This is a genomic window from Rhizobium chutanense (genome assembly GCF_002531935.1).
Taxonomy (GTDB): Bacteria; Pseudomonadota; Alphaproteobacteria; order Rhizobiales; family Rhizobiaceae; genus Rhizobium; species Rhizobium chutanense.
Genome location: NZ_NWSV01000007.1, coordinates 54,179 through 111,849 on the forward strand (window position 1 = coordinate 54,179; position 57,671 = coordinate 111,849).

50 protein-coding genes and 1 pseudogene (1 of these 51 cut by a window edge) are annotated in these 57,671 nt (G+C 61.7%); 29 read left to right on the top strand and 22 right to left on the bottom strand.

The features are described 5' to 3' along the window. Window positions 1-128 precede the first annotated feature (128 nt). From ytfQ to CO666_RS13545, 8 genes are all read left to right on the top strand, one after another. Complete coding sequence (ytfQ, locus tag CO666_RS13510) at window positions 129-1,091, top strand: galactofuranose ABC transporter, galactofuranose-binding protein YtfQ (protein ID WP_085737229.1); 963 nt, start codon at window positions 129-131, stop codon at window positions 1,089-1,091. A 216-nt stretch (window positions 1,092-1,307) separates the two neighbouring features. Continuing rightward, window positions 1,308-2,831, top strand: coding sequence for a galactofuranose ABC transporter, ATP-binding protein YtfR (gene ytfR, locus CO666_RS13515; RefSeq protein ID WP_097612629.1), 1,524 nt, complete (start codon window positions 1,308-1,310; stop codon window positions 2,829-2,831). Further along, window positions 2,828-3,841 carry an ABC transporter permease gene (locus tag CO666_RS13520; protein WP_097612630.1) on the top strand — a complete coding sequence of 338 codons (1,014 nt, stop codon included), beginning with the start codon at window positions 2,828-2,830 and terminating at the stop codon, window positions 3,839-3,841. Before ytfR ends, CO666_RS13520 begins: the two co-directional genes overlap by 4 nt. Continuing rightward, on the top strand, window positions 3,838-4,806 hold the full coding sequence (yjfF, locus tag CO666_RS13525) for a galactofuranose ABC transporter, permease protein YjfF (RefSeq protein WP_097612631.1): 969 nt from the start codon (window positions 3,838-3,840) through the stop codon (window positions 4,804-4,806). Before CO666_RS13520 ends, yjfF begins: the two co-directional genes overlap by 4 nt. 15 nt (window positions 4,807-4,821) lie before the next feature. Further along, window positions 4,822-5,592 carry a FadR/GntR family transcriptional regulator gene (locus tag CO666_RS13530; RefSeq protein ID WP_097612632.1) on the top strand — a complete coding sequence of 257 codons (771 nt, stop codon included), beginning with the start codon at window positions 4,822-4,824 and terminating at the stop codon, window positions 5,590-5,592. Window positions 5,593-5,771: 179 nt separating this feature from the next. Then, window positions 5,772-7,133 carry a bifunctional UDP-N-acetylglucosamine diphosphorylase/glucosamine-1-phosphate N-acetyltransferase GlmU gene (gene glmU, locus CO666_RS13535; RefSeq protein WP_097612633.1) on the top strand — a complete coding sequence of 454 codons (1,362 nt, stop codon included), beginning with the start codon at window positions 5,772-5,774 and terminating at the stop codon, window positions 7,131-7,133. Between the two features lie 112 nt (window positions 7,134-7,245). Next, entirely contained in the window at window positions 7,246-9,072 is a 1,827-nt protein-coding gene (glmS, locus tag CO666_RS13540; RefSeq protein WP_097612634.1) for a glutamine--fructose-6-phosphate transaminase (isomerizing), read from the top strand. 134 nt (window positions 9,073-9,206) lie between these two features. After that, complete coding sequence (locus tag CO666_RS13545; protein ID WP_085778152.1) at window positions 9,207-9,914, top strand: DUF502 domain-containing protein; 708 nt, start codon at window positions 9,207-9,209, stop codon at window positions 9,912-9,914. An 80-nt stretch (window positions 9,915-9,994) separates the two neighbouring features. Here CO666_RS13545 and recG read toward each other — a convergent pair whose 3' ends face one another. Beyond that, a complete protein-coding gene (gene recG / locus CO666_RS13550; protein WP_097612635.1) occupies window positions 9,995-12,100 on the bottom strand; it encodes an ATP-dependent DNA helicase RecG in 2,106 nt (701 codons plus the stop codon). Window positions 12,101-12,192: 92 nt separating this feature from the next. Here recG and CO666_RS13555 point away from each other — a divergent pair, with 92 nt between their 5' ends. From CO666_RS13555 to CO666_RS13565, 3 genes are read left to right on the top strand one after another with little or no spacing between them, the layout of a single operon-like run. Beyond that, window positions 12,193-12,498 (top strand): FAD assembly factor SdhE, encoded by a 306-nt coding sequence (locus tag CO666_RS13555; RefSeq protein WP_097612636.1) that lies wholly within the window; start codon window positions 12,193-12,195, stop codon window positions 12,496-12,498. Beyond that, the gene (gene mfd, locus CO666_RS13560) at window positions 12,495-15,998 is read left to right on the top strand and encodes a transcription-repair coupling factor (protein WP_097612637.1); all 3,504 of its coding nucleotides are present in this window, start codon (window positions 12,495-12,497) and stop codon (window positions 15,996-15,998) included. Before CO666_RS13555 ends, mfd begins: the two co-directional genes overlap by 4 nt. Before the next feature lie 16 nt (window positions 15,999-16,014). Continuing rightward, a complete protein-coding gene (locus CO666_RS13565; protein ID WP_097612638.1) occupies window positions 16,015-16,482 on the top strand; it encodes an OsmC family protein in 468 nt (155 codons plus the stop codon). Window positions 16,483-16,559: 77 nt separating this feature from the next. Here CO666_RS13565 and CO666_RS13570 read toward each other — a convergent pair whose 3' ends face one another. From CO666_RS13570 to CO666_RS13580, 3 genes are all read right to left on the bottom strand, one after another. Then, a complete protein-coding gene (locus CO666_RS13570) occupies window positions 16,560-17,189 on the bottom strand; it encodes an imm11 family protein (RefSeq protein WP_097612639.1) in 630 nt (209 codons plus the stop codon). 99 nt (window positions 17,190-17,288) lie between these two features. After that, window positions 17,289-17,960: a DsbA family oxidoreductase gene (locus tag CO666_RS13575; protein ID WP_097612640.1), complete on the bottom strand. Its 672-nt coding sequence runs from the start codon at window positions 17,958-17,960 to the stop codon at window positions 17,289-17,291. 67 nt (window positions 17,961-18,027) lie between these two features. Next, entirely contained in the window at window positions 18,028-19,830 is a 1,803-nt protein-coding gene (locus CO666_RS13580; protein ID WP_097612641.1) for an extracellular solute-binding protein, read from the bottom strand. Window positions 19,831-20,113: 283 nt separating this feature from the next. Between CO666_RS13580 and CO666_RS13585 the strand changes: the two genes are divergently transcribed. Beyond that, window positions 20,114-20,776, top strand: a complete 663-nt coding sequence (locus CO666_RS13585) for an invasion associated locus B family protein (protein WP_085737243.1) — start codon at window positions 20,114-20,116, stop codon at window positions 20,774-20,776. 440 nt (window positions 20,777-21,216) lie between these two features. Further along, window positions 21,217-22,407, top strand: a complete 1,191-nt coding sequence (locus tag CO666_RS13590) for an IS4 family transposase (protein WP_245436785.1) — start codon at window positions 21,217-21,219, stop codon at window positions 22,405-22,407. 291 nt (window positions 22,408-22,698) lie between these two features. Here CO666_RS13590 and hspQ read toward each other — a convergent pair whose 3' ends face one another. The 3 genes from hspQ to CO666_RS13605 form a co-directional block, all read right to left on the bottom strand. After that, window positions 22,699-23,028, bottom strand: coding sequence for a heat shock protein HspQ (hspQ, locus tag CO666_RS13595; RefSeq protein ID WP_003559363.1), 330 nt, complete (start codon window positions 23,026-23,028; stop codon window positions 22,699-22,701). 261 nt (window positions 23,029-23,289) lie between these two features. After that, window positions 23,290-24,699, bottom strand: coding sequence for a type I glutamate--ammonia ligase (gene glnA / locus CO666_RS13600; protein ID WP_028756888.1), 1,410 nt, complete (start codon window positions 24,697-24,699; stop codon window positions 23,290-23,292). A 79-nt stretch (window positions 24,700-24,778) separates the two neighbouring features. Continuing rightward, window positions 24,779-25,117 (bottom strand): P-II family nitrogen regulator, encoded by a 339-nt coding sequence (locus CO666_RS13605; protein WP_003539626.1) that lies wholly within the window; start codon window positions 25,115-25,117, stop codon window positions 24,779-24,781. A 344-nt stretch (window positions 25,118-25,461) separates the two neighbouring features. On the opposite strand from CO666_RS13605, the gene CO666_RS13610 reads away from it, so the two are divergent. Continuing rightward, window positions 25,462-26,934 carry an NAD(P)H-hydrate dehydratase gene (locus CO666_RS13610; RefSeq protein ID WP_097612642.1) on the top strand — a complete coding sequence of 491 codons (1,473 nt, stop codon included), beginning with the start codon at window positions 25,462-25,464 and terminating at the stop codon, window positions 26,932-26,934. 63 nt (window positions 26,935-26,997) lie between these two features. Here the strand turns inward: CO666_RS13610 and CO666_RS13615 are convergent, their stop codons facing one another. Genes CO666_RS13615 through uvrA form a run of 3 tightly spaced genes read right to left on the bottom strand, consistent with a single transcriptional unit; the run spans window position 26,998 to window position 31,208 of the window. After that, window positions 26,998-27,804 (bottom strand): DUF72 domain-containing protein, encoded by an 807-nt coding sequence (locus CO666_RS13615; RefSeq protein ID WP_097612643.1) that lies wholly within the window; start codon window positions 27,802-27,804, stop codon window positions 26,998-27,000. A 24-nt stretch (window positions 27,805-27,828) separates the two neighbouring features. Beyond that, a complete protein-coding gene (locus CO666_RS13620; protein ID WP_097612644.1) occupies window positions 27,829-28,290 on the bottom strand; it encodes a GNAT family N-acetyltransferase in 462 nt (153 codons plus the stop codon). Beyond that, window positions 28,287-31,208 carry an excinuclease ABC subunit UvrA gene (gene uvrA, locus CO666_RS13625; RefSeq protein WP_097612645.1) on the bottom strand — a complete coding sequence of 974 codons (2,922 nt, stop codon included), beginning with the start codon at window positions 31,206-31,208 and terminating at the stop codon, window positions 28,287-28,289. The genes CO666_RS13620 and uvrA overlap by 4 nt, the downstream gene beginning before the upstream one ends. Window positions 31,209-31,490: 282 nt before the next feature. On the opposite strand from uvrA, the gene CO666_RS13630 reads away from it, so the two are divergent. After that, on the top strand, window positions 31,491-32,006 hold the full coding sequence (locus tag CO666_RS13630) for a single-stranded DNA-binding protein (RefSeq protein ID WP_004671899.1): 516 nt from the start codon (window positions 31,491-31,493) through the stop codon (window positions 32,004-32,006). A gap of 95 nt (window positions 32,007-32,101) precedes the next feature. Here the strand turns inward: CO666_RS13630 and CO666_RS13635 are convergent, their stop codons facing one another. Beyond that, on the bottom strand, window positions 32,102-32,749 hold the full coding sequence (locus tag CO666_RS13635) for a MarC family protein (RefSeq protein ID WP_097612646.1): 648 nt from the start codon (window positions 32,747-32,749) through the stop codon (window positions 32,102-32,104). 236 nt (window positions 32,750-32,985) lie between these two features. Here CO666_RS13635 and gyrA point away from each other — a divergent pair, with 236 nt between their 5' ends. Beyond that, a complete protein-coding gene (gene gyrA / locus CO666_RS13640; protein ID WP_097612647.1) occupies window positions 32,986-35,808 on the top strand; it encodes a DNA gyrase subunit A in 2,823 nt (940 codons plus the stop codon). 395 nt (window positions 35,809-36,203) lie between these two features. Here gyrA and CO666_RS34890 read toward each other — a convergent pair whose 3' ends face one another. The 3 genes from CO666_RS34890 to CO666_RS13645 form a co-directional block, all read right to left on the bottom strand. Then, window positions 36,204-36,338, bottom strand: a complete 135-nt coding sequence (locus CO666_RS34890) for a hypothetical protein (RefSeq protein ID WP_280951805.1) — start codon at window positions 36,336-36,338, stop codon at window positions 36,204-36,206. 36 nt (window positions 36,339-36,374) lie between these two features. Next, window positions 36,375-36,530: a hypothetical protein gene (locus tag CO666_RS34160; RefSeq protein ID WP_003539654.1), complete on the bottom strand. Its 156-nt coding sequence runs from the start codon at window positions 36,528-36,530 to the stop codon at window positions 36,375-36,377. Between the two features lie 131 nt (window positions 36,531-36,661). Then, window positions 36,662-36,952 carry a hypothetical protein gene (locus CO666_RS13645; RefSeq protein WP_097612648.1) on the bottom strand — a complete coding sequence of 97 codons (291 nt, stop codon included), beginning with the start codon at window positions 36,950-36,952 and terminating at the stop codon, window positions 36,662-36,664. A gap of 90 nt (window positions 36,953-37,042) precedes the next feature. On the opposite strand from CO666_RS13645, the gene coaD reads away from it, so the two are divergent. The 5 genes from coaD (at window position 37,043) to tgt (ending at window position 41,003) form a co-directional block, all read left to right on the top strand. Then, window positions 37,043-37,537: a pantetheine-phosphate adenylyltransferase gene (gene coaD, locus CO666_RS13650; protein WP_097612649.1), complete on the top strand. Its 495-nt coding sequence runs from the start codon at window positions 37,043-37,045 to the stop codon at window positions 37,535-37,537. A gap of 73 nt (window positions 37,538-37,610) precedes the next feature. After that, window positions 37,611-38,183, top strand: a complete 573-nt coding sequence (locus CO666_RS13655) for a peptidylprolyl isomerase (RefSeq protein ID WP_085737255.1) — start codon at window positions 37,611-37,613, stop codon at window positions 38,181-38,183. Between the two features lie 28 nt (window positions 38,184-38,211). Further along, window positions 38,212-38,721 (top strand): peptidylprolyl isomerase, encoded by a 510-nt coding sequence (locus CO666_RS13660; RefSeq protein ID WP_097612650.1) that lies wholly within the window; start codon window positions 38,212-38,214, stop codon window positions 38,719-38,721. A gap of 69 nt (window positions 38,722-38,790) precedes the next feature. Next, window positions 38,791-39,876 (top strand): tRNA preQ1(34) S-adenosylmethionine ribosyltransferase-isomerase QueA, encoded by a 1,086-nt coding sequence (queA, locus tag CO666_RS13665; protein WP_097612651.1) that lies wholly within the window; start codon window positions 38,791-38,793, stop codon window positions 39,874-39,876. Then, complete coding sequence (tgt, locus tag CO666_RS13670) at window positions 39,873-41,003, top strand: tRNA guanosine(34) transglycosylase Tgt (RefSeq protein WP_097612652.1); 1,131 nt, start codon at window positions 39,873-39,875, stop codon at window positions 41,001-41,003. The genes queA and tgt overlap by 4 nt, the downstream gene beginning before the upstream one ends. Here the strand turns inward: tgt and CO666_RS13675 are convergent. The 6 genes from CO666_RS13675 to CO666_RS13700 all read right to left on the bottom strand — a co-directional run bounded on the left by CO666_RS13675 (window position 41,000) and on the right by CO666_RS13700 (window position 47,090). Next, entirely contained in the window at window positions 41,000-42,091 is a 1,092-nt protein-coding gene (locus CO666_RS13675) for an acyltransferase family protein (RefSeq protein ID WP_097612653.1), read from the bottom strand. The genes tgt and CO666_RS13675 overlap by 4 nt on opposite strands. Before the next feature lie 107 nt (window positions 42,092-42,198). Next, on the bottom strand, window positions 42,199-42,627 hold the full coding sequence (locus CO666_RS13680; protein WP_097612654.1) for a DUF4864 domain-containing protein: 429 nt from the start codon (window positions 42,625-42,627) through the stop codon (window positions 42,199-42,201). An 81-nt stretch (window positions 42,628-42,708) separates the two neighbouring features. Further along, window positions 42,709-43,974, bottom strand: a complete 1,266-nt coding sequence (gene fabF / locus CO666_RS13685) for a beta-ketoacyl-ACP synthase II (RefSeq protein WP_097612655.1) — start codon at window positions 43,972-43,974, stop codon at window positions 42,709-42,711. A 12-nt stretch (window positions 43,975-43,986) separates the two neighbouring features. Next, window positions 43,987-44,493 carry a winged helix-turn-helix transcriptional regulator gene (locus tag CO666_RS13690; RefSeq protein ID WP_097612656.1) on the bottom strand — a complete coding sequence of 169 codons (507 nt, stop codon included), beginning with the start codon at window positions 44,491-44,493 and terminating at the stop codon, window positions 43,987-43,989. A 41-nt stretch (window positions 44,494-44,534) separates the two neighbouring features. Then, window positions 44,535-44,837 (bottom strand): hypothetical protein, encoded by a 303-nt coding sequence (locus CO666_RS13695; protein WP_097612657.1) that lies wholly within the window; start codon window positions 44,835-44,837, stop codon window positions 44,535-44,537. 132 nt (window positions 44,838-44,969) lie between these two features. After that, window positions 44,970-47,090 carry a calcium-binding protein gene (locus tag CO666_RS13700; RefSeq protein ID WP_097612658.1) on the bottom strand — a complete coding sequence of 707 codons (2,121 nt, stop codon included), beginning with the start codon at window positions 47,088-47,090 and terminating at the stop codon, window positions 44,970-44,972. Window positions 47,091-47,288: 198 nt separating this feature from the next. On the opposite strand from CO666_RS13700, the pseudogene CO666_RS35025 reads away from it, so the two are divergent. After that, window positions 47,289-47,489, top strand: a pseudogene (locus CO666_RS35025) (hypothetical protein); the annotation flags it as partial. Window positions 47,490-47,572: 83 nt separating this feature from the next. Here CO666_RS35025 and CO666_RS13710 read toward each other — a convergent pair. Continuing rightward, a complete protein-coding gene (locus CO666_RS13710; protein ID WP_097612659.1) occupies window positions 47,573-47,761 on the bottom strand; it encodes a hypothetical protein in 189 nt (62 codons plus the stop codon). 189 nt (window positions 47,762-47,950) lie between these two features. Between CO666_RS13710 and CO666_RS13715 the strand changes: the two genes are divergently transcribed. The 6 genes from CO666_RS13715 (at window position 47,951) to CO666_RS13740 (ending at window position 53,642) form a co-directional block, all read left to right on the top strand. Further along, a complete protein-coding gene (locus tag CO666_RS13715) occupies window positions 47,951-48,346 on the top strand; it encodes a hypothetical protein (protein ID WP_097612660.1) in 396 nt (131 codons plus the stop codon). 199 nt (window positions 48,347-48,545) lie between these two features. After that, a complete protein-coding gene (locus CO666_RS13720; protein ID WP_097612661.1) occupies window positions 48,546-49,376 on the top strand; it encodes a metallophosphoesterase family protein in 831 nt (276 codons plus the stop codon). Then, window positions 49,373-50,605 (top strand): ABC transporter ATP-binding protein, encoded by a 1,233-nt coding sequence (locus CO666_RS13725; RefSeq protein WP_097612662.1) that lies wholly within the window; start codon window positions 49,373-49,375, stop codon window positions 50,603-50,605. Before CO666_RS13720 ends, CO666_RS13725 begins: the two co-directional genes overlap by 4 nt. After that, window positions 50,598-51,521, top strand: coding sequence for a carbohydrate ABC transporter permease (locus CO666_RS13730; RefSeq protein WP_097612663.1), 924 nt, complete (start codon window positions 50,598-50,600; stop codon window positions 51,519-51,521). Before CO666_RS13725 ends, CO666_RS13730 begins: the two co-directional genes overlap by 8 nt. Then, window positions 51,518-52,351: a carbohydrate ABC transporter permease gene (locus tag CO666_RS13735; protein WP_097612664.1), complete on the top strand. Its 834-nt coding sequence runs from the start codon at window positions 51,518-51,520 to the stop codon at window positions 52,349-52,351. The genes CO666_RS13730 and CO666_RS13735 overlap by 4 nt, the downstream gene beginning before the upstream one ends. A gap of 25 nt (window positions 52,352-52,376) precedes the next feature. After that, complete coding sequence (locus CO666_RS13740) at window positions 52,377-53,642, top strand: ABC transporter substrate-binding protein (RefSeq protein WP_097612665.1); 1,266 nt, start codon at window positions 52,377-52,379, stop codon at window positions 53,640-53,642. 71 nt (window positions 53,643-53,713) lie between these two features. Here CO666_RS13740 and CO666_RS13745 read toward each other — a convergent pair whose 3' ends face one another. Further along, complete coding sequence (locus tag CO666_RS13745) at window positions 53,714-54,694, bottom strand: substrate-binding domain-containing protein (protein ID WP_097612666.1); 981 nt, start codon at window positions 54,692-54,694, stop codon at window positions 53,714-53,716. Between the two features lie 199 nt (window positions 54,695-54,893). Between CO666_RS13745 and CO666_RS13750 the strand changes: the two genes are divergently transcribed. Continuing rightward, window positions 54,894-57,671, top strand: the 5' portion of a protein-coding gene (locus CO666_RS13750) for a M16 family metallopeptidase (RefSeq protein WP_097612805.1). The gene runs 69 nt beyond the window's last position; only the first 2,778 of its 2,847 coding nucleotides appear in the window; its start codon is at window positions 54,894-54,896; the stop codon falls past the right edge of the window.

Genomic DNA, 57,671 nt, shown 5'->3' on the forward strand with positions numbered 1-57,671 from the left:
GCAGTTGCGAAGAGCGCCCCCTGTGGGCGCTCTTTTTTGTTGCGGTGCATCCGAAGATTCTGATTTACAAAAGTAATACTATATGATTTTTTGACCCTGCGCCGCGAGACGCGGCTTGGGAGGAAATCATGAAATTGAAGACTGCACTTATGAGTGCCACGATTCTTGCTGCCTGCATGTTCGGTTCGGCTTCGGCCGCCGGCTTGACCGTCGGCTTCTCGCAGATCGGCTCGGAATCGGGCTGGCGTGCGGCTGAAACGACCGTTACCAAGGAGCAGGCCAAGAAGCGCGGCATCGATCTGAAATTTGCCGATGCGCAGCAGAAGCAGGAAAACCAGATCAAGGCTCTGCGTTCCTTCATTGCTCAGGGCGTCGACGCCATTCTCATTGCACCGGTCGTTGAAACCGGCTGGGACGACGTTCTCAAGGAGGCCAAGGAAGCCAAGATTCCGGTCATCCTTCTCGACCGCACCATCAAGGCTCCGGACGATCTCTACCTGACAGCTGTTACCTCCGACCTCGTCCATGAAGGCAAGGTCGCCGGCGACTTCCTGGTCAAGACTGTCGGCGACAAGAAGTGCAACGTCGTCGAACTGCAGGGCACCACCGGTTCGTCGCCGGCCATCGCCCGCAAGAAGGGCTTCGAAGAGGCTCTTGCCGGCCACGACAACCTCAAGATCGTTCGCAGCCAGACCGGTGACTTCACCCGCACCAAGGGCAAGGAAGTCATGGAAAGCTTCCTGAAGGCCGAGAATGGCGGCAAGGATATCTGCGCGCTCTACGCCCATAACGACGACATGGCCGTCGGCGCCATCCAGGCGATCAAGGAAGCCGGGCTGAAGCCGGGCAAGGATATCCTCGTCGTCTCCATCGATGCCGTTCCTGATATCTTCAAGGCCATGTCCGAAGGCGAGTCCAACGCCACGGTCGAGCTGACGCCGAACATGGCAGGTCCGGCCTTCGATGCGCTCGATGCCTACCTGAAAGACAAGAAGGCTCCGCCGAAGTGGATCCAGACCGAATCCAAGCTCTACACGCCTGCCGACGAGCCGATGAAGGTCTACGAAGAGAAGAAGGGTCAGGGCTACTGATCTGATTTGACGCTCCTGCCTAATTCCGCAACCGCAATCGAGAAGGGAATCGGGCAGAATTCAAAGCGCTACAGCGTCCCGTGCTGAAAAGACACGGCGGCGCTGTAGAACCGCACCGGCCCGTCATGGATCGGTGCGGAACTGCCTTGCCGCCTTGGGACGTCATGTCCGGCCGCGGCGCGGCTTTTGCCGTCAATATCAGGAAAACAGACCCCTATGACTCACGATTTCGAGAACGTTCTCGCGGCTTCCGGAATATCGAAATTCTTTCCCGGCGCAGTGGCGTTGGACAAGGTCGATTTCACGCTGCGCAAGGGCGAGGTGCATGCGCTGCTCGGCGAGAATGGCGCCGGCAAATCGACGCTGATCAAATGCATCACCGGTGCCTATCATCGTGACGAGGGCAGCCTGACGCTCGACGGCCATGAAATCAATCCGGCCAATACGCTCGCCGCCCAGAATCTCGGCATCGGCACCGTCTACCAGGAGGTCAACCTCCTCGCCAATCTGAGCGTCGCCGAAAACCTCTTTCTTGGACGCCAGCCAAGGCGTTTCGGCATGACTGATGTCCGCGCGATGAACCGCAAGGCGCGCGAATTGCTCACCGGCTACGGCATCGATATCGACGTCACCGCCGAGCTTGGCCGCTTCTCCGTTGCCGTCCAGCAGGTGGTCGCCATCGCCCGCGCCGTCGATCTCTCCGGCAAGGTGCTGATCCTGGACGAGCCGACGGCAAGCCTCGACAATCAGGAAGTGGCGCTGCTCTTCCGCATCATCGAGGACCTGAAGAAGCGCGGCCTGGGCATCGTCTTCATCACTCACTTCCTCGAGCAGGTCTATGCGATCAGCGACCGCATCACCGTGCTGCGCAACGGCAAGCTCGTCGGTACCCGCGACGCCGCCGATCTGCCGCGCCAGGGACTGATCGCCATGATGCTCGGCCGCGAACTGGCGCATGCCGAGGAGGCGGCGAAGGAGCGCAGTGTCGCGGCGGGCGACGTCCGTTACCACTTCGCAGGCTACGGCAAGCGCGGCAAGGTCAAGCCGTTCGACCTGGATGTGCGCGCCGGCGAGGTGGTCGGCATCGCCGGGCTGCTCGGCTCCGGCCGCACCGAAACTGCCGAGCTGCTCTTCGGCATCGAACATGCCGACAGCGGCAGCGCTACGATCGACGGCCAGCCGGTGACCCTTTCCAGCCCACGCGCCGCCATCGAAAAAGGTTTCGGCTTCTGCCCCGAGGACCGCAAGACCGACGGCATCGTCGGCGACCTGTCGATCAGGGAGAACATCGCGCTTGCGCTGCAGGCGCGGCGCGGCTGGACGCGGCCGCTGTCGCGCGCCGAGCAGAATGCGCTTGCCGACCGTTACATCAAAGCGCTGGATATCCGCACCACCGACCGCGAAAAGCCGATCCGGCTGCTTTCCGGCGGCAACCAGCAGAAGGCGATCCTCGCCCGCTGGCTGGCGACCAATCCGAAGTTTCTCATCCTCGACGAGCCGACCCGCGGCATCGATGTCGGCGCCCATGCCGAGATCATCCGGCTGATCGAGCAGCTCTGCGGCGAAGGCATGTCGCTGATCGTGATTTCCTCGGAACTTGAAGAGCTTGTCGCCTATAGTTCACGTGTCATCGTCCTTCGCGACAGACAGCATATCGCCCAACTCACAGGCGAACGGATTACGGCCGCCGGCATCGTCGATGCCATCGCTGCGGCCGAGCATAAGATGGAGGAGGCATGAGGTCCTCGCTGAACGCGCTGGCTTATCGCCTGGCGCCGCAATTGATTGCGCTCGTTGTCATTCTTTTGTTGAATTTCATCACGTCGCCGCAATTTTTTAATGTCGTGGTTCAAAACGGACGCCTCTATGGCAGCCTGATCGATGTGCTCAATCGCGGCGCGCCGGTGGCGTTGCTGGCGATCGGCATGACGCTGGTCATCGCCACCAAGGGCATCGACCTGTCCGTCGGGGCTGTTGTAGCCATCTGCGGCGCTGTTGCCGCATCGTCGATTGTCTCAGGAAATTCAGTTGCTTATACCATTATCCTGACGCTTGCGATCGGGCTTGCCTGCGGTGTCTGGAACGGTTTCCTGGTGGCCATCCTCAATATCCAGCCGATCATCGCCACACTGGTGCTGATGGTCGCCGGCCGCGGCATCGCCCAGCTCATCACCGAAGGCGCCATCCTGACCTTCAATGATGACGGGCTGACCTTCTTCGGCAGCGGTTCCTTCCTGCTCCTGCCGATGCCCGTCGTCACCTGGCTTCTCGTCGGCCTGCTCGTCATCCTGCTCGTCCGCCGGACGGCGCTCGGCATGCTGATCGAGGCCGTCGGCATCAATCGCCGCGCCAGCACGCTGTCCGGCATTCAAACGCCGGTACTGCTGATGGCGGTCTATATGCTGAGCGGGCTCTGCGCCTCGATATCAGGCATCATCGTCGCCGCCGACATCAAGGGCGCCGATGCCAACAATGCCGGCCTCTGGCTCGAACTCGACGCCATCCTCGCCGTCGTCGTCGGCGGTAATTCACTGCTTGGCGGCCGCTTCAGCATTCTCGGATCGCTGATCGGTGCGATGATCATCCAGGCGGTGAATACCGGCATCCTGTCCTCCGGTTTCCCGCCGGAGTTCAACCTGATCATCAAGGCCATCATCATTATCGTCATCCTTGTCATCCAGTCGCCGGCGGTGCAGTCGCTCGCCATCTTCGCCAGCCGCCGGCCGGGCGGAAGGGAGCAGCTGAAATGAATTCCAAATACCTGCCGCTGCTTGCGACCATCGTTATCTTCGTGCTCGCCTATGCCGGCTGCACGCTGCAATATCCGAACATGCTGTCGACGCGCGTCATCGGCAATCTTCTGACCGACAATGCCTTTCTCGGCATTGCCGCCGTCGGCATGACCTTCGTGATCATCTCCGGCGGCATCGATCTGTCGATCGGATCGGTCATCGCCTTCACCGGCGTCTTCCTGGCGGTGATCCTGCAGAAGACCTCGATCCATCCGCTGCTCGCCTTTGCGATCGTGCTCGTCATCACCACCGCCTTCGGCGCCATCATGGGCGCGATCATCCACTATCTCGAAATGCCGGCCTTCATCGTCACGCTCGCCGGCATGTTCCTGGCGCGCGGCATGGCCTTCGTGCTCTCGATCGACAGCATCCCGATCGACCACGAATATTATTCGACGCTGACGAGCCTCTATTGGCGCCTGCCCGGCGGCGGAAGGCTGACGCTGATCGGCGCCATTATGCTCCTGGTCTTTGCCGCCGGCATTTTCCTCGCCCAGCGCACCCGCTTCGGCACCAATGTCTATGCGCTCGGCGGCGGCCCGCAGACGGCGCGGCTGATGGGCGTGCCGGTCGGACGTACGACAATTCAGATCTATGCGCTGTCGGGCTTTCTGGCAGGCCTATCCGGGATCGTTTTTTCGCTGTACACCTCTGCCGGATATTCTCTTGCAGCAGTCGGCGTCGAACTCGATGCCATTGCGGCGGTCGTCATTGGAGGGACGCTGCTGACCGGAGGAGCGGGATTCGTGGCGGGTACCTTGATCGGTATCCTGATCCAGGGGCTCATTCAGACCTACATCACCTTCGACGGCACCCTGTCGAGCTGGTGGACCAAGATTCTGATTGGCCTTCTGCTGTTTGCATTCATCCTGATGCAGAAAGCCATCCTGTTCGTTTCCAGTCTGAACAAGAGGTACGCCTGAGAGGAGACGGATCGCTTGCGCAACAAATTGGACGAGACACGTAAGACGGGGCGCAGAACCCGGACGAGCCACGCGCAGGTGGTCGACGAGCTCGGCAAGGCGATCGTCGCCGGCACCTATCCGGTGGGCTCGATCCTGCCCGGCGACACCGAACTGGCGCAGCGCTTCAAAGTGTCCCGCACCGTCTTGCGCGAGACGATGAAAACGCTCGCCGCCAAGGGCATGGTCGTCGCCAAGGCGCGGGTCGGCACGCGTGTGACCGAGAAGAACCTCTGGAACATGTTCGACAGCGAGATCATCGCCTGGCACTTCGACAACGGCGTGACGGAAGAATTCCTGCTGCAGCTCTACGATATCCGTCTCGCCGTCGAACCTTTCGCCGCCGGTCTTGTCGCCGAACGGGCGAATGCCGAGGATATCGAGATCTTGCGCGGGCTGGCGCTGGAGATGGCGGCGAGCGGTCACACGGCCGACAGCCTGGCGCTCGCCGACCTGCATTTTCACCTGGCGCTCGCCGAAGCCTCGCACAATCCCTTTATGCGCACGCTCGGCAGCCTCATCGAAGCGGCGCTCGTCGGCATGTTCCGCATGAGTACGCCGCCCTCGGAAAACGGCTTTGCCAATATCGCCGATACGCATATGCGCATCGTCGATGCCATCGTTTCCGGGGACAGTGCTGCCGCACGCCGTGCCATGGAGCTCGTCATCCTGGATGGCCGCCATCATGTGCACGAGGCCTTCGCCGCCCGCGGTTCGGAGACCGTCAGAGTGCCGATTTCGACTTAAATTTCACAGTTGTAAAGGTTTTGCGTGTCTGCGTCGCCACGCAACTTTTCGGGCGCGCAAAGGACGCCGCAAGGCTTTCAATCCACGCAGCGTGCTTGCCGAAAATCGATTCCGATTTCAGCAATTATGCAGTATGAGGCAACAAAGCCGCCTCACGGCGCGGATTCGCGGAGCAGATCATGGAACGTACTTGTCTTGCCGTCATCCTTGCCGCCGGTGACAGCACGCGGATGAAATCCTCGAAATCGAAAGTGCTGCATCCGGTCGCCGGACGGCCGATGATCGCCCATGTGGTCGAGGCGGTCGCTTCCGCCGGCATCTCCTCCGTCGCCCTCGTCGTCGGCCGCGATGCCGAAGATGTGGCGAAGGCGGCAGCGATCGGCGGCGTCGGCATCGAATCCTATCTGCAGAAGGAACGCCTCGGCACCGGCCATGCGGTATTGGCGGCGCGCGAAGCGATCGCCAAGGGGTATGACGATATCCTCGTCACTTATGGCGACGTGCCGCTGCAGACCGACGGCCCGCTGAAGGCCGCCCGCCAGGGTCTTGCCGAGGGCAGCGACATCGTCGTCATCGGTTTCCACACCGACCGCCCGACCGGCTACGGCCGCCTGCTCGTCAAGGACGGCGAACTGATCGCCATCCGCGAGGAAAAGGACGCGACCGATGCCGAGCGCACCGTCACCTGGTGCAACAGCGGGCTGATGGCGATCAACGGCCGCAAGGCGCTCGACCTTCTCTCACGCATCGGCAATGCCAATGCCAAGGGCGAATTCTATCTGACCGATCTCGTCGAGATCGCCCGTTCGCTCGGCGGCCGCGTCACCGCCGTCGATGCCCCCGAGATCGAAATGACCGGCTGCAACAACCGGGCCGAACTCGCCGTCATCGAGCGCTTCTGGCAGGAGCGCCGCCGCCATGAGATGATGCTCTCAGGCGTCAGCATGATCGCGCCGGAAACGGTCTTTCTCTCCTATGACACCGTCATCGGCCAGGATGCGCTGATCGAACCGAATGTCGTCTTCGGCCCCGGCGCGGTGATCGACAGCGGTGCCGTCATCCATGCCTTCTCGCATATCGAAGGCGCCCATGTCAGCCAGGGCGCGACCGTCGGCCCCTTTGCGCGGCTGCGGCCGGGTGCCGATCTCGGCAATGGTTCGAAGGTCGGCAATTTCTGCGAGGTCAAGAACGGCCGGCTGGGCGAGGGCGCCAAGGTCAACCATCTCACCTATATCGGCGATGCCGTCATCGGCGCCGGAGCCAATATCGGCGCCGGCACGATCACCTGCAATTATGACGGCGTCAACAAGAGCGAGACGGTGATCGGCGAAAACGCCTTCATCGGTTCCAATTCCTCGCTGGTCGCGCCGGTGACGATCGGCGACGGTGCCTATGTCGGCTCCGGCAGCGTCATCACGGTCGATGTACCGGCCGATGCGCTGGCGCTCGGCCGCGCCCGGCAGGAGATCAAGCCCGGCCGCGCGTCGGTGCTGCGTGAGCGCGCGCTCGCCATCAAGGCGGCGAAGAAGGCGAAGAGCTGAGCCGCCTTGCGTAACCGGCGGAAATTGAAAGTGACCGCCGAGGTGATTGAGAAACAAGCAGGAATCGTTAGGACTGGCCTCGTCATCGAAGCCGTTATGGGGAATATATTGCATGTGCGGTATTGTGGGGATTGTGGGAAGTCAGCCTGTTGCCGGGCGCCTGGTCGATGCGCTGAAGCGCCTCGAATATCGCGGCTATGACTCCGCCGGGGTCGCCACCATCCATGAGGGGGTGATGGATCGCCGCCGCGCAGAGGGCAAGCTCTTCAATCTGGAAAAGCGCCTCGATGCCGAACCGCTGCCAGGTGTGGTGGGCATCGCCCATACGCGCTGGGCGACCCACGGTGTTCCCAACGAAACCAACGCCCATCCGCATTTCGTCGAAGGTGTCGCCGTCGTCCATAACGGCATCATCGAGAATTTCTCCGAGCTTCGCGACGAATTGACCGAGGAGGGCGCGGTCTTTCAAACCCAGACCGATACCGAAGTCGTCGCCCAACTGATGGCGAAATATCTGCGCGAGGGCCTGGAGCCGCGCGCCGCCATGCTGAAGATGCTGAACCGGGTGACCGGCGCCTATGCGCTGGCCATCATGCTCAAGGCCGATCCCGGCACGATCATGGCCGCCCGGTCAGGCCCGCCGCTTGCCGTCGGCTACGGCCGCGGCGAAATGTTCCTCGGCTCGGACGCAATCGCGCTCTCGCCCTTCACCAATGAAATCACCTATCTCGTCGACGGCGATTGCGCCGTTATCACCCGCGACAGTGTCGCCGTCATCGATTTTACCGGCAAGCCGGTCAAGCGCGCCCGCCAGCTCTCGCAGGCGACCGCCTATGTCGTCGACAAGGGCAACCACCGCCATTTCATGGAAAAGGAAATCTACGAGCAGCCGGAGGTCATCTCCCACGCGCTTAGCCATTATGTCGATTTCGCCGAAAACACGATCGGCGCCAATGCCGCGGCGATCGACTTCAAGGCGGCGACCGGCCTTGCGATCTCGGCCTGCGGCACCGCCTATCTCGCCGGCCTCGTCGGCAAATACTGGTTCGAGCGTTATGCCCGCCTGCCGGTTGAAATCGACGTTGCCTCTGAATTCCGCTACCGCGAAATGCCGCTGTCGCCGTCGCAGGCAGCGCTCTTCATCTCGCAGTCCGGCGAGACCGCCGATACGCTGGCATCGCTGCGTTATTGCCGCGACAACGGGTTGAAGATCGGCGCCGTCGTCAACGTCCGCGAATCGACGATCGCCCGCGAATCCGACGCCGTCTTCCCGATCATGGCCGGCCCCGAAATCGGCGTTGCCTCGACCAAGGCCTTCACCTGCCAGCTTGCCGTGCTGGCGTCGCTGGCGATCGGCGCCGGCAAGGCACGCGGCACGGTGAGCGCCGATGAGGAGAAGGCGCTGGTGCGCCATCTCGCCGAAATGCCGCGCATCATGAGCCGGGTGCTGAACCTCATCCAGCCGCAGATGGAAAGCCTGTCGCGCGAATTGTCGAAGTGCAAGGACGTGCTCTATCTCGGCCGCGGCACCAGCTTCCCGCTTGCCATGGAAGGCGCGCTGAAACTCAAGGAAATTTCCTATATCCACGCCGAAGGTTATGCCGCCGGCGAATTGAAGCACGGGCCGATCGCGCTGATCGACGAGAATATGCCCGTCATCGTCATCGCGCCCTACGACCGTTTCTTCGAAAAGACCGTATCGAACATGCAGGAGGTCGCAGCCCGCGGCGGCCGCATCATCTTCATCACCGACGAAGCGGGTGCTGCGGCCTCGAAACTGCCGACCATGGCGACGATCATCCTGCCCGTCGTCGACGAAATCATCGCGCCGATGATCTTCTCGCTGCCGATCCAGCTGCTCGCCTATCACACCGCCGTTTTCATGGGCACCGACGTCGATCAGCCCCGCAACCTGGCGAAATCCGTGACGGTGGAATAAGCCTGAAAGGCCAGGGTCTTCGCGCCGAAACATATTGTGCGGCGCCCCGAATTCTGGCAGTTTTACCATACGGACAAGGGGGAAAGGCCGGCGTTCCGGCCTGTCCACGACTGAGATGGAGCTCATCAGGAGAGATGACCGACAACACCCCCAGAATGCCGGTCGCGACCCGGCTGAGGAATAATTTTCTCGCAGGCCTGATCATCTGCGCGCCGATCGCGATCACCATCTGGCTGACCTGGACCTTCATCCATTGGTCCGACAGCTGGGTCAGGCCCTATATTCCGGCGCGTTGGAATCCGGAAAGCTATCTCAATTTCGCCATTCCCGGTTTCGGCCTGCTGACGGCCGTCGTGCTGATCACCGTTGTCGGTTTTCTCGGCAAGAACCTGATCGGCCAGAGCATCGTCGGTTTCGGCGAATCGGTCGTCCAGCGCATGCCGCTTGTGCGCACGATCTACAGAAGCGTGAAGCAGATTTTCGAAACGGTGCTGAAGGAGCAGTCGAACTCCTTCAAGAAAGTCGGCCTCATCGAATATCCCAGTCCCGGCCTCTGGGCGCTGGTTTTCGTCGCCACCGACGCCAAGGGCGAGATCGCTTCGAAGTTCAACGCCATGGGCCAGGACATGGTTGCGGTCTTCCTGCCGCCGACGCCGGTGCCGACCGCCGGTTTCCTCGTCTTCGTACCGCGCGAAAAGATCGTGTTGCTCGACATGTCGCCGGAAGACGCGGCCAAATTCCTGATCTCAGGCGGGCTCGTGGCTCCTGAAATCCCTCAGTCCGAGCCGAAGCCGAAGCATTTGCCGCGGCCGAAGCCGGTGGCGGTTTCTAAAGCGGATTGATGCATGTCGCCCAAAAGTGTCAGCGGTTTTGGGATAACGACATGCATGAAACAAAGACTTAAAGCGCGCCGCAGCGCGCTTTATCCTGCTCTCAGGAACCGGATCGCCTCATCGCGGCGGAAGAGATAGAGCAGGGTGCGGATCGCCTGTCCTCTTTCGCTGGTCAGTTCCGGATCGCGCTCGATCAGATAGGCCGCATCCTTGCGGGCGATCTCGAGCAGATCGGCATGGGCCTCGAGGCTGGCAATGCGGAAGCCCGGCGTGCCGGATTGCCTTGTGCCGAGCAATTCGCCTTCGCCGCGCAGCTTCAGATCTTCCTCGGCGATGCGAAAACCGTCCTCCGTCTCCCGCATGATCGAAAGCCTGGCATGGCCGGTTTCGCCGAGCGGTCCCTTGTAGAGGAGGATACAGGTCGAAGCCTCGTCGCCGCGCCCGACGCGGCCGCGCAGCTGATGCAGTTGCGCCAGGCCGAAGCGCTCTGCATGTTCGATCACCATGATCGTCGCATCCGGCACGTCGACGCCGACCTCAACGACTGTTGTGGCGACAAGAAGCCGGGTCTCGCCGGTCTTGAACGCCATCATCGCCGCATCCTTCTCCGGCCCGCTCATGCGGCCGTGGATGAGGCCGATATCGGGGCCGAGTGCCGCGACCAGCGTCGCATGACGTTCCTCGGCCGACATCAGGTCGAGTTCTTCGGATTCTTCGACCAGCGGGCAGATCCAGTAGGCCTTTTTGCCCTCGGCAAGCGCACTTTGCAGCCGCCCGACGATTTCGCCGGTCCGTTCCATCGGCACGGTGATCGTCTGGATCGGCTTGCGGCCGGCCGGTTTTTCGGTGAGCTTGGAGACGTCCATATCGCCGAAGGCGGCAAGCACCAAAGTGCGCGGGATCGGCGTTGCCGTCATGACGAGCATATGCGGCGAGATGCCCTTGGCGGTCAGCCGCAGCCGCTGATGCACGCCGAAACGGTGCTGCTCGTCGACAACGGCAAGCATGAGGTTGGCGTAGGTGACGCTGTCCTGGAACAGCGCATGCGTGCCGATAATGATCTGGGCAGCACCCGAGGCGATGCGCTCCAGAATGTCCTCTCGTTCGCGTCCCTTGGTGCGCCCGGTCAGCACCTCGATGCCAAGCCCGGCGGAGGCGGCGAATTTCGAGATCGTCGCATGGTGCTGGCGCGCCAGGATTTCGGTCGGCGCCATCAGCACCGCCTGGCCGCCGCTCTCGATCACCGCCGCCATCGCCATCAGCGCCACCAGCGTCTTGCCGGCGCCGACATCGCCCTGCAGCAGCCGCAGCATGCGCTCGGTTCCGGCCATGTCCTTCAAAACCTCGGCGATCGCCTCGGTCTGGCTTGTTGTCGGCGAGAAGGGCAAGGATTTCAGGATCTTGCCGCTGACGGCCCCCGTCGCATGCACCGGCTGACCCGCCACCTTGCGCAGCCTCTGCCGCACCAGGCTCAGCGACAGCTGGCCGGCGAGGAATTCGTCATAGGCAAGCCGCCGCCGGGCAGGGGCCTGCGGGTCGATATCTCCGGGGTCGCGCGGCTCGTGCAGCATGTGGAAGCTGTCGCGGATCGACGGCAGGCCCTGCTTCTGCGTCAAGCTGAGATCGATCCATTCCGGTAGCTCCGGAAAACGCGGCAGGGCACCGTCGATGATCTTGCGCAGCGTCTTCGGTGAAAGTCCCGCCGTCAGCGGATAGATCGGCTCGACCAGCGGCAGGTTTTCGGCCTCGTCGGCCCGGACGATATAGTCGGGATGCACCATCGAGGCACGGCCGTTGAACCAATCGATCTTGCCGCTGACCGTCACCTCCGCGTCAACGGGCAGCTGTTTTTCCAGCCACGCCGCTTGGCCGCGGAAAAAGACCAGCGTCAACTCGCCGGTCTCGTCATGCAGGAAGACACGGTAGGGGATATTGCTTTTGCCGCGCGGCGGCACCTGGTGGCGGTCGACGCGCGCCGTGATCGTCACGATCGCACCCTGCGGTGCGCGCGCGATTCCCGGCTGGTTGCGCCGGTCGATCAGCGAAAATGGCGCGTGGAAGAGGAGGTCGATGACCCGGCAATCCTCCGGCGTGTCGCGCCCAAGCAGCTTGACCAGCAGCTCGGCAATCTTCGGGCCGACGCCCGGAAGGCCCGAAATGGGAGAAAACAGCGGATCGAGAATGGCGGGGCGCATGCGGCCAAAATGCGATGAACAATGCGGCCTTGGCAAGGCTGACAAGCCGCTTTCCAGGGTCTATAGAGGCGCATCAACAGGAAGGTAATGCCATGACAGGTGTCACGCTCACGAGTGCCGGTCTCGACCCGCGCCGCCGCCGGATCCTTTTCCGTTGCTGGCATCGCGGCATTCGCGAGATGGATCTGGTTTTCGGCCAGTTTGCCGAAGCCGAGCTCGCCGGACTGTCGGATGCCGAACTCGACGAGTTCGAGACGATCATGGCGGAAGAGGACAATGATCTCGTCCGCTGGATCATGGGAACATGGCCTGTCCCTGAGCGTTTCCAGACACCGATGTTTGCCCGCCTGGCCGCCTATACGCCCGATTTCGACAAGCCCCTCAGGACGCCGGAATGATCCCTGGTTTTGATGCGAAGAAGCTTGCGGCCATTGCCGAGCCGCTGACGATCGGCAATGTGCCTGCCGGCCTGGAAACGCTGCTGCTCGCCGAGCTCGCCCGGACGGGAGAGCCGGTCGCCTATGTCATGTCCGACGGCCACCGCATGGCGGATATCGAACAGATGCTCGGATTCGTCGCCCCCGACATTCCGGTTCTCACCCTGCCGGCCTGGGACTGTCTGCCCTATGACCGGGTGTCGCCGAGCGCCGATACCTCGGCCCGCCGGCTTGCCGCACTCGGTGGCCTGATTGCCCATCGCAAGAAGCCGCATGCCGCGATCGTGCTCGTCACCGCCAATGCCATGCTGCAGAAGGTGGCGCCGCAGGATGTCATCGAGAGCCTGAGTTTTTCGGCCCGACCCGGCAACCAGCTGCGCATGGACGATCTCGCCGGGCGCCTGGAGCGCAACGGTTTCGACCGTGTCGCGACCGTTCGCGAGGTCGGCGAATATGCCGTGCGCGGCGGCATTCTCGACGTCTTCGTGCCGGGTTCGGAAGAGCCGGTCCGTCTCGATTTCTTCGGCGACACGCTGGAATCGATTCGCAGCTTCGATCCGGCCAGCCAGCGCACGACGGGCCAGGTCCGCTCCCTCGATCTCAATCCGATGAGCGAGGTGACGCTGACGCCGGATACGATCAGTCGTTTCCGCAAGAATTACCTCTCGGCTTTCGGCGCCGCCACCCGCGACGATGCGCTCTATCTCGCCGTCTCCGAGGGCCGCCGTTATCCCGGCATGGAGCACTGGCTGCCGCTCTTCTACGAGAAGCTCGATACCGTCTTCGATTATCTGAGCGGATTCCGTATCGTCACCGATCATACGGTGCGTGAAGCGGCCGAGGAGCGTTCCAAGCTCGTTTTCGATTATTACGACGCCCGCCTGAATTCCGGCCAGCCGGCCAAGAGCCAGATGGCCCAGGGCACGCCCTACAAGCCGGTGACGCCGGGCCAGCTCTATCTCGACAGCAAGCTTTTCGCAAAAACCCTCGACGCGCTCGGCGCGATCCGCATCAGCCCCTTCAACGAAATCGAAGGTGAGGCGAGGCGGGTCGTCAATATCGATGCCCGCCAGGGGCAGCGCTGGGCCCGCTCGAATGCCGAGGGCGGCGGCGATGCAGAACGGATCAATATCTTCGACGTCGTCGTCAAGCATATTGCCGACCGCCGCGCCGGCGGCGCCAAGGTGCTCGTCACCGCCTGGACCGAAGGCTCGCTGGAACGCCTGCTGCAGGTGCTGAACGAGCACGGCCTGGAAAAGGTCAAGCCGATCGAGGCGCTGAAGGATGTCGCTTCGCTGGCCAGAGGCGAGGCGGCCGCGGCCGTGCTCAGTCTCGAATCCGGTTTCGAGGCCGGCGATCTCGTCGTCATCGGCGAGCAGGATATATTGGGCGACCGCATGGTGCGCCGCTCCAAGCGCCGCAAGCGTGCGGCCGATTTCATCGCCGAGGTCGCGGGCCTCGACGAAGGTTCGATCGTCGTCCACGCCGAACACGGTATCGGCCGTTTCATCGGGCTCAAGACCATCGAGGCGGCCGGTGCGCCGCATGCCTGCCTCGAACTGCAATATGCCGACGAGGCCAAGCTCTTCCTGCCGGTCGAAAACATCGATCTTCTGTCGCGCTATGGCGGCGAGGGCACCGAGGCGCAGCTCGACAAGCTTGGCGGCGGCGCCTGGCAGATGCGCAAGGCCAAGCTCAAGCGGCGCCTGCTCGACATGGCCGATGCACTGATCCGCATCGCCGCCGAACGCCTGACGCGCCATGCGCCTGTTCTGACGACGCCGGAAGGTCTTTACGACGAATTCGCCGCCCGCTTCCCCTATGACGAGACCGAGGACCAGGACAACGCCATCGAGTCGGTGCGCTCCGATCTCGGCGCCGGCCGGCCGATGGACCGCCTGGTCTGCGGCGACGTCGGTTTCGGCAAGACCGAAGTGGCGCTGCGCGCCGCATTCGTCGCCGCAATGAACGGCGTCCAGGTCGCCGTCGTCGTGCCGACGACCTTGCTTGCTCGCCAGCATTTCAAGACTTTTTCCGAGCGTTTCCGCGGTCTGCCGGTGCGCATCCAGCAGGCCTCGCGCCTAGTCGGGGCCAAGGAGCTGGCGCTGACCAAGAAGGAAGTGGCGGACGGCAAGACCGATATCGTCGTTGGCACTCATGCGCTGCTCGGCGCCGGCATCAAATTCGCTAATCTCGGCCTGCTCGTCATCGACGAGGAGCAGCATTTCGGCGTCAAGCACAAGGAGCGGCTGAAGGAACTGAAGAGCGATGTGCACGTGCTGACGCTGTCGGCGACGCCGATCCCGCGCACGCTGCAGCTCGCCATGACCGGCGTGCGCGAATTGTCGCTGATCACCACGCCGCCGGTCGACCGCATGGCGGTGCGCACCTTCATCTCGCCCTTCGACAGCCTGGTCATTCGCGAAACACTGATGCGCGAACATTATCGCGGCGGCCAGAGCTTCTATGTCTGCCCGCGGCTTGCCGACCTCGCGGATATCCACGCCTTCCTGCAGTCCGACGTGCCGGAGTTGAAGGTCGCCGTCGCCCATGGCCAGATGCCGGCCGGCGAACTCGAAGACATCATGAACGCCTTCTATGAAGGCCGCTACGATGTGCTGTTGTCCACAACCATCGTCGAATCCGGCCTCGATGTGCCGACAGCCAACACGCTGATCGTCCACCGCGCCGACATGTTCGGCCTGGCTCAGCTCTATCAGCTGCGCGGCCGCGTCGGCCGTTCGAAGGTGCGCGCCTTCGCGCTCTTCACCCTGCCTGTGAACAAGGTGCTGACGGCAACCGCCGATCGCCGGCTGAAGGTGCTGCAGTCGCTGGACACGCTCGGCGCCGGCTTCCAGTTGGCAAGCCACGATCTCGATATCCGCGGCGCCGGCAATCTGCTCGGCGAGGAGCAGTCCGGCCACATCAAGGAAGTCGGCTTCGAGCTCTATCAGCAGATGCTGGAAGAGGCGGTTGCCGAGGTCAAGGGTGTCGACGAGATCCAGGATACCGGCTGGTCGCCGCAAATTTCGGTCGGCACGACGGTGATGATCCCCGAGAACTATGTGCCCGACCTGCATCTGCGCATGGCGCTCTACCGCCGTCTCGGCGAAATCACCGAACTCAAGGAGATCGACGGCTTCGGCGCCGAGATGATCGACCGTTTCGGGCCGATGCCGATCGAAGTCCAGCATCTGCTGAAGATCGTCTATATCAAGTCGCTCTGCCGCACCGCCAATGTCGAAAAGCTCGATGCCGGCCCGAAGGGTGTCGTCGTGCAGTTCCGCAACAAGGAATTCCCCAACCCGGCCAACCTCGTCGGCTATATCGGCAAGCAGGGCACGATGGCGAAGATCCGTCCCGATCACAGCCTGTTCCTGACCCGCGACCTGCCGACACCGGAAAAGCGCCTGCAGGGCGCGGCTGTGATTATGACGCAACTGGCCGAGATGGCAAAATAAACGAAGGCGGATTGAGATGGCGAAATATGGCGCAACGATCGCCTGGTTACGCAACGGTGAGGCTTTCACCGACAACCGTTATAGCCGCGTCCACCGCTGGACCTTCGACGGCGGCATCGAGGTGCTGGCATCTGCGTCGCCGCATGTTGTTCCGCTGCCTTATTCCGCCGAGGATGCCGTCGATCCGGAAGAGGCCTTCGTCGCTTCGCTGTCCAGTTGCCACATGCTCTGGTTCCTGTCGCTTGCCGTCAAACAGGGCTTTTGCGTCGATAGCTATACCGATGCCGCCGAGGGCGTCATGGAGAAGAATGCCGCAGGCCGTCTTGCAATGACCGTGGTGACGTTGCGGCCGCATGTCGTCTTCAGCGGCGAAAAGCAGCCCTCGCCGAGCGAGCTGGAAGCCCTGCATCACCGCGCCCACAGCGAATGCTTTATCGCCAATTCGGTGAAGAGTGAGGTGCGATGCGTTTCGGCTCTGGGCTAAACGAGGGCGTTTTCAGACAGGAATCCCCGCAACTTCGCCTTGCGGCGAAGTTGCACTGCTCACCGAAAAGCCTTTTACTATGTCTGCAAAAAGCCAACTTGTTGGAAGGAAATACCTTTTATACCCCTGTCTCTGCATAAATCCTTAAATGTCTGATCGCAGAAAATTGCGACCGCATATTCAAACAAGCGAAACACGTGTGCGCCAGCTAGGACAGCAAGCAAAAATTTCCAGCTAGATTCACCGTATATCAAATACGTGCCCCATTTACTTAGGCGAATTTCAGATTTCTCTAAGTCAACGGCATGCCGGTACGAATCTACAACGCTACATTGCCAGATTCTTGGGCCAGTTTTTCCGTTCGAAAACTCCGTCTCGCAAAGCAGGTATACACATGACTTTGGAGCCAATTCATCGAGCAAGCTCTTCATTTTTTCGGAGATGAAAAGGAAATAGTCGACTACATAAATGTCTTGCACCTTTCGCTTCGGATTAAAGATCAGCTTTGGCGTTTCAGCATAGTCGGGTATTTGCCACGGGCCTCGGGGCAAATCGAGCATGCTATCCGGCCATGGAGTTCGGATGTAATTGAGGCCGAGGTAGCCGCTATCTGGCTGCAGCCTGTCCCGGTTTGCGAACTCCCAGCCATAATTCCCATTTGAATCGAGTATGTAAATTCCTTGAGGTTTCGCTCGGGCGCCAGTCATGCTCGTTCCAAGTCGTGATTGAAAATATAAACGGTATAGCTGGCCGTCGTGGACAACTTTGTCTTAGCTGTCCGATCTCGATCCGCGTGGGCGGCACCGTTAGTTCAGTCCCGACCGTGCCTCGGCCTTCGCCTTGGCGATATCGCGCAGCGCGTTGGCCAGCACGTCGGGCGTCTGGGCGCCGCTGACGGCATATTGCTGGTCGAAGATGAAGAACGGCACGCCGTTGACGCCCATTTCCTGCGCCGCCTCGATCTCGGCGACGATCAGGTCGCGATCGGCATCGGAGGCCAGCAGCGAGGCGATGACCGAGCGATCGAGCCCGGCCTTTTCGGCGATATCGAGCAGCACGGCATGGTCGCCGACATTGCGGCCTTCCTCGAAATTCGCTTTGAACAGCGCGGCAACGACCTTGTCCTGCTTCTCGCGGCCTTCGATCATCGCCCAGTGGATCAGCCGATGGGCGTCGAGTGTGTTCGGGCCGATCTTGATCGCCTCGAAATCGAAGGCGATGCCGACCTCGCGGCCGTAATCGGTAAGCATCTTGTGTGCCTGCGCCACGCGCTCCTCGCCGCCGAGCTTCTCAGCCAGCGCCTTCTTCTGGTCGACGCCTTCCTTGGGATAGTCGGGATTGAGCCGGTATGGCCGCCAATTGATGTCGACGCCGATTTCGTCCTGCACCTCGGCGATGGCGAGTTCCAGCCGCGCCTTGCCGAGATAGCACCAGGGGCAGACGACATCCGAGACGACGTCGATGGTGATACGTTCCATAATAAACTTCCTTATTCTCGTGCGTCTCCGTAGGGAGACATTTCAGTCGGCAGCGTTCGGTTGCTCCTCACTGCACGCTCGCATCCCACCAGGCCGGCAGCTGGTAGCCGTAGAGCGGCACGATATCGGGATGGCCGATGCGTTTGCTGCGCGCCACCCATTGCTGGTCGTTGTAGTAGAGGGGAACCACATAGTGGCCAGACAGCAGCAGGCGGTCAAGGGAACGCACCGCCGCAGTGAAATCCTCGGCCGAGCGCGCCCTGAGCAGGTGGTCGATCAAAGTGTCGATATCGGGGTCGGCGACACCGGCGAAACTATCGGTACCCTCTACGGTTTTGGCGTCCGAAGACCAGCGGCGGAGCTGTTCGTTTCCGGGCGACAACGAAGACGGATAGGACTTGAGGATCATATCGTAATCTCGGCTGTTCGTCCGGCTTTGATATTGCGAGTCGTCGACCGTGCGAATCGAGGCGGCAATGCCGATCGCCTGCAGCGAACGCTGATAGGCGACGGCGAGCTTCTCCTGGCCGGGATTCTGCGTCATGATCTCGAAGGCGAGCTGGCGGCCGGAAGCATCGGTCATCTTGCCGCCCTGGATCGTGTAGCCGCCCTGTTTCAGAAGCGCGACCGCTTGCTTCAGTACATTGCGGTCGCGGCCGGAGCCGTCGGTCACCGGCAGCTTGTAGGTGCCATTGAGAATGTCGGGCGCGATCCTGTCCTTGATCGGCCCGAGCAGGGCAAGCTCCCTCGCATCGGCGGGAACGCCGAAACTCGAAAATTCGGAATTCTGCCAGAAGCTCTGCGTGCGCTTGTAGGCGCCGGAATAAAGGTTCTTGTTCGTCCACTCGAAATCGAACACGAGCGACAGGCCCTCACGCACCTTGAGATCGGCAAAGATCGGCCGGCGCGTGTTGAACACGAAGCCCAGCATGCCGCTCGGCAGTCTCGACGGAAACGCGTCCTTGACCACAGCCCCAGAGGTGACGGCGGGAAAATTATAAGCGTCAGCCCAATGGCCGGGATTGCCATCGGGATAAAGGTCGACATCGCCCTTCTTGAAGGCCTCGAACAACGTCGTATCCTCCAGGAAATACTGGACGGTGATCTGGTCGTAATTGTCGGTGCCGATCTTCGCCGGAATGTCTTTGCCCCAATAGTTCGGATCACGCTCATAGGTGATGCTCTCGCCAGGCTTCACAGTCTTCACTTTGTAAGGCCCAGAGCCGACTGGCGGCGTCAGCGACGAACGGTCGAAGGTTTCGGGATCAACCGCGTGTTTCGGCAGTACCGGGAAAAGACCGAAATTCAGGGGCGTCTCCCGGTCAGCCTTGTCGTTGAAGGTGAAGCGCACACTGTGTTCGCCGACCTTCTCCATCTTGGCGACGACTTTGAGGCGTTCGGAGTAGGGCGGGCGGGCCTTATCCCGCATCAGCTCGAAGGTGAACATCACATCCTCGGGCGTCACCGGTTGTCCATCGGCCCATTTCGCCTTCGGATTGAGGTTGAACTGGATGAAGGTTCTGTCGTCGTCCCATTCAACCGTCTCGGCAAGCAGGCCGTAGAGCGTATACGGTTCGTCCCTTGAGCGCTGCATCAGCGATTCGTAGACGAGATTGCCGTATTCCGGGTCCCACATGCCGCGCGCCGTCGTGCGATTACTTTTCACGATGAACGGATTGAGGCTGTCGAAGGTGCCGACGACGCCGTAGGTGATCTTGCCGCCCTTTTTCACGTCGGGATTGACGTAAGGGAAGTGTTTATAATCAGGCGGCAAGGCCGGTTCGCCATGCATGGCGATGCCGTGCAGCGGCTCGGCGGCAACGGCGCCGCAGAGCAGCGACAGGACGAGGGGGACGACGATCCGGAGCATTCGGTAATCCTTGATCCGTGAAAACGGGCATGATTCACCGCGGAGATTAGCATGGGGTCGATCGATTCCAACACGGAGCGCCGATTTCTTTGGCATCGCGACGAAATTGCCTCCCAAATTGCCAAAGAAAAGCTGGATATCTTGAACGCTGCGATGTAACAGGTGAACCCGAAGTTTGGGGTCATGCATTTGCCTTATTTTTTTAAGAGGTGAGTGCCGAACGACCCGATGGTTGGGGCGGCAAGACGCGGCCCCGAACGGATATCAGGAGACGGAATTCGTTATGATGTTCAAGTCTGAAAAGAAAATGCGGGCAGCCCTGTCCGTTCTGGCAGTGGTGTTCGGCGCTTCGGCTCCGGTCTCCTCCTTCGCACAGGATGCGGCGGCGCAGGCTCCGGCCGACGGCCAGGCGCAAGCCGCCGGCGCGCCGAAGCTCGGCTGGTACAAAACCTGCAGCAAGCAGGAAGACAACGACATCTGTGTTGTCCAGAACCTGATCCTCGCCAATGGCGGCCAGCTCGTCACGGCTGTCGGCCTGATCTCCGTCACTGGCAAGATCAACCGCAAGCTCCTGCAGGTCTCGGTTCCCACGGCACGTCTGATCCCCCCGGGCATCATCATGCAGATCGACGGCGGCAAGGGCCAGAAGCTCGATTACGCCGTCTGCTTGCCGGACAAGTGCACGGCTGAAATTCCGCTGACCGACGCGATGATCGCCAGCCTCAAGAAGGGCAGCGACGTGATCTTCACCTCGATCAACTTCCGCCGCGCTCCGAACCCGATCAAGATTTCGCTCGAAGGTTTCACCGGCGCTTATGATGGCGAACCGGTTTCCGAATCGAAGCTCGCCGAAAGCCAGCGCAGCCTGCAGGAAGGCATGCAGAAGAAGGCTGAAGAGGCTCGCAAGAAGCTGGAAGACGCCCAGAAGGCAGCCAAGGCGCAGTAATCCAGCCGACAGGCTTGAACAAAAACCCGGCTTCGTGCCGGGTTTTTTGTTGGTGAATGTAGCGCTCTACGCAGCGTCGGGCGATTGCAGCGTTTGAGACAAGGGTAGGGTATCCTCATCCCTAACCTTATCGGGGTGAGCCAGTCCTCTTGCGGAAGGGATGTGCCGTTACAAGGCGTGCGAGGAACGGAGAGGGCGCGGCACAATCTCTTCTCCCCTCGGGGCTATGGCATTCACACATTTAAAATTGCCTATGGAACGCAGTTCTGATTCTCTTGCTGCAAGCAGGAGAATTGAGCGATGGATGATTTGAGCCTGGGGCGGTTTGGCGACCGCCGCCTGGAAAAAGGGGGTCGTTCTTGCTGGCGCGTCTGGTTGAGACGGCCGGTCAAGGCATGCGGGTGCGCAAGCTTGGGGGGCATCGGGCCGGAGAGATCCGTTTGACCCGGTTTTTGCGCAATGATGCCGTCAATCCACAGGAGATGATCGAGCAGGCCGCCTTGCGCACGGCCGGCCGTAGCGCGGATCGACATATTTTGGCCATCCAGGATACGACGGTGGTCCGCTCCAGTGGCGGAGGTGGTCTTTATCTGCATGCGGTGATCGGGGTCGACGCCGACGATGGCGCGATCATCGGGGCGGTCCACGGACAGTTTCTAAGCCGCGACCAGGGCAAGCGCGGCACGCAGCGCGCCCGTCCGATCGAGGAGAAGGAAAGCTATCGCTGGCTGGAGGGTGCCGATCGCGCGGCGCAGGTTTGCGCCGCGGCGCGCCACATCACCGTCATTGCCGACCGCGAAAGCGATATCTACGAGGCCTTCACCCGTCGGCCCGCCAATGTCGACCTTGTCATCCGCGCCTCGAAAGACCGCAGCTTTGGCAAAGAACCCTCGCTGTTTTCCATGGCGGACGCCCTGCCGGTTGCGGCAAACCTTGCCTTCACCCTGCCGGCCAAGCCAGGACGCAAAGAGCGCGACACGCAGTTGGCGATCCGCTTCAGCGCGGTGACGTTGCCGCATCCGAAGAACGGCATCTACAAGAACGCCCCGGATGGCGTGTGCCTCTATCTGGTGGATGTGCGCGAGAGCGCACCGCCACACGGCGAGGCACCGGTCCATTGGCGGCTGCTGACGACCTACCAGGTATCGGATGCACGACAGGCAGCGCAAATCATCGCTCTTTATCGCCGCCGCTGGGTGATCGAGCAATTGTTCCGCACCCTGAAGACGCAGGGTTTCGATATCGAAGCCCTGCGCATCGAAGACGAAGTGCCGCTGAGCAATCTGGTGATGGCTGCCTTCGTCGCGGCCGTGATCGTGCAGCAACTGGTGCATGCCCGCGACGGCGCCCCTGCCGACGGCGCCTTGCGACCCATTGAAGACGCCTTCGAGCCGAGTGACCGGCCGCTGCTGGAAGCCTTCTGCGCCAAGCTGGAGGGCAGCACCGCCCGGCAGAAGAACCCGCATCCCAAGGGATCACTGGCCTATGCCGCCTGGGTCTGCGCCCGCCTCGGTGGGTGGACCGGCTACTACGGCAAACCAGGGCCAATCGTCATGCTCGACGGATGGCAACAGTTCCAGGCCGCCAAGCGCGGCGTAGCACTCCTCCTAACCGCCATCGACAATGTGTGAATCTGATAGCCCCTCGGGGAGAAGGTGCCGGCAGGCGGATGAGGGGGCTGCACGGCACATCCTTTACGCCACGCGGACGACAACACCGTTCCCCAGCGCTTATGTCGCAGCCGAAACTTGTATGGAGACCGGCGTCGCCAGCCCCCTCATCCGCCCTACGGGCACCTTCTCCCCGAGGGGAGAAGAGGGAATCGAGAGGGCGCGGCATGTCCTCTTCCCCCGTTTGCTGCCAAAAGAAAAAGGCCTCGCCGGGAGTGCGAGGCCTTGTTTCATGCGGTCGGTCAGCCTGATTTAATGGGCGAAGCTCATCTTGGGTTTGAACTGCCCTGACGGGGCCTGATCGAAAATCTGGTAGATCTGCGGATTGCGAAGCGGCGTGCCGCTTTCATCGTTCATCAGGTTCTGCTCGGAGACGTAAGCGACATATTCGCTCTCGTCATTTTCGGCGAGCAGGTGATAGAAGGGCTGGTCCCTGCTCGGGCGCACCTCGGCCGGAATGGAATTCCACCATTCCTCCGTATTCGCGAACTCAGGATCAACGTCGAAGATGACGCCGCGAAACGGAAATACCTTGTGCCGAACCACTTCGCCGATACTGAACTTTGCTATTCTTTCTTTCATGGTACGACTTCCTTTCATCACCGAATTTGGTGATTGGTGCGGTGCAAATCAAGATTTTTGCACCGGCTCGTCACATGAACGTCATATCCTCCTACTGCATAATTCCTTAAATCGGAATCGATTTAAAGATAAAATTATGCAGCACTCCAAAGTGCTACGGCGTCCTTTGCGCGTCTGAAAGACGCGCGGCGCTGTAGCGGCGTCCATGACCGGGGGAGGTGAAAGCCCCGGCGAACCGGGACTTTCGGTGTTGGCGGCCGATCAGGCCGAATAGTACATGTCGTATTCGACCGGATGCGGCGTCATTTCGAAACGCATCACCTCAGCCATCTTCAGCTCGATGAAGGCATCGATCTGGTCGTCGTCGAAGACGCCGCCAGCGGTCAGGAACTTGCGGTCCTTGTCGAGGCTTTCGAGCGCTTCGCGCAGGCTGCCGCAGACGGTCGGGATCTTCTTCAATTCCTTCGGCGGCAAGTCGTAGAGATCCTTGTCCATGGCCTTGCCGGGATGGATCTTGTTTTTGATGCCGTCGAGGCCCGCCATCAGCATGGCGGCGAAGGCGAGGTAGGGGTTGGCGGTCGGATCCGGGAAGCGGACTTCGACGCGCTTGGCCTTCGGGTTGGAGCCGAACGGAATGCGGCAGGAAGCCGAGCGGTTGCGGGCCGAATAGGCGAGCAGCACCGGCGCTTCATAACCCGGGACGAGACGCTTGTAGGAGTTCGTCGACGGATTGGTGAAGGCGTTGATCGCCTTGGCGTGCTTGATGATGCCGCCGATGTAGAACAGGCAGCTCTCGGAAAGACCGGCATATTCGTCGCCGGCAAAGGTCGGCTTGCCGCCCTTCCAGATCGACTGGTGCACGTGCATGCCCGAGCCGTTGTCGCCGAAGATCGGCTTCGGCATGAAGGTCGCCGTCTTGCCGTAGGCGTTCGCCACCTGGTGCACGACGTATTTGTATATCTGCATCTTGTCGGCGTTGCGCACGAGCGTATCGAACTTGATGCCGAGTTCGTGCTGGGCGGCGGCGACTTCATGGTGATGCTTTTCGACGACGACGCCCATTTCGGAGAGCACCGTCAGCATTTCCGAACGCATGTCCTGGGCGCTGTCGACCGGAGGAACCGGGAAATAGCCACCCTTGACGCGCGGGCGGTGGCCGAGGTTGCCGGTTTCGTAGTCGGTGTCGTCGTTCGACGGCAGTTCGGTCGAATCGAGCTTGAAGCCGGTATTGTAGGGGTCGGCCTTGTACTTGACGTCGTCGAAGACGAAGAATTCGGCTTCCGGGCCGACGAAGATCGTGTCGCCGATGCCGGATGCCTTGAGGTAGGCTTCGGCCTTCTTGGCGGTGCCGCGCGGATCGCGGTTATAGGCTTCGCCGGAAACCGGATCGAGGATATCGCACATGATGACCATGGTCGACTGAGCGAAGAACGGGTCCATATGCACCGTCTCGGTGTCGGGCATCAGCACCATGTCGGACTCGTTGATGGCCTTCCAGCCGCCGATCGAGGAGCCGTCGAACATCACGCCGTCAGCGAACATGTCTTCGTCGACACAGACGACGTCCATCGTCACATGCTGCAGCTTGCCCTTCGGGTCGGTGAAGCGCAGATCGACGAACTTCACATCGTTCTCTTTGATCTGCTTCAGAATTTCGCTTGCGGTCGCCATTAAATAGTTTCCTCCGATTTGCGATGACAACAGGTGGCTGCGCTGACCGTATCGAACTTTGCGTGGTTGGCAAAGTGGGTCAGATGGCGTCTATGCCGGTCTCGCCGGTGCGGATGCGGATAACCTCTTCGACGTTGGAGACGAAGATCTTTCCGTCGCCGATGCGGCCGGTCTGCGCCGCCTTGCGGATGGCATCGATGACCGCTTCCGCGTTCTCGTCGGCCAGCACGACCTCGACCTTCACCTTCGGCAGGAAATCGACGACGTATTCGGCGCCGCGGTAAAGTTCCGTGTGGCCCTTCTGACGGCCGAAGCCCTTGGCTTCCGTGACCGTGATACCTTGCAGGCCGACTTCCTGAAGGGCTTCCTTCACTTCGTCCAGCTTGAAAGGCTTAATGATCGCTTCGATCTTTTTCATGAGAAAATATCTCTCCGCTTCTCCCGTTACGGCAGGAATGTTCCCGCTCGCCGGATATGATGCAGATATCGTGCCAGTTTGAAATCCGTCTTATCGAAAAAATCCGTCAATTCTGTCAAAACCGGTGCGTTTGCGGGGAATTCCACGTCGTTTTGATGATGGAGAAGTGGAAAAACATTGCCTCCAGACCAAAATCGCGTCCAAAACCGAAAAAATCCGGAATATCAGTAACTGCGTAAGTGCGTGGGGCGGAGATTAAAATATAGGCAAATGCACAAATAACGCCCTTTTCTTTATTGTCTCAGGCGGTTGTTTTTTAGGCGTTTATTGAATTGAATGGGGCAATGAGCCAACATCTGTCCGACCTTCTTCTGACGCCTGCCGAAATGGCCGCCGTCGACGCGGCCGCTGCCGCATCCGGTATCGATTCCTTCGGCCTGATGGAAAGGGCAGGGGCTGCGGCCGCAGCGGCCGCGCTGAGGCTTCACCCGGATGCGCTGCGTTTCGTCCTGCTCTGCGGTCCCGGCAACAATGGCGGCGACGCCTATGTGGCGGCAAGGCATCTGCAGGCGGGCGGGGCGACGGTGGCGCTCTTCCATCTCAATGATCCCTCAAGGCTGAAGGGCGATGCCGCCCGCGCCCGCGCCGCCTGCGCGCTCCAGGGACAGGCGCTCGACCTCTACCGGCCCGAATCCGGCGACGTCGTCATCGACGGCCTGTTCGGCGCCGGGCTCGCCCGTGAGGTGCCGGCCGATGTCAGCGCACTGATCGGGCGCGTCACCGAGGCCGGTATCCCGGTGCTTTCCATCGATCTGCCCTCCGGCCTCGATGGCCGCACCGGCAAGGTGCTGGGGGCGGCCTTCAGGTCGCAGAACACCATCACCTTCATGACGCGCAAGCCCGGGCATCTGCTGATGCCGGGCAGGCAGCTTTGCGGTGAATTGGAGGTTTTCGATATCGGCATTCCCGCCCGCATCGTCAGGGCCGCGGCAGGCGGCGACATCGCCGAGAACAGGCCCGATGCCTGGAAGAGCGTGCTGCCGGCCGAGCAGCTGGAAACCCACAAATACAAGCGCGGCCATCTGGTGGTCTTCTCAGGCGCGGCCGACAAGACGGGGGCTGCGCGGATGTCGGCGATCTCGGGCCTGAAGGCCGGCGCCGGCCTGGTGACGATCGCTGCCCCTCATGCGGCGATAGCCGCCAATGCCGCCCATCTCACCGCCGTGATGCTGCATGCGCTCGACGACGAGGCCGACCTCGAAGACTGGCTCTCGGACCGGCGGCTGCAGACATTCGTCCTCGGTCCCGGTTTCGGCATCAGCGCCAGGGCGCGCGGCTTCGTCGCCGCCCTTGCCGATCGCCATCTCGTTCTCGATGCCGACGGCATCTCCTCGTTCAAGGACGATCCGCGGCAACTGTTCGATCTCTTCCGGGGTAAGCCACGCCTTGTGCTGACGCCGCACGAAGGTGAGTTCTCGCGGCTTTTTCCCGATATCGGCGGCGACGATGCGCTGGGCAAGGTGGATAAGGCGGTGGCCGCCGCCTGCCGCGCCAATGCAGCGATCGTCTATAAAGGCGCCGATACCGTCATTGCTGCGCCGGATGGACGGGCGCTGATCAATACCAATGCTCCGGTCTGGCTTGCCACTGCCGGTTCCGGTGATGTGCTCGCCGGTATTATCGGTGGATTGCTCGCCCAGGGCCTGCCGGCCTTCGAGGCCGCCGCCGCCGGCGTCTGGCTGCACGGAGAGGCCGGCCAGCGCGCCGGCAAAGGCCTGACGGCGGAAGACCTCGCCACCCACGTCCTACCTCTTTAACCCGCCCCATGCTTCAGCTTTGGGCCGCCGATGCTTCAGCCTTTGGCGCAAACCTCAGCCGGCCTATTTCGCCAGTGCCTGCTGCAGGGCGATCGCTCCATGCGGCGCATTGACCTTGCCCTCATGGATCATGAAGGCGAAGACATCGCGCGGCTCGGCCTTGACCTTGCGGTCGGCATCGATCAGCGGCAGGTCGTCGGGGATCTTGCCCTCGGCCCAGACCTCCAGCCGGTTCGCCCAGGCCTTCAGGTCCTTATCCGGATAGCAGGTCGCAATATCGTCCGAGCCCTTCTGCAGCCTGACATAGACGAAATCGGCCGTGACGTCGGCAATCATCGGATATTCGAAATGTTCGGCACAAACAGGCGCCACCCCGTATTTGGCCAGCAGCGCCACGAATTCCGGCACCTTGAAGGAATCGTGCCGGACCTCGACCACGTGGCGAAGCGCCAGCCCGTCCTGCTTTGACGGCAGCAGCTTCAGGAAGGCTTCGAAATCGTCCGGATCGAACTTCTTCGTCGGCGCGAACTGCCAGAGCAGCGGCCCGAGATGATCGCCGAGCTCGCTGATTCCAGATGTCAGAAAGCGCTCCATCGATTCGCCGGCCTCCGCCAGCACCCGCCGATTGGTGACGAACCGCGTCGCCTTCAGCGAGAAGATGAAACCATCGGGCACGTCAGCCGCCCATTTGGCGAAGACTGCCGGTTTCTGGGTGCTGTAATAGGTGCCGTTGACCTCGATCACCTTCAACTGGCGGCTGGCATAATTCAGCTCGTCCTTCTGTTTCAGGTCATCGGGAAAGAAATGCCCGCGCCAGGGTTCGAAGGTCCAGCCGCCGATGCCGGTGCGGATAGTGCCGGATTTCGTCATGTCGTCCTCCCCTTTGGCAGCCGTTCAGGCTGCATCGATCTCTTTCACCATGTCGACGAGCGTCCAGCCTGGCCGATAAGGGCTCGGCCGGCGACCCGTTTCCTGAAATCCGAAGGCGCGGTAAAGCGCGATATTCCGCTCCATCCGCGCATTGGTGTAGAGCCGGATCTCCGGCACGGCCCATTCCCGCGCCTTGCCTTCCAGCCAGCGTAGCATCGCAATCCCGTGTCCGCCGCCCTGAAAGGCCGGCGAGACCGCGATGCTGAACAGCATCAAGTGATCGGCATGCCGCTCGATGACCACGAGGCCGGCCGCTTCGCTGCCGATCTCGCGCAGCCAGACCTCGCCGCGGTCGATCCTCGGTGCATAATCTTCCGTCACCGGGACCGGTGGAGCGCCGAAGAGCTCGGTATAGGGCCGATAGGCGGCTGCCGTCAGCGTCGCGATCGTTTGCAGATCATCGGGCGACGCCAGCCTCATCGTCATTCCGCCGCAACCGCCTTCTTCGCCGGCCGCCGCTCCAGCAATTCCTTGAGGAAATGTCCGGTATAGGAGCGCTTCTCCTTGACGATCGCTTCGGGCGTGCCGACAGCCACGATCTCGCCGCCGCCGTCGCCGCCCTCGGGGCCGAAATCGAGCACCCAGTCGGCCGTCTTGATAACCTCGAGATTGTGCTCGATCACCACCACCGAATTGCCCTGGTTGACCAGTTCGTGCAGCATTTCGAGCAGCTTGGCGACGTCATGGAAATGCAGGCCGGTCGTCGGCTCGTCGAGAATATAGAGCGTGCGTCCCGTCGACCGCTTCGACAACTCCTTGGCGAGCTTGACGCGCTGCGCCTCGCCGCCCGAGAGCGTATTCGCCTGCTGGCCGACCTTGATGTAACCGAGACCGACATCCTTCAGCGATTGCAGCTTGTCGCGCACCGCCGGTACCGCCGCGAAGAAATCGACGCCTTCCTCCACCGTCATGTCGAGCACGTCGGCGATCGACTTCTGCTTGAAGGTGACGTCGAGCGTCTCTCTGTTGTAGCGCTTGCCGTGGCAGACATCGCAGGTGACATAGACATCGGGCAGGAAGTGCATCTCGATCTTGATGACGCCGTCGCCCTGGCAGGCCTCGCAGCGTCCGCCCTTGACGTTGAAGGAGAAGCGGCCGGGCTGGTAGCCGCGGGCCTTCGCCTCCGGCAGGCCGGCGAACCAGTCGCGGATCGGGGTGAAGGCGCCGGTATAGGTTGCCGGGTTCGAGCGCGGCGTGCGGCCGATCGGCGATTGATCGATGTCGATCACCTTGTCGATATGTTCGAAGCCGTCGATGCGGTCGTGATCGGCCGGATTTTCACGTGCGCCCATGACACGGCGCGCTGCCGACTTATAGAGCGTCTCGATCAGGAAGGTGGATTTGCCGCCGCCGGAAACGCCGGTCACCGCCGTGAACACCCCAAGCGGGATCGACGCCGTGACGTTCTTCAGATTGTTGCCGCGCGCGCCGACCACCTTGATCTCGCGGCCCTTTTTCTGCTTGCGGCGCTCATGGGGAACGGGCACGCCGAGTTCGCCGGAGAGGTATTTGCCGGTCAGCGACTGCGGATTGTCCATGATATCCTGCGGCGTGCCGTGGGCGACAACCTCACCGCCGCGAATGCCGGCGGCCGGGCCGATATCGACTACGTCGTCGGCCGTCATGATCGCATCCTCGTCATGTTCGACGACGATGACGGTGTTGCCGATGTCGCGCAGGTGTTTCAGCGTGTCGAGCAGCCGCGCATTGTCGCGCTGATGCAGGCCGATCGACGGCTCGTCGAGCACATAGAGCACGCCCGTCAGCCCCGAACCGATCTGCGAGGCCAGCCGGATGCGCTGGCTTTCGCCGCCCGACAGCGTGCCGGAGTTGCGCGAGAGGCTCAGATATTCCAGGCCGACATCGTTGAGGAAGCGCAGCCGGTCGCGGATTTCCTTGAGGATGCGCACCGCAATCTCGTTCTGCTTGGCGTTGAAGCTGGCCGGCAGCGTCTCGAACCAGTCGCGGGCGACGCGGATCGACATGCCGGTGACTTCACCGATATGCAGCGTGTCGATCTTCACCGCCAAAGCCTCCGGCTTCAGGCGGAAGCCGTTGCAGGAAGGGCAGGGCGCGGCCGACATGAAGCGCTCGATATCCTCGCGCGCCCAGGCGGAATCCGTCTCCTTCCAGCGGCGCTCGAGATTGGTGATGATGCCCTCGAAATTCTTCTGCGTCGTATAGGAACGGGCGCCGTCGGCGTAGTGGAATTCGATCTTGTCCTCGGTGCCGTTGAGGATGACGTCCTTGGCCTCGTCGGACAGATCGTTCCAGCGGGTGCCGAGCTTGAAGCCGTAATGTTTGCCGAGCGCTTCCAGCGTCTGGTTATAATAGGGTGAGGTCGACTTCGCCCAGGGCGCGATCGCCCCGTCGCGCAGCGTCCGCTCGGGCTCGGGCACGATCAGATCCGGATCGATCTTCTGCTGGGCGCCGAGGCCGTCGCAGGTCGGGCAGGCGCCGAAGGGATTGTTGAAGGAAAACAGCCGCGGCTCGATCTCGGGAATAGTGAAACCGGAAACCGGGCAGGCGAATTTCTCCGAAAACAGCACGCGCTCATGCGTCTCGTTCAGCGACTTGTTGGCCGAGCCGCCGGCCGACGTCTCTTCCGGCGGCAGCGGCTTGTCGGCGAATTCGGCGATCGCCAGCCCGTCGGCGAGCTTCAGGCAGGTTTCCAGGCTGTCGGCCAGCCGGGCCGAGACATCCGAGCGCACGACGATGCGGTCGACCACCACATCGATATCGTGCTTGTATTTCTTGTCGAGCGCCGGCACCTCGGCGATCTCGTAGAACTGGCCGTCGACCTTGACGCGCTGGAAGCCTTTCTTCATCAGCTCGGCGAGTTCCTTCTTATATTCGCCCTTGCGGCCGCGCACGAGCGGCGCGAGAATATAAAGACGGGTGCCTTCGCCGAAATCGAGGACGCGGTCGACCATCTGGCTCACCGTCTGGCTCTCGATCGGCAGGCCGGTCGCCGGCGAATAGGGAACGCCGACGCGGGCAAACAGCAGGCGCATATAGTCGTAGATCTCGGTGACGGTGCCGACCGTCGAGCGCGGGTTGCGCGAGGTGGTCTTCTGCTCGATCGAGATCGCTGGCGACAGTCCGTCGATCTGGTCGACATCGGGCTTCTGCATCATTTCGAGGAACTGCCGGGCATAGGCCGACAGGCTCTCGACATAACGGCGTTGGCCCTCGGCATAGATCGTGTCGAAGGCAAGCGAGGACTTGCCGGAACCCGAAAGCCCGGTCATCACGATCAGCTTGTTGCGCGGCAGATCGAGATCGATGCCCTTGAGATTGTGCTCGCGCGCGCCGCGGATGGAGATCGTCTTCAGTTCGCTCATCGTCTCAGCTTTGGTCCTTTGGGATAACAGCCCTTATTTAGTGATGCGGACCGGCGAGTCGAGGCTGAATGTCCGCTACAGTCAAGGTTTTCGATTCTGTTGACAGGATCATACGGATAAACTAGAACAAAGAAAGAACAAAATTCCTGATGGATGCATGCGGCCTTCTGATGGATAAACATGTGGATGAACGACCGTTTACGCGCATCGGCGGTCTGCGATGGTTTAAGGTGCGCTGATCGATTAACGCCGCCGGGCAGGGCGGCAGGCAGGGTGAGAAGCATGGCTGGTAGCGTGAATAAGGTAATTCTGGTTGGAAACGTGGGTGCAGACCCCGAAATCCGCCGTACTCAGGATGGCCGGCCGATCGCCAATCTTCGTATCGCGACCTCGGAGACCTGGCGTGACCGAAATTCCGGCGAGCGCCGCGAGAAGACCGAATGGCACACTGTCGTCGTCTTCAACGAGGGCCTCTGCAAGGTCGTCGAGCAATATGTGAAGAAGGGCGCCAAGCTCTATATCGAAGGCCAGCTGCAGACCCGCAAGTGGCAGGACCAGCAGGGCCAGGACCGCTATTCGACCGAAGTGGTGCTTCAGGGCTTCAGCTCGACGCTGACCATGCTCGACGGCCGCGGCGATGGCGGCGGCGCAAGCTCCGGCTTCGGCGGCGGCCGCGGCGGCAGCAGCAACAATGATTACGGCGACGATTACGGCGCCCCGGCCCCTTCCTCGTCGCCCAGCCGCGGTGGTGGCGGCGGCAACTTCTCGCGCGATCTCGACGACGACATCCCGTTCTGATCAACCGCGTTTCGTGGCTTGAAAGACCTGAGAGCATGATGTCTTTGGCGGCATCATGCTCTTTTTCTTTGATCTCGCGGCAGTTGCCGCCGCTTTCAGTGCGGCGTCGCGCTGATCAGATTGAGCGCCGCTTTCGCGCCGTCGACGACGAATTGCACCGCCAGGGCGGCGAGGATGACGCCGAGGAGGCGGGTCAGGATGGCCCGGCCGGTAACGCCGAGGAAACGGTCGAGCCTGTCGGCGATCAGCAGCATCAGCAGCGTCAGCAACAGATTGGCGGCGATGACGGCGATTAGTTGCGCCTTCCCGACGGAGGTCGCCAGCGTGCCGGCCAGCAGGATCGTCGCCGAGATCGCACCCGGGCCTGCGATCAGCGGCAAGGCGAGGGGAAAGACGGCGATATTCTCGATATGATCCTTGGTGACGGCAGCCTCGCTGGCCTTCTCCTTGCGCTCCTGCCGTCGCTCGAACACCATCTCGAAGGCGATCCAGAAGAGCAGCAGCCCGCCGGCGATGCGGAAGGCGCCGATCGAGATCCCGAGGACCCCGAGCACGCCGGCGCCGAACAGCGCGAAGACGGCGAGGATGATGAAGGCGATCGTCGAGCCGCGCAGCGCCACCTGCGTGCGCTCGGCCCGGCTCATGCCCGTGGTCAGCCCCAGGAAGATCGGGGCGAGCCCCGGCGGATCGATGGTGACGAGCAGCGTCGTGAAGGCGTTGATCAATTGGTCGGCGCTTGCCATCGTCTCTCCGAAACCCCATATGGACACGTGGTTTTTATGATTGTGAAGCGGGGATTCCGATTTGGCAAATATCCCGCGGCCGCCTGCGACCGATTTGTCCGCTGAGGCCGCGCATCTTTAATGTTTTACCCTCTTTAAGCCGCAAAAGCCTGTTCAAAACGCGCTCGGAAATTGGCGCGGCAACAGGCTTTCCGCTATAAATCTTCAAGTGATTCTAGAAGAGATCGTGATCTGTTTTGACTGAGCAAACACCCCCCGGCGGCGGGAAGCTCCCGCCAGGCATCGAGCCTATCTCCATCATGGAGGAAATGCAGCGGTCGTATCTCGATTACGCCATGAGCGTCATCGTCAGCCGCGCGCTGCCCGACGTGCGCGACGGCCTGAAGCCCGTGCACCGGCGCATCCTCTACGGCATGTCCGAGCTCGGCATCGACTGGAACAAGAAATACGTCAAATGCGCCCGCGTCACCGGTGACGTGATGGGTAAATACCACCCGCACGGCAACACCGCGATCTATGATGCGCTCGCCCGCATGGCCCAGCCCTGGTCGCTGCGGCTGCCGCTGATCGACGGCCAGGGCAATTTCGGCTCGGTCGACGGCGATCCGCCGGCGGCCGAACGTTACACCGAATGCCGCCTGGAAAAGGCAGCTCATTCGCTGCTCGACGATCTCGACAAGGAAACCGTCGATTTCCGCGACAACTATGACGGCACGCTCTCCGAGCCGGTCGTGGTGCCGGCCAAGTTCCCGAACCTGCTCGTCAATGGCGCCGGCGGCATTGCCGTCGGCATGGCGACCAACATCCCGCCACACAATCTCTCCGAAGTCATCGACGGCTGCATCGCGCTGATCAACGATCCGGCCATCGAGCTGCCGGAACTGATGCAGATCATTCCCGGTCCCGACTTCCCGACGGGTGCGAAGATCCTCGGCCGGGCCGGCATCCGCTCGGCTTACGAGACCGGCCGCGGTTCGGTCATCATGCGCGGCGTCGCCGCCATCGAGCCGATGCGCGGCGACCGCGAGCAGATCATCATCACCGAGATTCCCTACCAGGTGAACAAGGCGACGATGATCGAGAAGATGGCCGAGCTGGTGCGCGACAAGCGCATCGAGGGTATCTCCGACCTGCGCGACGAATCCGACCGCCAGGGTTACCGCGTCGTCGTCGAGCTGAAGCGCGACGCCAATGCCGAGGTCATCCTCAACCAGCTCTACCGCTATACGCCGCTGCAGACGTCCTTCGGCTGCAACATGGTGGCGCTGAACGGCGGCAAGCCCGAGCAGCTGGCGCTGCTCGACATGCTGCGCGCTTTCGTCTCCTTCCGCGAAGAAGTCGTTAGCCGGAGAACGAAATTCCTGCTGCGCAAGGCGCGCGACCGCGCCCATGTCTTGGTCGGCCTTGCGATTGCCGTCGCCAATATCGACGAAGTCATCCGCGTCATCCGTCAGGCGCCCGATCCGCAGTCGGCCCGCGAAGAGCTGATGACGCGCCGCTGGCCGGCCGAAGATGTCGAAAGCCTGATCCGTCTGATCGACGATCCGCGTCACCGCATCAACGAGGACCTGACCTACAATCTCTCCGAAGAGCAGGCCCGCGCCATCCTCGAACTGCGCCTTGCCCGCCTGACGGCCCTTGGCCGCGACGAAATCGGCGACGAACTCAACAAAATCGGCGAAGAGATCAAGGATTACCTCGATATTCTCTCCTCGCGCGTCCGCATCCAGACGATCGTCAAGGACGAGCTCATCGCCGTCCGCGACGAATTCGGCACGCCGCGCCGCACCGAGATCGTCGATGGCGGCCTTGAAATGGACGACGAGGATCTGATCGCCCGCGAGGACATGGTCGTCACCGTCTCGCATCTCGGTTACATCAAGCGCGTGCCGCTCACCACCTACCGCGCCCAGCGCCGCGGCGGCAAGGGCCGCTCCGGCATGACCACTCGCGACGAGGATTTTGTTAGCCGGCTATTCGTCGTCAATACCCATACGCCGGTGCTGTTCTTCTCCTCGCGCGGCATCGTCTACAAGGAGAAGGTCTGGCGCCTGCCGATCGGCACGCCGACCTCGCGCGGCAAGGCGCTGATCAACATGCTGCCGCTCGAACCCGGCGAACGCATCACCACCATCCTGCCCTTGCCCGAGGATGAGGCGAGCTGGGACAATCTCGACGTCATGTTCTCGACGACGCGCGGCACGGTTCGCCGCAACAAGCTGTCGGACTTCGTCCAGGTCAACCGCAACGGCAAGATCGCCATGAAGCTGGAAGAGGAGGGCGATGAGATCCTCTCGGTCGAAACCTGCACCGATCAGGACGACGTTCTCCTGACCACGGCGCTCGGCCAGTGCATCCGCTTCTCCGTCGACGACGTTCGCGTCTTTGCCGGCCGCAACTCGATCGGCGTGCGCGGCATCAATCTCGGCGAAGGCGACCGCATCATCTCGATGACGATCGTCGGCCATGTCGATGCCGAGCCGTGGGAGCGCGCCGCCTATCTGAAACGCTCCGCCGCCGAACGGCGTGCAACGGGCGTGGATGAAGAGGACATCGCGCTGGTCGGTGAAGAAGTCACCGAAGAGGGACAGCTCTCCGACGAGCGCTACGACGTGTTGAGAGCCCGCGAACAATTCGTGCTGACAGTCTCGGAAAAGGGTTTCGGCAAGCGTTCGTCCTCTTATGACTTCCGCATCTCCGGCCGCGGCGGCAAGGGTATCCGCGCCACCGACACGTCGAAGACCGGCGAGATCGGCGAACTGGTTGCGGCCTTCCCCGTCGATGACGGCGACCAGATCATGCTGGTTTCCGATGGCGGCCAGCTGATCCGCGTGCCGGTCGGCGGTATCCGCATCGCCAGCCGCGCCACCAAGGGCGTCACCATCTTCTCGACGCACAAGGACGAAAAGGTCGTCTCGGTCGAGCGTATCAGTGAACCGGAGGACGACGAGGCGGAGGAGGCTGTCGAGGTTGCCGAAGGCGCCGCAGCTGCCGAGGACGGTGCTGCCGGCGAGGCGCCGATTGCCGAGGGCGATCCGGCCGGACCTGCCGAGGAATGATCAGATGAACGGGGCGGCTTCGGGCCGCCCTTAGTTTTTTGACGGAGCTTGCTTTCTATTCAGCGCGGTTTGTACCAGTGGCTGCCCTCGCCCTAGCTCTCTCGCCGTAAACGGGGCGAGGGGACGTGCCCAGCGAGACGTTGGCGAAGGGACGGAGGGGGTTGCGCCTATCCCCCTTCGCCCCGTTTACGGGGAGAAGGTGGCGGCAGCCGGATGAGGGGCGGGCTTCGGCAATCTCCGGGATCGGGTTTTGGCTTCGTGCCCCCTTCCTCTTCAAGCCCGAGGACCGCTCAATCCAAAGAAAAAGCCGGACGCTGGGGTGCATCCGGCTTTGAAAGGCCTTGGGCAGCGGAAGGGCGCCGCTCAAGGTGGGGAAGGGGTTGGAAAGAGGAAAGTCAGAACGCTCTATGTTTTTCGTTCATCGCCTTTACCTCTTCGCCTTCGCGCCGGAGCGCCGAGATCGTCGAGGTTACGGACACGATGAACATGACGCTGATAAGGGCCGTGAGCACTGTCAAGATCGTGAACATGGGCATTCCTTTCCTGGGGAGTTGCGTTCTCGCCCCTCAGTACTGGCCCAGTACGGCCGTCCGGGCCGAAGCATAGGGACCATAAACCTTGGACGTATCAACCTTCTGATCATAGAGAGCGACAGTTGCAGTCAGCATGCCCGTGACCATTACCATCCAGAGCACGTTAATCATCGTAATCTTGCCGGGCATCTTTAGTCCTTCCTGCCGCGATAATCGCATCTATATGTCGGTTGAATGAACGCATCCGTTTTAAAATGGTTCCGCCGGATGTTGAGGGGGTGTTTACCAATGCCGATCTGAAGCCTCCTTGAATGTCTCGTTCATCTGGCGTTCAGATTCGAAGCCCGGTTTGCCCCACGCAGGCGACCTTGGGCGCGCACGATCGCCGCATGTTCGGCGAGTTCGGGCCGCACCCAGCTCACCTCGTAGCGATCGGCGAAATAGCCATAGGCCATCTCGGCAGCGAGGGAGGAAACGACGGCAAGTGCAACGAGCACGATCAGCATGGGTGTAGTCTTTCGGGGAGCGCCGGATGCCGGAATGGCATCGGCTGCGTTGATGGTTTGAGTTAAGCAGATCCTGTCTGAAACCGCCTTGAACGGGTCATTCATCCACCGTTCAACCGTCCGGGACGATCGGCCAAATCACTTGCGGCAAAGCGGCATCCATGACAAAAGGCGTCAAACCAACGGTCGGGCCAGATGACGACAGCTTTTTATCCGGGGTCTTTCGACCCGATCACCAATGGGCATGTGGATGTTCTGGTCCAGGCGCTGAACGTCGCCGAAAAGGTGATCGTCGCGATCGGCATCCATCCCGGCAAGGCGCCGCTGTTTTCCTTCGAGGAAAGGGCCGAGCTGATCCGCCGTTCTCTGGCGGAAGCGCTTCCCGGCAAGACCGGCGATATCACGGTCGTCGCCTTCGACAATCTGGTTGTCGATGCCGCCCGCACCCATGGCGCCACGCTTTTGATCCGCGGCCTTCGCGACGGCACCGATCTTGATTATGAAATGCAGATGGCCGGCATGAACCGGACGATGGCGCCTGACATCCAGACCATCTTTTTGCCGGCAGGCACGGCCTCTCGGCCCATTACCGCCACATTGGTCCGCCAGATCGCCGCCATGGGTGGCGATGTCAGCGCCTTCGTGCCGGCCGCCGTTCTACAAGCCCTCACATCCAAGCGCCAAAATTAACAACGACAAAGACTTGCAGGCACAAGACCAGCAAGCGCAAAGACCAGGCGGAACCCGCCGCAATGGAGCCCATATGAAACTCTTTTATCTCGCATTTGCCGGCGTGTTGTATCTCGCCTCCTTTGCCGGCGATGCCTTCGCCCAGTCTGCCGATCATTACCTCACCATCCAGCTGAAGAATGGTCCCGTCGTCATCCAGCTCATGCCTGATGTTGCGCCGAAGCATGTCGCGCAGATCGAGGCGTTGGCCAAGAAGGGCGAATACGACAACGTCGCCTTCCATCGCGTCATCGAGGGTTTCATGGCCCAGACCGGCGACGTCAAATATGGCAACATGGAAAAGAACTTTGACGCGAGCCTGGCCGGCACCGGCGGCTCAGACCTTCCCGACCTTCCGGCTGAATTCTCCAAGACCCCGTTCGTGCGCGGCACGGTCGGCATGGCCCGTTCGCAGGATCCGAATTCCGCCAATTCGCAGTTCTTCATCATGTTTGCCGACGGCTCCTTCCTGAACGGCCAGTACACCGTCGTCGGCAAGGTCGTCTCCGGCATGGAGAATGTCGACAAGATCAAGCGCGGCGAAGGCCAGAACGGCGAAGTCAAAAGTCCAGACCGGATGATCAAGGTCACCCTGGGCAAGAAGTAAGTTACGAGAGAAACAACAGGAGAAGACAATGGCCGAGATCAAGGATCCCGAAAACACCATCATTCTGGAAACCACCAAGGGCAAGGTTGTCATTCAGCTTCTGCCGCAGGTTGCGCCCGAGCATGTCGCCCGCATCAAGGAACTCGCCCGCGAGAAGGCCTATGACGGCGTCGTCTTCCACCGTGTCATCCAGGATTTCATGGCCCAGACGGGCGATGTCCAATATGGCAAGAAGGGTTCGGAAACCTTCAATCCCGGCCGGGCCGGCATGGGCGGCTCCTCCAAGCCGGATCTGAAGGCCGAATTCTCCGCGACGACGCATACGCGCGGCACCTGCTCGATGGCCCGTTCGCAGAACCCGAACTCCGCCAATTCGCAGTTCTTCATCTGCTTTACCGACGCGCCCTGGCTGAACAAGCAGTATTCCGTCTGGGGCCAGGTCATTGAAGGCATGGAAAACGTCGACAAGATCAAGCGCGGCGAGCCGGTTTCCGATCCGGACTCGATCGTCTCGATGCGGGTTGCCGCCGACGTCTGATTGTGATTTCTGCTGAAACCCGCCCTTGCGTGACTGCGCGAGGGCGGGTTTCGCTTTGAAAGTGCCCTTATGCGCGTAGACCTTTTCGATTTCGATCTGCCCGATGAACGCATCGCGCTACGGCCCGCCGAGCCGCGCGACAGTGCGCGCCTGCTCGTCGTCGATCCCAATGCGGCAAACAGCCTTTCGGATCATAGCGTCAGTGACCTGCCGTCCTTCCTCAGGGCGGGCGATGCGCTGGTTTTCAACGATACCAAGGTCATCCCGGCCCAACTCGAAGGCATCCGTCATCGCGACGGCGCCGGCGGCCAGCAGGTGTCGGCAACGCTGCACATGCGCGTCGGCCCCAGCCGCTGGAAGGCCTTTGCCAAGCCCGGCAAACGCATCAAGCCGGGTGATCGCATCGCCTTCGGCCATTCCGGCGAAAGCTGCTTGCTTGGCTCGCTTGACGCGACCGTCGAGGAAAAGGGCGAGGCCGGCGAGGTGACGCTGGCCTTCGATCTTTCCGGCCCGACGCTCGACGAGGCGATCGCCGCCGTCGGCCATATTCCGCTGCCGCCCTATATCGCCGCCAAGCGCCCCGAGGATGAGCGCGACCGCGAGGATTACCAGACGATCTATGCCCGGGAGGAGGGCGCCGTTGCCGCTCCCACCGCCGGCCTGCATTTCACCCCTGCGCTGTTCGAGGCGCTCGACAAGGCCGGTATCGAACGCCATTTCGTCACGCTGCATGTCGGCGCAGGCACCTTCCTGCCCGTCAAGGCCGACGATACCGCCGATCACAAAATGCATCTGGAAAGCGGTTATGTCGGCGCCGAAACCGCCGCCCGGCTGAATGCCGTCAAGGCAAGGGGCGGGCGCATTGTCTGCGTCGGCACCACCTCATTGCGGCTCATCGAGAGTGCAGCTGCGGAAAGCGGTGAGATCAAGCCCTGGGCCGGCGCCACCGGCATCTTCATCACGCCCGGCTACCGCTTCAAGGCGGTCGACATTCTGATGACCAATTTCCATTTGCCGCGCTCGACGCTGTTCATGCTGGTCTCGGCCTTTTCAGGCTTCGAGGCCATGCATGCAGCCTATAAACACGCCATTTCGACAGGCTACCGCTTCTACTCCTATGGTGATGCGAGCCTTCTTTTCCGGAAAGACAAATGACAGAGAACTTCCAATTCACGCTTGAAAAGACCGACGCCGGCGCCCGCCTCGGCAAAATCTCCATGCCGCGCGGCGAAATCCGCACCCCGGCCTTCATGCCGGTCGGCACTGTCGGCACCGTCAAGGCCATGTATCTCGACCAGGTGCGCGAAACCGGCGCCGACATCATTCTCGGCAATACCTATCACCTGATGCTGCGCCCGACCGCTGAGCGCGTCGCCCGCCTCGGCGGCCTGCACAAGCTGATCCGCTGGGAGCATCCGATCCTGACGGATTCCGGCGGTTTCCAGGTCATGTCGCTCTCCGGCCTGCGCAAGCTCGACGAGCAGGGCGTCACCTTCAAGTCGCATGTCGACGGCAGCCTGCACCACATGTCGCCGGAGCGCTCCATCGAAATCCAGGGCCTGCTCGGCTCCGATATCCAGATGCAGCTCGACGAATGCGTGGCGCTGCCGGCCGAGCCGAGGGAGATCGAGCGCGCCATGGAAATGTCGCTGCGCTGGGCCGAGCGCTGCCGGGTTGCCTTCGGCGACCAGCCGGGCAAGGCGATGTTCGGCATCGTCCAGGGCGGCGATATTCCGGCGCTGCGCATTCGTTCGGCCGAGGCGTTGAGCCAGCTCGATCTCAAGGGTTATGCCATCGGCGGCCTTGCCGTCGGCGAGCCGCAGGACGTCATGCTGCGGATGCTCGAAACGACGCTGCCGGTGCTGCCCGGACAAAAGCCGCGTTACCTCATGGGTGTCGGCACGCCGGATGATATCCTGAAATCGGTCGCCCGCGGCATCGATATGTTCGACTGCGTCATGCCGACCCGCTCCGGCCGCCACGGCCTGGCCTTTACCCGCCGCGGCAAGGTCAATATCCGCAATGCCCGCCATGCCGAGGATATGCGCCCGCTCGACGAACAGTCGAGCTGCCCGGCCTCACGCGATTATTCGCGGGCCTATCTGCACCACCTCGTCCGCTCCAACGAAGCGCTCGGCGGCATGCTGCTCTCCTGGAACAATCTCGCCTATTACCAGGAACTGATGCAGGGCATCCGCAAGGCCATCGCCGAAGACCGCTTCGCCGATTTCATGGCGGAGACGCAGGAAGAATGGGCGAGGGGCGATCTCGACCCGGTTTAAGGCTGCTCTGTCACCGTGTTGCTGACAGCGGGGACAGCGGACGACGGGTTCGGCGCAATCATCATTGTGAGTTTTTTACGCACGGGCTCGTCGAAGTGAACGGCGGCCATGCCAGCCAGAATGAAAATCGCAAAAACCACGATCATACCGGCTGCCGGGGAAGCAGGAAGGTCATAGCCCCTTTGCCGCAGTGAATGCAGCAGGGTGAAGATGGGCCCATGCAGGATATAAATCGGATAGGAAAGCCTCCCCAACCATCGGAATACCAATTCGACCAGGCCAGCCTGCCTTGTGGACATCGCCAGCCAGACAATGGCGGGAAAGACGACAAGGCACAGCAGAAAATCAAAATATGGGAAACCGAAGAATGTTCTGGCCGGGATGTTCGTGATGAAGATAAGACAGGCACACAGAAGCAGCCCGATGATGTTGCCGCTCACAGCCACGTTCGGTTTTCGAACCTCATAGAAGCGATAAAGGCAGATTCCGAGCGCGAAAGAGACAAGAACTCTTGAAAAGCCAAATCTGAAATAGCCTGCCTGGTGACCAATATCGAGGTTGCCTACGAATAACGCTCCGTACAGTGTGAAGCCCGCGGCCCCCATGGTGATGGCCAACAGGATTCTCCATGACAGCCGTATCAGAAGCGTAGAAAACAGCGTTCCGGCCCAGAGTTCGAAGAAGAGCGACCAGCTGGGACCGTTCAGAGGAAAGGCCCCGTCCACATTTGGGCTCGGAATGAACAGGATCGCCCTCACTAGAAGATCGGTGAGTGTAAGGTAGTCCAAGCCGAATTGAAGTGCATGGTTAAGAAGGCCGACAGGAAGCGAAAGCAGATAGAGCGGATAAAGCCGAATGATGCGTTGCACGACAAATTTGGCAGGCGAAATCTCTCCCGTCGCCAGTCGCTTCTCATAGGAATTCGCAAGAACGACGCCGCTCAAAAGGAAGAAGAGATCTACCGCAAGGTAGCTGATATTCCGCGGGACCGGGCCCAGCGTCCCACTCGTATGCAGGAACATGACCATGATGGCCGCAATTCCTCGCAAAGCTTCAAGGCCTGTGAAAAACTGCTTGCCACTGTTCACGGTCACAATCCTCCGGTGAAATATTATTACTCTGGGAGGATTTCGAAATCGTTAGTACAACGCCGCCGTGCAATAGGCCGACTTCTGTCGGTGACAGGCGCAAAGCGTCAAATTCCTTTGCTGTCCGCATCCGGCATGATCTGCACGCCGTTGATCCGATAGCTGCCGTCCGGCTGGCGGGTGAGCTGGTAGATCGCCGTCCAGTCCTTGCCGTCGCGGCCTGAAATCAGCACCTCGTGATAGATCAGCGCGCCGTTGTCGATCGAGCGGCTGCGGCCGAAGGCGTAGTTGCCGGGATGGTAAACCGGCTCGTAGCTCTTCTTCACCATGGCGAAGAACAGGTTCTTGTCGGGATACATCGCCTTGATGCCGGGAGCGGCGAAGGAATAGGCGGTCTCGGCGTCGTCCTTGAGGAAGGCCTTGATCTGTTCCTCGATCATGGTCCTCGTCGTATCGATCGGATCTTCGGCGCGAGCCGAGAGAGGAGAGAAGGCGGACGCGGCACACAGAATGAGAACTGCGAGAAAGGCGCGCATGGATTGATCTCCGGCTCCGTCGGGGAGCGAGCCCCGATAGAGCGGAAGTGTAAGCGAATTTCAGCGCAAGAAAAGCAGACTTTACGACCAGCGGCGGAAGAGGGCGCTGGCATTCACCCCGCCGAAGCCGAAACCGTTGGTGATCGCATAGTCCATGGTGAGCGGCCGCGCCGTCTTGCCGACGATATCGATGCCGTCGGCATCAGGATCGGCCTCGTTCAGGTTGCGGGTCGGCGGCGCGATCTGGTCGCGCAGCGCCAGAATGGTGAAGATCGCCTCCAGCCCACCGGCCGCCCCGAGCAGATGGCCGGTCGCCGACTTCGTGGCGCTGACGGCAATGCCGCCATTGCGGCCGAAGACCGTGCCGATCGCGGCGATCTCGCCCCTGTCGCCGACCGGTGTCGAGGTCGCATGCGCGTTGAGGTGCCGAACCTCGGAGGCGGCGATTTTTGCCTGCCGAAGCGCGGCCTCCATCGCCCGCCGCGCGCCGTCGCCGTCCTCGGGGCCTGAGGTCATGTGATAGGCATCCGCCGCCGTGCCGTAGCCGACGAGTTCGGCAAGCGGCGTGGCGCCGCGGGCAAGCGCATGGTCCAGCGTTTCGATGACCAGAATGCCGGCGCCTTCGCCCATGACGAAACCGTCGCGTGCCGTGTCGAAGGGCCGCGATGCAAGCTCCGGCGTCTCGTTGAAGCCGGTGGAAAGGGCACGCGCTGCGGCAAAGCCGCCGAGGCTCACCTTGTCGATGCAGGCCTCGGCGCCGCCGCAGATCGCCACATCCGCTTCGCCGGAGCGGATCAGCCGCGCCGCATCGCCGATCGCCTGAACGCTGGCGGCACAGGCGGTCACCGGCGCGCCGAGCGGTCCCTTGAAGCCGTAGCGAATGCTGACCTGGCCGGCAGCGAGATTGACGAGGAAGGACGGCACGGTGAAGGGCGACAGCCGCCGCACGCCGCGTGTCTCGCCGATCCGCACCGCTTCGGCGATGGCCGGAAAGCCGCCGACCCCGGAGGCGATGATCGTCGCAGTGCGCTCTCGCGCAGCTTCGTCAGTCGGCAGCCAGCCGGCCTGCTTGACCGCTTCCTCCGTCGCCGCCATGGCGAACTGGATGAAACGGTCCATCTTCTTCTGGTCCTTGGGCGGGACGTAACGGTCGGGATCGAAGCCGGCTTGCGCATCTTCACCAATGCCGGGAACGATGCCGCCGACCTTGGCTGCGAGCTCGCCGACGATGTCTTCCGCCAATACCCGCAGCCCCGAACCGCCGTCGAGAAGACGTTTCCAGGCCGGCTCGACGCCGGTGCCGAGTGGCGAGACAAGTCCCATGCCGGTAACAACGATGCGATCCATTCTCTTTCTCCGTTATGCGTCGATGCCGAGATACCAGGCGCGCATGCGGGCGATCCGCGCGTGCACTTCGTCGTCGGCTGCAGGGCCTGCCAGCAGGCTGGTATTTTCGGGTGTCACTTCTTCGCCGGTCCGTGCGTCCACCAGCATTGTTTCGCGCGCTTTGCCCGAAGCGGCATCGCCCAAGAGGAAGGCGAGGTCCTCTTCCGGAATATGCCGGCTTCCCCAGGAAAACAGCGTCATCAGCACCGGAAAGAAATCGCGACCCTTGTCCGTCAGCACATATTCGTAGCGGGCAGGGCGCTGATGGTAGAGACGCCGTTCGAACAGCCCTTCATCCGTCAGATGTTTCAACCGCCGCGTCAGGATGTTCGGCGCCACGCCGAGGCTCTTCTGAAAATCGTCGAAGCGCGACAGCCCTTGAAAGGCGTCACGCAGGATCAGGATGCTCCACCAGTCGCCAACGCTGTCGAGCGCACGCGCCGCCGGGCATTTGAATTGACTGAAGCTTGTCCGCTGCATGGCTGATGTCACTATAGCAGTAACTATCATCATGCAAGTTACTATCGGGACTCATCCTCGAAAATCCGGGCGAGCAGAATGCCGGTGACGAGCATGCCGGCGGCGACGAAGATCGTATCACCCGGCGTGCCGATATAGAGCGGCCCGATATTGGCAAAGAGCAGGAAGGCAATGAGGAAATTCACCCAGCCCCAGACGACGTTCGCAATGGGCGAACCGAGCTTGTCCTGTTGCGCGAAGGGGATGCGGAAAGCCCTACCGCTGACGCCGTTGACGAAATGCGGGATGCCGTTGGTCAGAAATCCCGCGGCGATGAAATGAGCGATATAGGCAATCCAGGGCAAAGGCTTCTCCGCGGCTGCGAGTGGCGTCAACGGACAATCTGGCCGGGATTCCTGCTCCGGCAAGAGGACATGTGTGAAGCAACCGCCGGGGGGAGTTGCAGCCAGCCCCTGAAGAGGACGGGTCTGGCCGGGTCAGATCAGCCCGAAATCTTTGAAATGAAGCGCCGGAGAATTGTCGAAATCCGCGACCTGGACTGCGCTGCCCGCAGCGCTTCCATCCGCGTCGAAGGATAGAGTGCCGCTGGCCTGATCGTAGATCAGCCTGTCATCGGCCTCGAGCGCTTTCGTTCCCAGAACAAAATTCTCATCCGAAAATTTGGACAGGCTGAGTGTGGCGAAAATCGTATGGTCGAGCAGCAGCTTGTCGCCGGCCGCGGAAGAGAAATCCCGGATCTTGTCGACGCTGAGATTGTCGGGCTTCACGTCGAAGACGAAGGAATCGGCTCCGCCGCCGCCGGTGAGAATGTCCGCACCGGCTTTGCCGAACAGCTTGTCGTTGCCGAGCCCGCCGGTCAACTGGTCGGCGCCCTTGCCGCCATTGATCGTGTTGCTCCCGTCGTTGCCGGTGAGAACATTGGCCGTGTTGTTGCCCGTCGCGCTGAGATTGGCCGTTCCGGTCAAGGTGAGATTCTCGATCGTTCCGGCCGTGCGCTGCAGATCGGCCAGGCTGAAGGAGGTCGAAGCCTTGACGGTGTCCTTGCCGGATGCCCCGGCCTCATCGGCAAAATCGCCCGCATCGTCGATCACATAGGTATCGTTCCCGGCATGCCCCGCCATGCGGTCGGCGCCGGTGCTGCCGTCGAGGATATTGTTGCCGGAGTTGCCGACGAGAACATTGGCCAGCGCATTTCCCGTGCCGTTGATATTGGCGGCGCCGGTCAGTGTGAGATTCTCGATGTTTCCGATCGCATGCGCTGTGTCCTTGAGGCTGAAGCTGATCGACGACATGACCGTGTCGGTCCCGCCGCCCTGGCTTTCGTCGACGATCTGCGTGGGGCTGGTGACGATGAAAGTGTCGTTGCCGGTGCCGCCATAGACATGGCCGGTTGCCGGCGGTGTGCCGCCGCCGCCTGCGACCTCGATGATAACGGGATGGTCGACGACCTCAACCGTCAGGGACGAGACATTGCTGAGGCTTTTGATTACCGTCGACCCGGTCAGGGGATCGAAGACCTTAACGGAACCGAACGAGGATCCGAGATTGACTTTGACGCCCGTCGTCGCGGCCTGAATCGCCGTGTCGATGGACTGGTTCCAGATATCGGGCTCGTTCCAGATGATGATCTGGTAGCTTCCGTCGGATTTTTCCGTCAGCAGGCTGCGGGCCGAGGACGGCAGGCCGTCGATCGAATAGTTGAGCGTTCCGGCGCTGAAGCTTGCCTTCTGAGCGCCGTTGTCCGCAAGGATTTCGGTCAGATTGTGGATCGCCGTCGCCGCCGGCTTGGCCGAATAGTCGAGGTGAAAGAGGCCGAAATGCTTTTCCTGATTGCTGCCCTGCGGATCGGAATAGGCGTCGAGCAGCTCGTAGAGGAAGGTCTGTTTCGATCCGAGCGCCGCGCCGTCCATCAGCGTATTGAGCAGCAGCTTTGCCTGCGTCGCTTCGCTGACGCCTTCCCAGCCGCCATTGGTGTCGGCGGTGAGCGAGGTATGGTAACCGGTCTCGGTGATCGCGAGCGGCTTGCCCGGATCGGCAGCGCGCTGAACGCCCGATTCTCGCGAAAGCCATGAATATGGTTGGTCGCCATCCTTCGCATAGGTGTGGATCGTCGTGTAGTCGGAGGCGGAAGCGACCGTATACCCGGTAAAGCTGAGGACCGGGATATCCTTCAGCAAGGGGTCGGCGTTGACAGCGGCAGACAGGTCCTTCTGATAGGCGAGTGCTGCGGCCTGGCCGCTGAGGCCGTGATAGCTGACGGGCCAGTTGTTGACTTCGTTCGGGCCTTCAATGCCGACGACCGAGCCGGGATGGGCTTGAACGAAAGCATGCAGCCGCTGGACCACGGTGGCGGGGTCGACCTCCCGCTGGGCGCTGAAGACGAATTGCACGCCGGCGTCGGCCGCATTGCCGAGATGGGTTTGTCCGTTGGGGTCGGAAGCGGCGTTGGGAGCGTGATCGCGAACCGTGTCGAGGCCGAGATAATCGAGAGCCTTAACGACTTCTCCGACATTGGAATATTTTCCGTCGGTGTAGTCGATATGGGTATCAATGCCAAAGGAACGAATAATATCGTTTATTCGAACGGCCTGAGCCATCAGTTTCTCTCCCGGTTTGCGAGGGAATTGGCGATAGGAATGGATCCCTATTTGTTCTAACCAATTCGATTTAATACACGAGGAGGGCCGTGCAGTACTGCTCCGTTAACCATGCTATGTTGTTGCCAATGTGGCCCATTTCGGGCGGTATTTATTATGCAGTCTGTGCTTGCATTTTCTGCTCGTGGCGGCCCAGGCGCGCCCGTTGTCGGCGAGACCAGGGCCTCTGAGGCGAGATCCAGGTTCGCGGCAGCGATCACGCTGCTATCGGCCGGAACGCCGATATTTTTCATGGGCGAGGAAATCGGTGCGCAGAAACCCTATCGCTACAATGATTTCCTCGACAATCGGGAGAATATTCTCGGTGAAGCTGATGGCGGCGGGGCAGGGATGATCAGCGGGCCGCGGCAGGAGCGCTCAAGGTCGTATTGCCCGCGTCAGGCGTGTAGTCTTTCGCAGGCAATAAGGGGAAGCTGGAGCCTTCAGGCGAAGCCAAGCGGCAGCTTGTCCAGTTTCCTGTCGGCGCCGTAATCGCGCTCATGCGGCGAGCGCCGGCGACCGTCGCTGCGGCTGGAAAGGTCGATCCGGTTTTCGGCAAAGATCCCGTCCGGCCATGTGCCGGTATCATGGCAATCGGCGTCGATCTTCGGGGCAAGGATTCTCAGCATCATCGGGGTTCCTCCGCGGCGCACCATCAACATTCGGAAAGGCCGCTTGGTTCCATTTGTAAACCCTGAATTATTAATAAATTAACCATAATTGCAGGGCGAAAACCGGTCATCGCTTGACGTGAGATGAGCGGCCCATGGAACTCCTGATCCTGATCGCCGTTGATCCGGCATGAACCACAGGAGGTTTCCATGCAGCTGATCGACACGCGGGTGACACAGGCCGGCGACTTCTTCACCGTCGAATTCCTGGGCGAAGGAGGAGAATCGATTTCCGTCAAAATCGATAATTCCCATGGCGAGCTCGACGCCTCGACGGCGCTCGACCGCGCCAAGGTGATGATGGTTCAGCTGACCGCCTTTTCCGGCCGGGAGGCGGACGGCAGCATCAACCGGTACGACGCCTTGAGCAACGGCAATTTCGACGAAGGCAGCAAGGGTTTGATCGGCCAGCCGAGCGCGCGTTCGGCCCATGACCGCGAAACGCTGGAGGAGGAGCTGAACGAAGGACTCGAGGACTCGTTTCCGGCAAGCGACCCTGTCTCGGCAACGGTGTCGTCCATTCCCGCCAATACGCCACGGCATTGATTTCACCGCAGTCTCAATTCCGAATGCAGGCGAAAGTCGCCCCGGTTCCCGCGGGCGGCTTTTTCTTGCGTGACAGATTGATGTCAAAACTGAGAAACAGCTGAAAACCGCGGATGTCTGATTGACATGGGAGCCTTCTAGAGAGGGCCCGGGAAGGGAGCGTCGATGACGCGCTTCCAGGTCTCGGAGACGCGTCCTCATGAAAATCATTCAGATTACCGACACCCATTTCAGCCCGAACAAGCCGCATTTCAACGGCAACTGGGCGCCGCTTCTAAGCTGGATCGAAGAGACCGGCGCCGATCTGATCATCCATACCGGTGATCTCACCGTCGACGGCGCCGACAAGGATGAAGATATCACCTTCTCGATGGATCTGATGCGCCAGGTGTCGATCCCGATGCTGATCGTCCCCGGCAATCACGATGTCGGTCACTTCAGAGAAACCGACCAGCCCGTCAATGCCGAGCGGCTGGCCCGTTGGCGCAGCCTTGCCGGTGACGATCGCTGGCTGGAGGATGCGGCCGGCTGGCGCTTCATCGGTTTGAATTCGCTGCTTCTCGGTCATGAGGATGACGAGGAAGAGGCCCAGTTCGAATGGCTCGCCAGGGCGTTCGAAGACAGGGCAGGGCGGCGCGTGGCGCTTTTCGCGCACAAGCCGCTGTTCGTCGATGCTCCCGATGAAGGCGATACCGGCTACTGGAGCGTTCGCCCGGCGCAGCGCCGGCGGCTTTATGATCTGATATCGGCCCATGACGTGGCGCTGTTTGCCAGCGGCCACCTTCACTGGGCTTGGCAGGGCCGTTTCGGCAATACGCAGCTGAGCTGGGGGCCGTCGGCCGCTTTCATCATCGACAAGATGGAGCGCGAAATGCCGGGCGAACGGCTGATCGGCGCCGTCGTTCACGAGTTCGATCGATCGGTCGAAAGCGAGATCGTCGCTGTTCCCGGCATGACCGCTTATGTGCTCGATGATGTCGTGCTCGAAGTCTATCCCCAGGCGGTCAAGCCGCGCGAGGTTGCCGAATGAGCGCGCTCTCGCTTCGCGGCATCACCAAAGCCTTCGGCGGCAACCAGATCCTCAACGGCGTCAGCCTCGATGTCGGGGCCGGTGAATTCATCGCGCTGGTCGGTCCTTCCGGCTGCGGCAAGAGCACGCTGCTACGCGTCCTTGCCGGCCTCGACCACGCCGATCGCGGCGAGATCTCGATCGGCGGGAAAGACATGTCCGGTGTTGCAGCCGCCGACCGCAACATCGCCATGGTCTTTCAGTCCTACGCGCTCTATCCGCATCTGACGGCCGCGCAGAATATCGCCGTGCCGCTGGCGATGCGCCTGATGTCGAGGATACAGCGGCTGCCCTTTCTGGGATCGTTGATGCCGGGCCAGCGCGCCACCCGCGCGGCAATCGCCCGCGACGTCAGGGAGATGGCGATATCGCTGAAGATCGACCACCTGCTCGACCGCAAGCCCGGCCAGATGTCGGGCGGCCAGCGCCAGCGTGTGGCGCTTGCCCGCGCCATGGTGCGCCGGCCGAGCATCTTCCTGATGGACGAGCCGCTGTCCAATCTCGACGCGAACCTGCGCGTCCACGCCCGCGGCGAAATCGTCGACCTGCATCGTCGCGCCGGCGTGCCGACGCTCTATGTCACCCATGACCAGGCGGAAGCGCTGTCGATGGCGGATCGCGTCGCCGTGATGCTGGGCGGAAGATTGCTGCAGATCGCCAGCCCTGAGGTCATCTACGACGATCCGGCCCACATCGAGGTCGCCCGCTTCATCGGCCAGCCGCGCATCAATGTGCTGCCGGCCTTTGCCGAAGGCGGCGTCATCCTCTGCGGCGGCCTGCGGCTGACGCTTGAAAATGCGCCCGGCGGGAAGATGCCGGTCACGCTCGCCATTCGTCCCGAATTCGTCTTTCTTTCCAGGAACAGGCATGACGGTCTTGCCGCCCGGATCGAACGCGTCGAATTCCTCGGCTCCGAAGTCATTCTCTACTGCCGGCTCGAGGCGATCGGCGAAACGATCATCGCCAAGGTTCAGCCGTCCGAAGCCGCAGGCCTTGCGGCCGGGGATGCCGTCGGCCTTCGCTTGTCGCCGGGGCGTACGCTGATCTTTGCCGAGGACGGCAGCCGGCTGGCGGGCTTCGTCGCCAGTGGTGATGCCGGGCTCAGCTCTGCTGATGCCGGGCTCAGCTCTGCTGATGCCGGGCTCAGCTCTGCGGGTGCCGATGCTCAGCGGGAGAGGGCGCATGGCTAGCGTCGTCTCGATGGCCATCCCGGGCAATTCCGCCATTGCCCATCGGCGCGGCGAGGCCCGCATCGCCTGGATGCTGGTGATGCCGGCGATGATCCTGATTTTTCTCTTCGTGCTTTTGCCGGTCGCAGCTGTCGTCGTGCTCGGCTTTACCGACTTCGAACTCGGCTACGGCAAATTCCGTTTCGTCGGCTTCGAGAATTATGCGCATCTGATCACCGACCGCACCTTTCGCAAGTCGCTGTGGAATACGATGGTCTATACGGCGATCGTCGCACCCGTCTCGATCCTGCTCGGCCTCGGCATCGCCATGTTGATCGAGAGCGAGACGGCCGCACGCAGCGTCTTCCGCACCGCCTATTTCCTGCCGGTCGCCTCGCTGATCGTCGCCATGGCGACCGTCTGGCAATATATGTTTCACCCGACGATCGGCCCGATCAACGCGCTGCTGGCCCTTGTCGGGCTTCCCGGCCTGAACTGGCTCGGCAGCTCCAGCACGGTGCTTTACAGCCTGTCGATCATCGGCGTCTGGCAATCGACCGGCTTCAACATGGTGCTGTTCCTGGCCGGCCTGACGGCGATCCCGCGCGAGCTTTACGCCGCAGCCGAAGTCGACGGCGCCAGATCCTCCCTCGACCGCCTTCTGCTGGTGACCTGGCCGATGCTCGGGCCGACAACACTCTTCGTCATCACCATCAGCATCACCAATGCAGTCAAGGTCTTCGAGACGGTGAAGATGCTGACCGATGGCGGCCCGAACAAGGCATCGGAAGTGCTGCTCTTCACCATCTACCAGGAAGGCTTCGTCTATCTGCGCGTCGGTTACGCCTCGGCGATGACCGTGGTCTTCCTCCTGATCCTCGTGGTGCTGATGTTCCTGCAGTACCGCGTTCTCGATCGCCGGGTGCATTACACATGATCAGCGCTTTTTCTCTGGGCAGGGTCATCCGCCTGAGCCTGCTTTGTCTTGGGGCGATCATCTTCCTGTCGCCTTACATCTTCATGATCTCGGCGGCCGGCAAGACGCAAAGCGACATCTTCACCTCGTCGCTGTCGCTCATCCCCACGCATCTCGCCTATATCGAGAATTTCGCCAAAGCCTTGAGCCGGGTGCCGATGGCGCGGCTCCTGTGGAACGGCGTCGTCGTCTGCGGGCTGATCTTCCTCTTTCAGGTGCTGGTGGCAATCCCCTGCGCCTACGCCATGGCGAAGCTGCGTTTCGGGGCGGCCCGCGCCATGATGCTGCTGGTCATGCTCGGCCTGCTGGTGCCGATCCATGCGACGGCGCTGCCGCTTTACGTTGCCTTCAACAGCGCCTCGCTGCTCAACAGCTATGCCGCCCTGGTCGCGCCCTTCACCATTTCGGTTTTCGCAATCTTCATGTTCCTGCAGTTCTTCCGCGCCATGCCGGACGATCTCATCCACGCCGCCCGTCTCGACGGCATGTCGGAGCTCGGCATCGTTGCCCGCGTCATCGTGCCGAATGCCTGGCCGGCGGTCACCGCCTTCGCCATCTTCTCGGTCGTCGCCCATTGGAACGATCTCTACTGGCCGCTGATCGTCATCAGCAAGCAGGACTACGCCACGCCGCCGCTCGGCCTGATGTATTTCCGCGCCGCCGAGGCCGGCGACGACTACGGCGCCCTGATGGCGGCGACCCTCATCATTACCCTTCCCCTCGTCGCCGCCTTCCTGCTTGCGCAGAAGCGGTTCGTCGAGGGCATCACCATGACCGGTCTCAAAGGCTGACCGGCTTCAACCAGGAGAACGAGCGATGAAACATATCACCCAGCTTCTCGCCGCAGCGGCCGTATCCTTGGCAATCGCGCTTCCCGCGCAGGCCGAGACGACGCTGACGGTTCATTACCCTATGCCGGGCTTCTTCAAGGACGTGATGGACACGATCTCGAAGAAGTTCATGGCCGAAAATCCTGACATCAAGATCCAGTTCGCCAGCCCCTCGGCAACCTATGAAGAGGGCATCCAGACGATCCTTCGCCAGGTCGGCACCAGCGAAATGCCTGACATCACCTTCATCGGCCTCAACCGCCTGCGCATGCTCGACGAGCGCGACGTCGCCGTCGACCTCGGCCCGCTCGTCAAGAAAGACGGCAACATGGCCGAGCAGGGCTTCTCCGACACGATCCTCAAGCTCGCCCAGGTCAAGGGCAAGCAGCTGGGCCTGGCTTTCGCCACTTCCAACCCGATCATGTATTACAATGCCGATCTGGTGAAGGCGGCCGGCGGCAATCCCGACAATCCGCCGAAGACCTGGGACGAGGTCATCGCGCTCGGCGCCAAGATCAAGGCGCTCGGCAATGGCGTCGACGGCATCGATTTCCGCTGGCAGGGCGACGACTGGATGTTCTCGGCACTGCTCTTCGGCGCCGGCGGCAAGATGCTGAGCGAGGACGAAAGCCAGGTCGCCTTTAACGGTCCGGAAGGCCAGAAGGCCGTCGAGGTCCTGCATCGCCTGGTCAGCGAAGGCGGCATGCCTGTCTTCACCAAACCTGCCGGCGAACAGGCTTTCGCGGCCGGCAAGGTCGGTTTCGAATTCCAGACGACGGGCGCGTCGCGCAATACGATCAAGAATGTCGGCAACAAGTTCGATCTGCGCACCGCCAAGATCCCGCTGATCGATCCGGTCAACGGCCGTCTGCCCACCGGCGGCAACGCCGTCGTCATCCTGACGCACGACGCCGCCAAGCAGGACGCCGCCTGGAAGTTCGCCAAGTTCGCCGCCGGCCCATACGGCGCTTCCGTTGTCGTGCCCGGCACCGGCTATGTCCCGAACAACGAGCTTGCCGCCAAGTCGCCCGAATATCTCGGCGATTTCTACAAGCAGAACCCGTTGTTCCAGGCAGGCCTCAGCCAGATGCCGGTGATGATCCCCTGGTATGCCTTCCCCGGCTCGAACGGCGTCAAGGTCACGCAGACGATCGTCGACAATCTCTCGCGCATCGTCGACCAGTCGGCCGAGCCGAAGGAAGCACTCGACGACGCGGCCGCCGATGTCGAAGGCATGCTGCCGCGCAGCTGATCAGCCTTCACAAGGCATAGGGCAGGGGCCGCCACGCCGAACGCGTGCGGCCCCTGCCTATTTCGCACGCTTCAGATAGCGCGGACCGTGCCGCCGCGGCGCAGCGTATAGGCGACATCGAGATGGCGGGCAGGGGCGGCATTCTCCGCCATGTCGAGCAGCAGCGAGGCGGCCGTCGCCCCCATGCTGGCATCCGGCATTTCGATTGTTGTCAGCGGCGGATCGATCAGTCTCCCGATGGCGATGCCGTCGAAACCGGCGACCGAAACATCGCTCGGCACCGAGAGCCCCTCGCGCTTCAGCGCGCCGATGACGCCGAGTGCGAGAAGATCGTTGGAGGCGATGATCGCCGTCGGCGCAAGCGCCGTCATCGCGGCGCTGAGATCGAGCTGGTCATAGCCGCCGACGAAGGGGATCTGCAGGGCATCGAGCGGTGTCAGCCCGTTCTCGGCCATCGCGTCGAGATAACCCTGGTAGCGAAGCCGCGCCCGGTCGGAGGCGGCGAAATTGCCGGAGAGAAACAGAATGCGGCAATGGCCGAGGCCGATCAGAAAAGTCGCGATCTCGTAGCCAGCGCCGCGATTGTCGGCGGTGACGGCCGCCGGGAACTGCGCCGTCGGCAGATTGTGGAGCAGCACGGTCGGCGGCAGCCTCGCCAGCAGCGCCTCGCTGGTCGCGGGATCGCAGACGGTCAGGATCAGTCCGGTCGGCCGGTCGTTCAGCAGGGCCGCGACGGCATCGGCTTCCCGCGCCGGATCGTAATTCGACTGGGCGATCAAAACGCCATGGCCGGCCACCAGCATGCGGTTCTGGATGCTCGACAGCGACGAGGCAAAGACCGGATTGGTGATGCTCGGGATCAGCACGCCGACCACCGGCCTGCGCCCGAGCCGTCCGACGGAATGGCCGGCGGGGCGATAGCCGAGTTCGGCGGCGGCGCGGCGCACCTTGCGCACCATCAGGTCGCTGGCCGGTCCGTTGCGGTTGAGAACGCGGCTTGCGGTCGCCAGCGAACATCCGGCCCGGAACGCGACCTGCTGCAATGTCGCCATCGAAAGCGCCTCGCATGAATCAAATTCGGTGCGACGCGCTTTAGCTGCTTTCGATGACATTGTTCTGACATCTGAGTCCGACAATTGGGGAGGCGGCTTTTTCCTCGTTCACACACATGGAAGTTGAAGCAAAATGCAACCCGTGGAATAGTCGGATCAACGTCATCCACCCCTCCTCATGCGCATCGCCCGGACAAGAATGCCTCACAAACACATGGAATGCTCCGCCGCCTGGTGGTTTCTCACTGCCGTTTCCCTTCTCGCAAATTTCGCCTCGCCGGCCTATGCGGACACCCTGTCCACCTCCTGGCCGCAGACGCAAAGCGACCTTAAAGCCGATTCCAACGTCCATTTCGGCACGCTCGCCAACGGTATGCGGTTTGCGATCATGCGCAATGCCACGCCGCCCGGGCAGGCAGCGATCCGCTTTCGCATCGGCTCCGGCTCGCTTGAGGAAAACGACAACCAGCAGGGTCTGGCGCATGTTCTCGAGCACATGGCCTTCAAGGGTTCGACGCATGTCGCCGAAGGCGAGATGATCCGTATCCTGCAGCGCAAGGGCCTGGCCTTCGGACCTGATACCAATGCCCATACGTCTTATGACGAAACTGTCTATGCCCTCGATCTGCCCGAGGTCGATGCCGACACGGTTTCGACCGGCCTGATGCTGATGCGCGAGACGGCGAGCGAGCTGACGCTTGATGCCGGCGCGCTTGATCGCGAACGCGGCGTCATCCTGTCGGAAGAGCGGCTGCGGGATACGCCGCAGTACCGCGCCGGGCTCGGCATCATGAATTCGCTGCTCGCCGGCCGGCGCGCGACCATGCGCGTGCCGATCGGCAAAGCCGACATCATCAGCAAGGCGCCCGTGGACCTCGTCCGGGATTATTACCGGGCCAATTACCGGCCCGATCGGGCAACCCTAATGGTGGTGGGCGATATCGATCCGGCGGCGATGGAGCTTGAAATCCAGCAGCGTTTCGGCGATTGGAAAGCCGCGGGTCCGGCATCGGCACAACTGGATCTCGGCACGCTGGAGACCAAAGGCGAAAGCACCGACGTCCTCGTCGTTCCCGGCGGCATGACCAACATACAGATCGCCTGGACGCGCCCCTATGATGCCGCGCCCGATATGTTCGCCAAGCGGCGCACCCAGCTTATCGAAGATCTCGGCCTTATGGTGCTCAAACGGCGAGTGAGCATTCTTGCCAGCAAGGCGGATGCACCTTTCATCAGCGCCGGCGTCGGCTCCCAGGATCTTCTCGATTCCGCGCATGTCGTCCTGATCGCGGCGAATTCCGAGCCGGACAAATGGCAGACGGCGCTGACGGCCATCGACCAGGAACAGCGCCGCATTCAAAAATTCGGCGTTGCGCAGGCTGAGATCGATCGCGAAATCCTCGAATACCGCTCGGCCCTCCAGGCGGCCGCGGCCGGAGCCGCGACGCGCGCGACCACCGACATCGCCTCCATGCTGGCGAGCAGCGTCGATGACGATCAGGTTTTCACTTCGCCTGCCGAAGACCTCTCGCTGTTCGAAACGATGACCAACGGCGTCACCGCCGCCGAGGTCAATCAGGCCCTGCAACATGCCTTCACCGGCAACGGTCCGCAGGTCGTCTTGCAGACGACCCAATCGCCGCAGGGCGGAGCCGAGACGGTTCGGCAAGTCTATGATGCTTCGAAAGCCGTTGCTGTTTCGGCGCCATCCGGTGCAGCCGACGTCGCCTGGTCCTATACCCATTTCGGCGAGCCGGGCGCTGTGGTCGAACGCCGTGCCGTCGATGATCTCGGCTTGACCATGGTGCGCTTTTCCAACGGCGTGCGGTTGACCGTCAAGCCGACCAAGCTGCGTGCCAACGAAGTGCTGGTGCGCGAAGATATCGGCCGCGGCCGGCTGGATTTGCCGCGTGACCGTCCCGCCCCAATCTGGGCATCTCCAGCCATCGCACTGTCCGGCGTGAAGGCCATGGATTACCAGGATATACAGAAAGCGCTGACGGCCAACATCGTCGGCATAGACTTCTCGGTCGGCGACAGCTCCTTCAAATTCGACGGCCGTACCCGACCGGAAGATCTTGCGACGCAATTGCAGCTGATGACCGCCTATACCGCCGATCCCGCCTACCGCCCCGAGGCGTTCAAGCGGGTGCAGCAGGCCTATCTGAACGGTATCGATCAGTATCAGGCGACCCCCGGCGGCGTTGTCGGCCGTGATCTCGGAGGCCTCGTGCATTCCGGCGATCCGCGCTGGACCTTCCCTGATCGCGCCCAATTGTCCGCCGCCAGGCCGGAGGATTTCGAGGCGCTGTTCCGGCCTGCGGTTTCCACCGGCCCGATCGATATCACCATCGTCGGCGACGTAACGGTGGACGACGCAATCCGGCTGACGGCTGAAACCTTCGGCGCTTTGCCGCCGCGCCCCGAGATGGCGCCGAGCAATGACAGAGGCGATGTGAATTTCCCGGCGGCGAACAACAAGCCCGTTTTGCAGACCCACAGCGGCAGGGCAGATAGTGCCGCCGCCATCGCCGGGGCTCCGATCGGCGACCTGCTCTCCGATCTACCGCGATCCTTCACTGCCAACGTTGCCGTCCAGATTTTCCAAAACAGGCTGATCGACCAGTTTCGGATTGCTGAAGGCGCAAGCTACGCTCTGGAGGGCGACGTTAACCTGTCAAGGGAGCTCCCCGGCTTTGGTTACGCCTATTTCTACGTCGAGACGGACCCGGCAAAGATCGCGCGCTTCTACGCACTTGTCGACGAGGTCGCCGATGATCTCAGCTCGCATGATGTCTCCCCGGACGAGCTCGCCCGCGCCCGCGAACCGATCATCGAGACCCTGAAGCATCAGCGGCAGGGCAACGAATATTGGATTGAATATCTGCACGGCGCTCAGACGGATCCGCGCCGCCTGGATCGGATACGCGACAATCTCAGCGGCTACGACAAGGTCACGGCCGGGGATATCCGCGAA

Bases quoted from the DNA above. Each gene is read 5' to 3' on its own strand.
- ytfQ (WP_085737229.1), top strand. From the start codon at position 129: ATGAAATTGAAGACTGCACTTATGAGTGCCACGATTCTTGCTGCCTGC.
- ytfR (WP_097612629.1), top strand. From the start codon at position 1,308: ATGACTCACGATTTCGAGAACGTTCTCGCGGCTTCCGGAATATCGAAA.
- CO666_RS13520 (WP_097612630.1), top strand. From the start codon at position 2,828: ATGAGGTCCTCGCTGAACGCGCTGGCTTATCGCCTGGCGCCGCAATTG.
- yjfF (WP_097612631.1), top strand. From the start codon at position 3,838: ATGAATTCCAAATACCTGCCGCTGCTTGCGACCATCGTTATCTTCGTG.
- glmU (WP_097612633.1), top strand. From the start codon at position 5,772: ATGGAACGTACTTGTCTTGCCGTCATCCTTGCCGCCGGTGACAGCACG.
- glmS (WP_097612634.1), top strand. From the start codon at position 7,246: ATGTGCGGTATTGTGGGGATTGTGGGAAGTCAGCCTGTTGCCGGGCGC.
- CO666_RS13545 (WP_085778152.1), top strand. From the start codon at position 9,207: ATGACCGACAACACCCCCAGAATGCCGGTCGCGACCCGGCTGAGGAAT.
- recG (WP_097612635.1), bottom strand. From the start codon at position 12,100: ATGCGCCCCGCCATTCTCGATCCGCTGTTTTCTCCCATTTCGGGCCTT.
- CO666_RS13555 (WP_097612636.1), top strand. From the start codon at position 12,193: ATGACAGGTGTCACGCTCACGAGTGCCGGTCTCGACCCGCGCCGCCGC.
- mfd (WP_097612637.1), top strand. From the start codon at position 12,495: ATGATCCCTGGTTTTGATGCGAAGAAGCTTGCGGCCATTGCCGAGCCG.
- CO666_RS13565 (WP_097612638.1), top strand. From the start codon at position 16,015: ATGGCGAAATATGGCGCAACGATCGCCTGGTTACGCAACGGTGAGGCT.
- CO666_RS13570 (WP_097612639.1), bottom strand. From the start codon at position 17,189: ATGACTGGCGCCCGAGCGAAACCTCAAGGAATTTACATACTCGATTCA.
- CO666_RS13575 (WP_097612640.1), bottom strand. From the start codon at position 17,960: ATGGAACGTATCACCATCGACGTCGTCTCGGATGTCGTCTGCCCCTGG.
- CO666_RS13580 (WP_097612641.1), bottom strand. From the start codon at position 19,830: ATGCTCCGGATCGTCGTCCCCCTCGTCCTGTCGCTGCTCTGCGGCGCC.
- CO666_RS13585 (WP_085737243.1), top strand. From the start codon at position 20,114: ATGATGTTCAAGTCTGAAAAGAAAATGCGGGCAGCCCTGTCCGTTCTG.
- hspQ (WP_003559363.1), bottom strand. From the start codon at position 23,028: ATGAAAGAAAGAATAGCAAAGTTCAGTATCGGCGAAGTGGTTCGGCAC.
- glnA (WP_028756888.1), bottom strand. From the start codon at position 24,699: ATGGCGACCGCAAGCGAAATTCTGAAGCAGATCAAAGAGAACGATGTG.
- CO666_RS13605 (WP_003539626.1), bottom strand. From the start codon at position 25,117: ATGAAAAAGATCGAAGCGATCATTAAGCCTTTCAAGCTGGACGAAGTG.
- CO666_RS13610 (WP_097612642.1), top strand. From the start codon at position 25,462: ATGAGCCAACATCTGTCCGACCTTCTTCTGACGCCTGCCGAAATGGCC.
- CO666_RS13615 (WP_097612643.1), bottom strand. From the start codon at position 27,804: ATGACGAAATCCGGCACTATCCGCACCGGCATCGGCGGCTGGACCTTC.
- CO666_RS13620 (WP_097612644.1), bottom strand. From the start codon at position 28,290: ATGACGATGAGGCTGGCGTCGCCCGATGATCTGCAAACGATCGCGACG.
- uvrA (WP_097612645.1), bottom strand. From the start codon at position 31,208: ATGAGCGAACTGAAGACGATCTCCATCCGCGGCGCGCGCGAGCACAAT.
- CO666_RS13630 (WP_004671899.1), top strand. From the start codon at position 31,491: ATGGCTGGTAGCGTGAATAAGGTAATTCTGGTTGGAAACGTGGGTGCA.
- CO666_RS13635 (WP_097612646.1), bottom strand. From the start codon at position 32,749: ATGGCAAGCGCCGACCAATTGATCAACGCCTTCACGACGCTGCTCGTC.
- CO666_RS34890 (WP_280951805.1), bottom strand. From the start codon at position 36,338: ATGTTCACGATCTTGACAGTGCTCACGGCCCTTATCAGCGTCATGTTC.
- CO666_RS34160 (WP_003539654.1), bottom strand. From the start codon at position 36,530: ATGCCCGGCAAGATTACGATGATTAACGTGCTCTGGATGGTAATGGTC.
- CO666_RS13645 (WP_097612648.1), bottom strand. From the start codon at position 36,952: ATGAATGACCCGTTCAAGGCGGTTTCAGACAGGATCTGCTTAACTCAA.
- coaD (WP_097612649.1), top strand. From the start codon at position 37,043: ATGACGACAGCTTTTTATCCGGGGTCTTTCGACCCGATCACCAATGGG.
- CO666_RS13655 (WP_085737255.1), top strand. From the start codon at position 37,611: ATGAAACTCTTTTATCTCGCATTTGCCGGCGTGTTGTATCTCGCCTCC.
- CO666_RS13660 (WP_097612650.1), top strand. From the start codon at position 38,212: ATGGCCGAGATCAAGGATCCCGAAAACACCATCATTCTGGAAACCACC.
- queA (WP_097612651.1), top strand. From the start codon at position 38,791: ATGCGCGTAGACCTTTTCGATTTCGATCTGCCCGATGAACGCATCGCG.
- tgt (WP_097612652.1), top strand. From the start codon at position 39,873: ATGACAGAGAACTTCCAATTCACGCTTGAAAAGACCGACGCCGGCGCC.
- CO666_RS13680 (WP_097612654.1), bottom strand. From the start codon at position 42,627: ATGCGCGCCTTTCTCGCAGTTCTCATTCTGTGTGCCGCGTCCGCCTTC.
- fabF (WP_097612655.1), bottom strand. From the start codon at position 43,974: ATGGATCGCATCGTTGTTACCGGCATGGGACTTGTCTCGCCACTCGGC.
- CO666_RS13690 (WP_097612656.1), bottom strand. From the start codon at position 44,493: ATGCAGCGGACAAGCTTCAGTCAATTCAAATGCCCGGCGGCGCGTGCG.
- CO666_RS13700 (WP_097612658.1), bottom strand. From the start codon at position 47,090: ATGGCTCAGGCCGTTCGAATAAACGATATTATTCGTTCCTTTGGCATT.
- CO666_RS13710 (WP_097612659.1), bottom strand. From the start codon at position 47,761: ATGATGCTGAGAATCCTTGCCCCGAAGATCGACGCCGATTGCCATGAT.
- CO666_RS13715 (WP_097612660.1), top strand. From the start codon at position 47,951: ATGCAGCTGATCGACACGCGGGTGACACAGGCCGGCGACTTCTTCACC.
- CO666_RS13720 (WP_097612661.1), top strand. From the start codon at position 48,546: ATGAAAATCATTCAGATTACCGACACCCATTTCAGCCCGAACAAGCCG.
- CO666_RS13725 (WP_097612662.1), top strand. From the start codon at position 49,373: ATGAGCGCGCTCTCGCTTCGCGGCATCACCAAAGCCTTCGGCGGCAAC.
- CO666_RS13730 (WP_097612663.1), top strand. From the start codon at position 50,598: ATGGCTAGCGTCGTCTCGATGGCCATCCCGGGCAATTCCGCCATTGCC.
- CO666_RS13735 (WP_097612664.1), top strand. From the start codon at position 51,518: ATGATCAGCGCTTTTTCTCTGGGCAGGGTCATCCGCCTGAGCCTGCTT.
- CO666_RS13740 (WP_097612665.1), top strand. From the start codon at position 52,377: ATGAAACATATCACCCAGCTTCTCGCCGCAGCGGCCGTATCCTTGGCA.
- CO666_RS13745 (WP_097612666.1), bottom strand. From the start codon at position 54,694: ATGGCGACATTGCAGCAGGTCGCGTTCCGGGCCGGATGTTCGCTGGCG.